Raw genomic sequence first — 57,671 nt, forward strand, 5'->3', positions numbered from 1 at the left:
GCAAATGCTGCTGCCGGAACTGGGCGAGAACGGACCGTTGCGCCTGGTCGGCATCAGCGGCACTTCCGGCGGCGCCATCTGCGCGCTGCTGGGCTGGTACGGCAACCTGGAGGGCGGTCCCGCCACCGCACAGCGCAAGCTCGAACGGTTCTGGCTGTCCAACTGCGCGCAGCTTCCCGGGGAAAAGCTGTGGAACGACTGCGCCATCCAGGGCGCCGAGTCGTTACCCTATGAAATCCTGTTCAGTCCCTACCAATGGCCGATGGAGGCCAGCCTGTACCTGCTCACCAGCCTGTGGCCGACGCTGGCCTCCTACCCGACGCCGCTCGACTGGTCGCCCTACCAGCTGTGGGGACGGGGCGAATACTTCCAGCTCGACGAGTTGATCAAGCCGCACGTGGATTTCGAGCTGATCGCCGCGCTCGGCGCCCTGTGCAGCATTCCCGACTACATCGCACGCTGGAAGGCGACCGACCTGCACGCCCTGATCTATGACGAGGCCGAGGCCGGCACAGCGCCCCACCGCGCGCGCAAGCACCGGTTGGAAGACCTGATCCGCGACGGCCTGGCCCAGCCCGACAATATCCGCCGCCTGATGGACCGCAACCGCTTTGCCGCCAATGCGCCGCTGCGGAAGGCGCTGGGCGACTGGCAGGCGCCGCCGGTGGACTTCGGCAATCCGGATTCGATCGACGACCTCAACGATGATGTCAGCCGCATGATGGTGAACATCCCGCAACTGCTGCTGGGCGCCGTCGATGTCGGCAATGGCGAATTCGTTGCCTTCAGCAGCCAGCGGGCGCTCAAGGAGAACGGTATTTCCCTGAACGCGGTGCTGGCCTCGGCGGCCCTGCCGTGGCTGTTCAAGGCGGTCGAGATCGAGAGTCAAAGCGAGGACGGTGAAGCCCGCGTCGACAAATACTGGGACGGGCTGTTCTCGCAAAACCCGCCGATCAAGAATTTCATTTCCGGCAGCAAGAACAAGCGCAAGCCGGACGAGTTCTGGGTGGTGCAGATCAATCCGGTCGGCACCGACGTCGAGAAACTCAAGTCGGACATCTGGGATCGCCGCAATGAACTGTCCGGCAACCTGTCGTTGAACCAGGAAATCTTCTTTATCAGCGCGATCAACAAGCGCATCGAGGTCGAGGCCAACATGGCGCCGAAACCCAAGCCGGGCGGTGACCCGGCCGAGGCCGAGGCCGACAAGCATGTGATCGTTCACCGCATCATCATGGACGGCGAGGCGGTCGAGCGCAAGTCGGGCAAGACCCTGGGCGCGCTGTCCAAGTTCGACCGCGACGCCGTGCTGGGCCAGGCCCTGCGCGAGGACGGGCGCGAACAGGCCCGCCGCTTCCTGCTGATGCGCGCCACCATGCTGCGCCTGTGCGATGACCTGGAGCGGCCCGAGTACGATACCATCTCGGCCAATTCAGCCGGCACGCTGGCCGCGCTCAGGCGCATGCGCAGCAGCGATGGCGGCGGCAAGCTGCGCCTGATCGTCGACGAGACCGTCATGCCGTCGACGGCGCGTGACGGACAGGATGGTACGCGCCACCATGCGCTGGCACGCTGGCATGCCAGCGGCGGCTACAACGGCAAGTCGCTCGACGTGGAAGGGGAAACGGAATTCGACTTCCTGCAGAATGGCCAGCTGTCGATCCAGGTGAAGGAAATCCGCATCGCGTCGATCGACGAGACGCCGCCGCCCAAGCAGCCGGCGCAGCAGCGCGCGGGCGCCGCGCAGCGGCCCGGATTGCTGCACTGAGGTCTACAGCGCCGGCCACAGCTTTCTGCCCAGGGCCGCCTCGAAGACGGCCAGTTGCCGGCGGTCGTTGATCAGATAGTCGGCCAGCATGATGTCGTGCGAGACGATGCGGTCTTCCAGCAGCGGCGGCACCTTGCTGCGCAAATGGTCCAGCGCCAGCCGCGTGCCTTGTCCCAGCTCCATGCCGGGATAGAAATACAGCCCCTGGCCGGCCGTGATGTATTCGATCGCCAGCACCTTCTGCACGTTGTTCAGTATCCGCAGCAGGTTCAGCGTGGCCGGCGTGCCCAGCGACAGGTGGTCCTCCTGTTGCGCCGAGGTGATGTAGTTGTCCAGCACCATGGGCTGGGCCAGCATCTTGTTTTCCGCGACCAGCGAGGCCGCCGCGTACTGGACGATCATCAGGCCGGAATTGACGCCGCTCTCGGCGATCAGGAACGGTGGCAGGCCGCTGACATGCGGGTTGACCAGGCGGTCGACGCGGCGCTCGGCCACGCCGCCCAGCTCCGCCACCGCCATCGACAGCGTGGTGGCGGTCATCGCCATCGCCTCGCCGTGCGGATTGGCTTGCGAGAGCACGCGGTAGTTGTGCTGGTCGCCGAACACCAGCGGGTTGTCGTTGGCCGATTGCAGCTCGATGTTGATCTGCCGTTCGGCGTGGGCGATCTGCTCGCGCGCGGCGCCGTGGATCTGCGGCATGGAGCGCAGGCTCAGCGCATCCTGGGTGCGGATGCCCTGGCCGCCGCGCAGCACCGCGCTGTCGGCCAGCAGCGCGCGCAGATTGGCGGCCACATGGATTTGTCCGGGATACGGTTTTTGCAGCATCGCCTCGGCGTCGAAGGCGCTCATCTGGCCGCGCAGGGCCTCGAAACTCATGGCGCCGATCACGTCGGCCCAGCACGCCAGCCGCTTGGCATGGTCCAGCGCCAGGCACAGCAGGCCGGTCATGCAGGGCAGGCCGTTGACCAGGCTGAGGCCGTCCTTGGCCGCCAGCGCCACCGGCGCCAGCCCGGCCATCGTCAGCGCCGCGCCGGCGGGTATGGTCTGCCCGCGGAAGCGCACGTCGCCCAGGCCGATCAGCGTCAGGCCGACGTGGGCCATGTGCGTCAGGTAGCCCACCGAGCCCTGCATGGGCACGACGGGCGTCAGCCCCAGGTTCAGGAAGTCCAGCAATTGCCGCACCACGTGCGCGCTGATGCCGGAATGGCCGCGGCTGTAGTTGATGATTTGCGCGCACATGATGGCGCGCGTCTCGACCACGCCCAGGGTGGCGCCCAGGCCGCAGGCATGGCTCTTGAGGGTGCGCCGCGACAGCTCGGCCAGTTGCTCGCCGCCGAGCACGACTTCGGACAGGGCGCCCAGGCCGGTGTTGATGCCGTAGGCCTTGACGCCGTCGGCGACGATGCGCTCGACGATCAGGCGCGCGTCTTCGATGCGCCGCCACAGGGAGGCGCTCAGTTCGAGCCGGGCGCCGTGGGCGACGCGGACCACGTCGTCGTAGCGGGCCGGGGCCGCTTCGTCGAGAATGATGGTTGTTGTCTGCATGGCGGTCATCCCACCCGGGCCGGCAGCGCCGCCGCATGTCCGCGTTTTTCGACGAATTTGCGGACATAGTCGTCCGCCGGCGTACTCAGGATCTCGTCCGGCGTGCCCACCTGCACCAGCCTGCCGTCGCGCAGGATGGCGATGTGGTCGCCCAGCCTGAGCGCCTCGTCCAGGTCGTGGGTGATGAAGATGATGGTCTTGTGCAGCGTGGTCTGCAGCGACAGCAGCTGGTCCTGCATGTCGTCGCGGATCAGCGGATCGAGGGCGCTGAAGGCCTCGTCCATCAGCAGCACGTCGGTGTCGGCCGCCAGCGCGCGCGCCAGGCCCACGCGCTGGCGCATGCCGCCGGACAGCTCGTCGGGGTATTTGTCCTCATAGCCCTTCAGGCCGACGCGCGCCAGCCAGGCGGCGGCCTTGGCGCGGGCCTGCGGCTTCGGCTCGCCGCGCGTCAGCAGCGCGAAGGCGGCGTTGTCGAGCACCGTCTGGTGCGGCATCAGGCCGAAGCCCTGGAACACCATGCTGATGCGGCTGCGCCGCAGTTCGCGCAACTCGCCCTCGGACATCGATACCACGTCGCGGCCGTCGATCAGGATCTCGCCGGCGCTGGGATCGATCAGGCGGTTGAAGTGGCGCACCAGCGTCGACTTGCCGGAGCCGGACAGGCCCATGATGACGAAGATCTCGCCGGCCTGGATGTCCAGCGACACGCCGCTGAGGCCGACGTTGCAGCCGGTCTGGGCCAGCACGTCGGCCTTGCTGGCGCCGTCGTTAAGCAGCTGCAACCCCTGCCGCCAGCGCGCGCCGAAGATCTTGCAGACGTTCTTGACTTGGATTTTGTAGGGCTTCATGGTTTGGCCTTGTCTGCTTGGGTCATGCGCTGTTGGCGGTCTCTGCCGTAGCCCTGGGTGATGCGGTCCATCACGATCGCCAGGATGACGATGGCGATGCCGGCCTGCAGGCCCTTGCCGATGTTGACGGTCTGTATGCCCTCGAGCACGTCCTCGCCCAGGCCGCGCGCGCCTATCATGGAGGCGATCACGACCATCCCCAGCGCCATCATGATGGTCTGGTTCAGGCCGGCCATGATGCTGGGCCGCGCCAGCGGCAGCTGCACCGTGATCAGCAGTTGCCAGCGGGTGGTGCCGAAGGAGCGGGCGGCCTCGGTCAGCTCGCCGCTGACCTGGCGGATGCCGAGGTCGGTCAGCCGTATCAGCGGCGGCGTGGCGTAGATGATGGTGGCCAGGATGGCCGGCACCTTGCCCAGCCCGAACAGCATCAGCACCGGCACCAGGTAGACGAAGCTGGGCATGGTCTGCATCACGTCCAGCAGCGGCATCAGCAGCCGGCGCAGGCCGTCGCTGCGGGCGCTGAGGATGCCCAGCGGCACCGCCAGCAGCACCGCGATCAGCGTCGCGACCAGCACCAGCGCCAGGGTCTGGATCAACTGGTCCCACAGGCCGAGGCAGCCCACCAGCAGCACGCAGGCGGTGTAGCCGGCGGCATGGCCCCAGCGCCGCGTGGCGTGCAGGCTGAGCAGGAATACGCCGGCCAGCACCAGCCACCAGGGCAGGGCGCGCAGGGCGCCTTCGAACGGCACCAGCACATGGCGCAGCAGCCAGATCGAACCGTCGTGGAAGGCGTCGCCGAAGCGGCTGTTGATGACGTCGACCGTCTCGTTGATCGGCTCGACCAGGGAAATATTAAGCGCCTCGGGGAACGATGGCATGTCTAACCTCACTTAAGCGTGGAACTGATTTTGGCCGCGATATCGGCCGGCATCCAGGCCTGCCAGATGGCGGGCTGGCGCTTGAGGAACAGCAGGGCCAGCGCCGTCGCCTCCAGTTTTTTGGCCTCGCGCTCGGCCAGCAAGACGTTGATCAGATCGACCGGCACGTTCATCCGCTCGAACAGCGCGGTCAGCACCGGGTCGGCGTCGTGGAAGGCGCGCGACACGCCCACCCGCAGCCGGTTGGGCGGATTGACGGTGCCGCAGGGGCGGCTGTTGTTCTGCGCGGTCAGCGTGTCCCAGCAGGCCTGCGAAAAGGCCGGTTCCTCGAGCCGGATGAATTTGTAGCGGCCCATCATCGCGGTCGGGCTCCAGTAGTAGAACAGCACCGGGCGGCCGCGCTGGACCGCCGAGGCGATCGCCGCGTCCAGCGCCGGCCCGGTGCCGGGACGGAAGTTGACGTAGCTGGCGTTCATGCCGTAGGCCTTGAGCTTTTGCGTGTTCACGCCCTGGCAGGTCCAGCCGGTCGGGCAGTTCAGGAAGCGGCCCTTGTCCGGCTCCTCGTCGTCCATGAACACGTCCTTGTAGCGCGCCAGGTCGGCCACCGAGCGCAGGCCGGGCGCCGCCGCCTTGATGCCGCGCCTGGCGTCGCCCTTGACCACGTACTCGGGCACATACCAGCCCTCGGACGAGTCCTTGATGATATCGCCCACCGCCACCACCTTGCCGGCCTTGGCGGCGTCGTTCCAGGCGGTGCTGCGGCCTATCCATTCCTCGGCGAAGACCTGGATGTCGTTGCGCGCCAGCGCCAGTTCCATCGCGATGCTGGTGCCGGGCAGGACGTCGGTCTTGCAACCGTAGCCCTGCTCGAGCACGTAGCGCATCACTTCGGTCAGGAAGCGCGCGCTCTCCCAGTTCAGTCCGGCGAAATTGACGGTCTTGCCGCCGGCGCACCAGCTCGAGGCCGACGCCGCTGTTGCGGCAGCGGCGGCCGGCGCCGCAGCGGCCAGCGCCGCGCCGGCCAGCACCGCGGCGGCGATATCGCGATATGTTTTCATCAATGCCTCATCCACCAATGCCCGCCATCAGAAACGCGCCTTGACGCGCACGCCCACGGTGCGCGGCCGGGCCATGTAGATGGTGTCGCCGGGCTGCAGGCCGTTCGGATCGCGGGTCACGTCGACCACCTTGGTGCGGTTGTTCAGGTTGGTGCCGAACAGGCCGAACTCGTATTTGCCCGACTTGTAGGACAGCGCCGCGTTCAGCATACTCGACGATGGGATTTCCGCATAGTTGCTGCCGGTCGGCGCGAAGTCCGTGTAGGAGTTGCCGCGATAGGAATAGGTCGCGGCGATGCCCACCTCGTCGTTGTTGGCCAGCGGCACCGTATAGTTGAACGACAGGCTGGCGGTCAGGCGCGGCGCGTACGGCGTGCGGGTGCCGGCCGGCGCCGATTGCGCCTCGAGCGGCGTGATGATGGCGGTCTTGGCCTTGGCGTCGGTGTAGGCCGCGTTGAAGCCCAGGCTCATGCGGCGCGCCAGCTTGACCATCGATTCGATTTCCAGACCCTGGCTGCGGATCTTGCCGGCGTTCTGCGTGTAGTAGTAGGAGCAGGGCAGGTAGTTGGCGACCTGTACTTTTTCCCAGTCGATCAGGAAGGCCGCCACGTTCAGGCTCACGCGCTGGTTGAGGAAGGTGTTTTTCGAGCCCAGCTCATAGCTCCACAACTGGTCCGGGCCGAAGCTGGCCGGCGCCTGGATGCCGCACAAGGTTTGCGGCACCGGCTGGTTGTTGCCGCCGTAGCGGAAGCCCTTGCCGGCCTGGGCGTAGAGCAGGTGCTCGGGGTCCAGGTGGTAGGCGGCGGCGAAGCGCGGATTGCCGCCGCGCGCGCTGGCCTTGCTGCTGACGACGTTGGGCGTGCCGACCGGCGCATCGACCGTGGCCGCAGGCGTGTTGCCGTAGTAGCCGGTGAAGCGCAGCTTGAAGTCCTCGGACTCGGTGAACAGGCGCACGCCGGCCGTCAGGTCCAGCTTGTCCCACAGCGTGTAGGTCGCTTCGGCGAACAGCGCGGCCTGGCGCGAGCGCGACTCCTGGGTGCCGGAGAACTGGTCGTCCTTGTTGAAGGCCAGGTCGTTGACCAGCGAGCTGTAGCCGGGGAAACCGTAGGCGGCCGCGTAGCGCGCGTCCATGCCCGGGGTCGGTTCATCCTCCCAGAAGTCGCGCTTGCCGCTTTCGAGGAACAGGCCACCGGTCCATTTCAGCGGGCCGGCGTCGGTCGAGTTGAGGCGGAATTCCTGGGCGAAGTCCTGCAGCTTGTTGGCGATCGTGTAGTCGGCCTGGATCAGGCTCTGGCCGGGGAAGATGAAGGCGGTGGTGTTGTATTCGTCCGATTTCTTGTACAGCGTCTTGCGGTGCACGAAGGTGGTCGACGACACCAGTTCCGCCCGGGCCAGCTTGTAGTTGACGGCCAGGTTGTACAACTGCATGTCGTCCTTGGTCTTCTGCTCCGTCATGGCGCTGGTGGTGAACGGCGCCAGGCCGCTGAAGGCGCCGTTCAGGCCGCCGTCCATCGAGGAGGCGGTGATGCTGGCGTCCACCGTCAGGTCGGGCGAGGCCTGCAGGCGCATGGCCACGCGGCCCTGGTCGGTGTGGCTGTCGTTGGTGCGCTTGCCGTTCAGGACGTTCTTGACGTAGCCGCTGTCCTCGCCGGTGTAGCCGGTCACGCGCAGGCCCAGCACGCCTTCCTTGACGGGAACGTTGACCATGCCGCGCAGGTTGCCGTTGTTGCCGCCGTTGCCGGAGGTGCTGGAGCCGACCGCCTCGAACGAGCCGAACATCGAATCGGTATCGGGTTTTTGCGTGATCTGGCGTATCGTGCCGGCCATGGCGCCGGCGCCGTACAAGGTGCCCTGCGGCCCGCGCAGCACTTCGATGCGCTCCAGGTCCAGCACCTTGAGGTCGGGATTGCCGGACTTGAGCGTGACGGGCATGTCGTCGACGTACACCGCCACCAGCGAGGCGTCGGCGATTTCCGACGGCGTGATGCCGCGCACGACCAGGCCGCGCATGGTGATGTTGTTGACGCCGGGACCTTGCTCCTGCATGTCCACCGACGGTGCGAGGCGGGCGATGTCCGCCAGTCCGGACAGGCCGAACTTGGCCAGGCTTTCCGGCTTGATGGCGGTCAGCGCCATCGGCACCTGCTGGATTTCCTCGGCGCGGGCCGAGCGCGAAGCGGTCACCTCGATGCGCTCGATCTGGTCGGCGCGGTCGGCGGCCGGCGCGGCGGCACTGGCTGGCGCCGGCGCCTGCGTTTGCCCGGAAACGATGGCGCTGGCCGAAACCATCGCCAACGCACTCAACCCCATCAGTTTGTTCCCCATTTTGTCTTTCCTTCGTCTGGTCTGGATAGCTACATGAAATTGCACCATCACATGGCGGCGTGGCACCAAAATGGAGCGCCACTATGCCTTGCGGAGGTGAACTGAATTGCACTTGGCGACACATTGTCTATACATGCTAACTGCTGTTGTCTATACAATTAGTTGCGACAAACGTACAGAGCAGGATGCGTGCCAGGTATTCAAGGTCAACGGGGTGCGATAGCACGAGCTGACTGACTTGCCGTTTTGCCCGGTAAGGCAGGCCGGCGTCAGGTTGTTGCAGGGTGAAGCAAGGCTAACATTGCTATCCAGAGTTGTATAGACAATTTAATGATTGCAAGCTGCTTGTTGTATTTACGTCAGCCTGACTTGAGGGCAACGGGCAGCATGCTGCCGGCCGGCCGATGCGTCTGGCCGGCTGCCCCAGTGCGACGATGAACGCATGGTCTTATGGATTGGTGCCGGGATCCGCGGCATCGATGATGCCGGTTAGCGCGTCCGCGATGGTCTTGTCGTCGGCCACCGAGGGATGCCAATGGCAGCCGGTGAACGTCAGGCCGTTCACCGGGATGAACGCGACCCGGCTTTCGCCCGCCGCCTTCAGCCTGGCCACGACCGTTTTGAGTTCGGCCTGGATTTCTCCGTTGGCGCCATCGGTGGCCCAGAGAATAAAACGGGCCTGCGGATTGCGGGCGCGCAGCCCAAGGACGAATTCGACATACGCGGCCTCGTAATCGGCATGCAAGGCTTCCCTGGAGGCCCACTTTTCGCCCGGGTGGAGCGCGGTGGAAAAGTCATTGGTGCCGAGCGAGATGACGATCCACTTCGGTTGCCATGCGGCGGCGGTGTCGCGCTGGGCGTGGTCGAACAGGACATAGGGGTAGGCGGCGGGCAGGGTGTCGCCGGCGGCGCCGTCGAAGTTGCGTACCACGCCGCGGCCGGAAATGGCGTGGATCCGGTAGTCCGCGTTGTAACGACGCGCCGTCAGCGCGCCGTAGCCCTGGCTGTTGTCGGTTTGCGCCCAGACCTGGTCCTGGTTGCAGTCGCGCGTCGGCGAGATATTGCCGTAGCCGACAGTGTGGGAATCGCCGATAAATTCGATCTGACGCGCGCGGCGCGCCATCGGCAAGGGCTGCGCGCCGTCGGGCAAGGCGAAGCCGCCGAACAGCCTGGGGCCGGACTGGTTCTCGCTGACCGATTCAAGACGCACCGTATGCGCACCCGGGGCCAGCCCCCCGATCCGGTACCAGCCCGGCACCGGCTTGACCATGTCCTCCAGTCGCGCCGAGTCGACCAGCACGTGCAGGATGACCTCACCCGGTTCGACCTTGAAATACAGTTCCCGGCCTTCGAATGCGGCCTCGAAGTAGATGCCGGGCCATTGATAGCGGTAGCCTGCGCCCTCGGGCGAGACGCGCCCGCTCACCGACGCCGGCAGCGCACGCAGGGACGGTGGCGAGGGCGCGGCGACGATGGCGGCAGGCGCCGGAGCGGCATGGGCGGCGCCGGCGATCAGGGCGCCAGCCAGCGCCGTTGCGATAGTAAATCTCATGCTGTATGCCTTATTCGAACTGGATGCGGGTGATGTAGTAGGCGCTGTAGGGGTTGGCCAGTCCCTGCACGCAGATGCCGTCGATGGTCTTGCCCTCGACGCCGAGATCCTTGAGCGGCACCTCGACCAAGGCCCAGGTCTTCGCCTTGGCGACGATCTGGAAGTTCGACTCGACGGGCTTGCCGTCCACCATGGCCTTGATCAGCAGCGCCTGGCCGCCGTTCGTCCCGCCGTTGATGCTGAAGGTCAGCTTGCTCAAGCCTTGCGTGGAGAAGGCGTCGTGGTGCAGGGCCAGCGCGCTCCACGGATCGCCTTCGACCCTGATCGGCTTGGCGCCGCCGGCCGGCACGGCCAATTGGACCTTGGCCCAGCTCCAGTTCTGCCAGCCGTTTTGCAGCCCATCGTCGTAGGCGACGAGCGTCTGGGCCAGCGCCGCGCCGCTGGCGAGGAACGCAATCTGGGCGATCGCCATGGCGATGGCGGCTTTTTTAAATTTTCTCATTCATGGTCTCCTTATGATGTGGCGACTATCTTGTCGCGTTGAACCCCAGCCTTCATTATTATATTGTCCAAGCCGCTTTCGCCGGTCAAACGATACGGCAAAATGGCCGCGAATTTAGCGCTTACGCATTAAACACCGCCCGCTTGGTGAATTTCGTAATTGAGATGTCTGCGCGCCGGGCTCAGAATGACGGCAGAAAAACTATTTCACGAGACATGAAGACGACACGACGCAGTTTTATGGTGTCCATGGGCCTTGCCATGGCGTTTCCCGGGTTGGCTGGAGCCAGGGTGCAAGCCGATAAGCGCGGCGCGCAGGAGCGCCTGTCGCTGTGGTACGACCAGGCGGCCGGGCCGTGGGTGGAAGCGCTGCCGGTCGGGAATGGCCGCCTTGGCGCCATGAGTTTCGGCCGCATCGCCCAGGAGCGCGTTCAGCTCAACGAGGACACGCTGTTTGCCGGCGGTCCCTATGATCCCAACAATCCCCGTTCGCTGGAGGCGCTGCCGCGGGCGCGCGCATTGATAGACGAAGGCAAATATGCGGAAGCGGCGGAGCTGATCGACGCGTCCATGATGGGCATGCCGAAGACGCAGATGCCATACGGCGCCGCCGGCGACCTGCTGCTCGACTTCGACGGGCTGTCCGGCGCCGGCGATTATCGCCGCTGGCTAGATCTCGACAGCGCCGTCTGCGGCACCCGCTTCACCAATGGCAAAGTGCAGTACCGCCGCGAGGTCTTCGCCAGCCAGCCGGACCAGGTGATCGCGATACGCCTGACCTCCACCGGGGGCGCGATGAATTTCGACGTCGGCTACCGCCATCCCGGCGAAGTCGGTTACGGCGCCACCGATTACACCGGCGGCAAGACCGACTCCGCTGCCGCGCCGGTGCCGTGGAACCACCGTGAACCGCTGCGCGCGGAGCAGCGGCCGGAGGGCCTGTCTGTGCGTTCGGACGGCGCCGATGCGTTGCTGATTGAAGGCCGCAATATCGGCGCCGCCGGCGTCGCGGCTGCGCTGCGCTACGCGGTGCGGGTGAAGGCGCTCGGCGACGGCAGGATCGCTGTGCGGGGCGACCGCATCGAGGTGCGCGGCGCCAGCACGGTCACGCTGCTGGTCGCGGCGGCCACCAGCCATGTCAGTTTCGCCGACGTGGGCGGCGACCCGGTATCGCTGGTGCGCAAACACAGCGAAGCCGCCGCCGCCAAGCCCTATGCGCGGCTGCGCGGCGCGCACGTCCAATCGCACCAGGCATTGTTTCGCAGGTTGTCGCTGCGCATAGGTTCCGGCGAGGCCGACGCAAGGCCGACCAACCAGCGCATCGCCGTGGCGGAAAAGCAGGCCGATCCCGCGCTGGCGGCGCTGTACGTGCAATACGGCCGCTATCTGCTGCTGTCCTCGTCGCGGCCCGGCAGCCAGCCGGCCAACCTGCAGGGCCTGTGGAACGAGGGCACCAATCCGCCGTGGGGAAGCAAGTACACCATCAACATCAACACGCAGATGAACTACTGGCCGGCGGAATCGGCCAATCTGGGGGAATGCGTGGAACCGCTGTTGCGCATGGTCGAGGATCTGGCGGTGACCGGCGCCGTCACCGCGCGCAAGGGGTATGGCGCGCGCGGCTGGGTGGCGCACCACAATACCGATCTGTGGCGCGCTACCGCGCCCATCGACGGTCCGCTGTGGGGCATGTGGCCGTGTGGCGGCGCGTGGCTGTGCCAGGCCTTGTGGGATCACTACGACTACCACCGGGACGAAGCCTGGCTGCGCCGCATCTATCCGCTGCTGAAGGGGGCGTCGCTGTTCTTTGTCGATGCGCTGGTCGAGGATCCGCAGGGCAGGGGATTGGTGACCTCGCCTTCGATCTCGCCGGAGAACCAGCACCATCACGGCGTGGCCACCTGCGCCGGTCCGGCCATGGACCGCCAGATCATCCGCGACCTGTTCGGCTGGACGCTGCAGGCGCACGCGCTGCTCAAGGACAGCGACGCCGCCTTCGCCGCCGAAGTCCAAGCCAGGCGCGCGCGCCTGCCGGCCGACCGCATCGGCGCGCAGGGGCAGCTACAGGAATGGCTGGAGGACTGGGACGCCGGCGCGCCGGAGCAGCAGCATCGCCACGTGTCGCACCTGTACGGCGTTTATCCGAGCGGGCAAATCAACGTGCGCGACACGCCGGACCTGATCGCCGCGGCCAAGGTCACGCTCAACACGCGCGGCGACAAATCCACCGGCTGGGCCACCGCGTGGCGGCTGGCGCTGTGGGCCCGGATGGGCGAGGGCGAACGCGCCTACGGCATCTTGCAAGGCCTGCTTGGACCGGAACGCACCTATCCCAACATGTTCGACGCCCATCCGCCATTCCAGATCGACGGCAATTTTGGCGGCGCGGCTGGCATTCTTGAGATGCTGGTGCAATCGTGGGGAGGCGAGATCCGCCTGCTGGCGGCGTTGCCCAAGGCGTGGCCGGACGGTGCGCTGCATGGCGTCCGGGTGCGCGGCGGCGTGGAGCTCGACCTGGACTGGTCGCAAGGCCGTCTGCGCCAGCTGCGGCTGCGCGGCCAGGCGCACCAGCGGCTTAAAATCCGCTACGGCGAACGTCTGAGCGAGATCACGCTGGATGCCCGAGGCCGGGCAATGTTGACGGGCTAAACCCACAGCATCAGCGTGTTGGCCACCGCCTGCATGGCCGGCACGCAGCGGGCGATCGCCTCCTTGCGGCTGCCGTGACTGGCCGCCATCGATGTTGACAGCGCGCCCACCACCTCGCCGACGCGGTTCTTGACCGGCACCGAGATGCCGCGCAGCCCCATCTCGTACTGGTTCTCGGTCGAGCCGAAACCGTCTTCGCGTATCGCGACGATCTCGCGGAACAGCTGGTCCTTGTCGGTCACCGTCAGGTGGGTGTAGGCGATCAGCGTGATCCGGTCCAGGTAGGCGTGCAGTGCATCGTCGCTGAGTGAGGACAGCAGCACCCGGCCGGCGGTCGAGGTGTAGGCCGGCAGCCGCATGCCGGGATCGAAGCCGGCCAGCAGGATGCGCGGCGCGTTGACGCGGCTGACATAGACCACCTCGTCGCCGTCGAGCAGCGAATAATTGGTCGATTCCTGCAGCTGGTTGGTCAGCCTTTGCAGATAGGGCACCACGGCGCGCGGCAGGCGCGCCGAATCCACATAGGCGTGGCCGATGCTGAGCACACTGGGGCGCAGCCAGAACGTGCGGCCGTCGGTGGCCGCCATGCCCAGGTGGACCAGCGTCAGCAGATAGCGCCGCGCCGCCGTACGGCTCAGCGCCACCTTTTCGCCCAGTTCGGTCGGCGTCAGCCGCACCGATTCGTGGTCGAAGGCGCGTATCACCTCCAGTCCCTTGATCAGGCCCTCGATCTGGTCGCGTTTGGCGACCACCACATCCTGCAAAGCACTCTTCTTCATCGCCAGCCCCTTTGTTTGCGCGATTATCGCGCAATTTGCGCGTTCAACGCAATATTCACCGTTTTGCGGGCTGTTTTTCAACGCCCGGCTTTTCTACACTGGCCTCATTCAACCAGGCGAGGATCACCATGACGGCACATGAACACAACCCGGAACCGCACAATCCGCTCGGCATAGACGGCATCGAGTTCGTCGAATATGCCAGCGCGCAGCCGCTGGCGTTCGGCGCGCTGCTGGAGCAGTTCGGCTTCGTGGCCACCGCCCGCCACCGCTCGCGCGAGGTGACGCTGTACCGCCAGGGCGGCATGAACGTGATCGTCAACGCCGACCCGCGCGCCTTGCCGCAATCGGGCACCGATCCGCAGTCGACCGTCGTCAGCGCCATCGCGCTGCGGGTGCGCGACGCCGACGCCGCCTACCGCCACGCGATCGAGCTGGGCGCCTGGGCGATCCAGACCCGTGCCGGTGTGATGGAACTGAACATACCGGGCGTGCACGGCGCCGGCGACTCCATCCTGTATTTCGTCGACCGCTTCCGCGACTTTTCGATCTACGACGTCGACTTCAAGCCGATACCCAACGCGCCGGCCAACCCGCCGGCGCTGGCGGGCCTGCATTTCTTCGGCGTGGTGCAGGCCATCGGCGCCGGCCGCGCGCCCGAGTGGATCGACTTCTACCAGCAGCTGATGGACTTCCGCGTGCTGCCGGAAGGGCGCTACTTCGGCGTGGTGCCGAAAGGGACGCTGCTGGAGAGCCCGTGCCACGGCTTCTACCTGCAACTGGTCGAGCCGCCCGAAGGCGCGGCCGGCCTGCAATGGGGCGAGCAGCTGATACGGGTGGGCTTCGGCGCGCCGGACGTGCTGGCGGCGGTGCGCGCTCTGCAGCAAAGGGGCATCGTGTTCATCGACCGCGCACCGGCGCAGTCCAACGAACGCGGCGCATTGACACAACTGTACAAGGGTGGCGTCAGCTTCGAGCTGGTCGTCAGCCACCTGGAGAAGAACCATGATTGAGATTTCCGGCACTACGCGCATTTTCCCCGTGATCGGCTGGCCGGTCGAGCAGGTCAAGGCGCCGGCGCTGTTCAACGCCTATTTCCAGCGCCACGGCATCGACGCGCGGGTGGTGCCGCTGAAGGTGCCGCCCGAGTCCTACACCGCCGCCGTGCGGCTGCTGATGTCCTTTCCCAACGTGGGCGGCATCTTCGTCTCCATCCCGCACAAGCCGATGAGCGTCGGCGCGGTGGACCTGCCCAGCCCGTGCGCGCTGCTGGCCGGCGCCTGCAACGCCATCTACAAGGACGGACAGGGCCGGATACTGGGCGACCTGATCGACGGCGTGGGCTTCATCCGCGCCCTCGACCGCACCTGCGGCGCCGCGCCGCTGGACTGGGCCGCGTCGCGCGCGCTGGTGGTCGGCAGCGGCGGCGTCGGTTGCGCGGTGGCCTATGCGCTGGCCGAGCGCGGCATCGGCGAGGTGGCCCTCTACGATACCCGGGACGACCAGGCTCAGGCCTTGCGGCAGCGCCTGCGCCTGGCCTTTCCCGGCACGCGGATCGGGATCGCGCCGCCGGCCGCCGCCGGCTTCGACCTGGTGGTCAACTCGACGCCGCTCGGCATGCAGGCCGACGATCCTCTGCCGATCGATCTGCGCGGCATATCGCCGCACTGCATCGTGGCCGATTGCGGCATGAAGATAGAGATGAGCCGCCTGCTGCGCCAGGCGCAGGAACTGGGCTGCCGCATCCAGAAGGGCAAGGAGATGCTGATCGAGCAGGCGCCCCTGTACCTGGAACTGTTCGGCTGGCCCGGCGTGTCGTCCGACGCCTTCCGCGCGCTGGAGGCCCTGTGAACCTCTCCAACTTCGGCATGGACAGCATCACCCTGGCCGGTCCGCTGGAAGCGAAGCTGCGCGCCTCGCGCGCGGCGGGCTTCAGCCAGATCATGTTGTGGGCGCGCGACCTGGCCGGCCATCCCGGCGGGCTGGACGAGGCGGTGCGCGTGGTGAAAGCCAGCGGCGTGCGCGTGACCGGCATCCAGGTGATGCGCGACTACGAGGGCCTGGACGGCGCGCTGCACGAATACAAGCTCGATATCGCGCGCCAGATGCTGCTGGTGTGCCGGGCTGTGGGCGCGCCGCTGCTGATGGTCTGCTCCAGTACCTCCAGCCACGCCAGCGGCGACATGCGCCTGATCGCGCGCCATCTGGCCAAGCTGGCCACGCTGGCGGTGCCGCTGGGCGTGCGGGTGGGCTACGAGGCGCTGTCCTGGGGCCGCCATGTCAACCAGTACGAGCAGTCGTGGGAGGCGGTGGAACTGGCCGACCACGCCAACCTGGGCGTGGTGATCGACTCCTTCCACATGCTGGCCAACCAGGCCTGCCTGGATGGGCTGGAGGACATCCCCAGCCACAAGATCGCCATGGTGCAGCTGTCCGACTTCATGTGGCGCGACATCCGTAGCGCCGAGGAGCGGCTGGAGACGGCGCGCCATCTGCGCGTGTTCCCCGGCGAGGGCGCGCACTCGGGTGAGCTGACCGACCTGCTGCGCCGGCTCGACCGCGGCGGCTATCGCGGCGACTACAGCTTCGAGGTGTTCAACGACGACTACCTGCAGCTGGCGCCGGAGATCGTCGGCCAGCGCGCCCACCGCGCCGCCAAATGGGTCACCGACCAGGTGTTGCGCCGCAGCCTGGAAGTGCGGCGCACGACCGCCGCCCATCCGACCATGGCCTAGGAGCGACGGCGATGCGACCTCCAGGCCAGACCGTGATGGTGTTGAACGGTCCCAATCTGAATCTGCTCGGCCAGCGCGAGCCGGCCGTGTACGGCGCGGCCACGCTGGCCGACGTCGAGCGCCTGTGCGCTGCCGCCTGCGAGCGATACGGCTACGCGCTGGACTTCCGCCAGTCCAACCACGAGGGCGTGCTGGTCGACGCCATCCATGCGGCCGGCGCGGCGCAGGCGCAGGGCACGCTGGCCGGCGTGGTGTTCAACGCCGGCGCCTATACCCACACCTCGGTGGCGCTGCACGACGCCATCAAGGGCGCGGATGTGCGGGTGATCGAACTGCACGTCTCCAACGTCCATGCGCGCGAGCCGTTCCGCCATCGCTCGTGGCTGTCGCCGGTGGCGCAGGGCGTGATGGCCGGCTTCGGCGTGCGCGGCTACGCGCTGGCGATCGCCGCGCTGGCCGAGGATTAAGAAAAAAACGAAGCCCCTCGCTTCGCGGCAGTACCGGGGGAACCACAACCATATGAAGTGAATAAAACGGAGACAGAATGAAGAAGCAAGCAATCGCGCTGGCCTGCATGGCGACATGGCAGGCTGCCGCCCAGGCGCAGTCCAACGTCACCATCTACGGCAACTTCGACGAGTACCTGGGCTATATCCGCAGCAGCAGCGGCGCCCATATCACGGGCCTGAACGACGGCGCCGTGCTGCGCAGCCGTCTCGGCTTCCGAGGCACGGAGGATGTGGGCGGCGGCTACAAGGTCAAGTTCGCGCTGGAGCAAGGCATCAACGCCGATACCGGCACCGGCGCCGACAGCACCCGCCTGTTCGACCGCCAGGCCTGGGTCGGCATCGAGGCGCCCAGCGGCGAATACCGCATCGGCCGCCAGAACACGGAGATCTTCCTGATCGGCGGCGCCATCGACTACACCGAGCGCACCACCTTCGGCTCGCTGTTCAACACCTTCGGCATTCCCTCGCGCTACGACAACGACCTGTCCTACCGCTCGCCGCGGCTGGCCGGGGCGCAGCTGGTGCTGCATTATGCGCTGCCGGAAAACGGCGGCGCCACGCGCGGCAACAGCCCGATCTACCAGCTGGCGCTGGACTACCGCAACGGCCCGTACCGCGCCGGCTATGCGGGTCTGCAGGCAAGCCCCAACAGCGTCACCGCCACGGTGCACGACAAGGTGGTGTATCACAACGTCTACGCCGACTACCAGTACGGCAGCGGCACCATCTATCTGGCCGCGGCGCGCAGCAACAATTCCACCTCCAGCGCCAACGGCCTGAATGCCGGCGTCATTCTCAACAACGTCAGCAACCCGAACAACTTCTTCGCCGGCACCGACCGCAACGCGGCCCGCTACTACAACTTCTACCAGGTGTCGGCCGACTACCGCGTCAGCAGCGCGCTGAGGATAGGCGCCCTGTACGGCATCATCAAGGACACCTCCGGCGGCAATGCCGGCGCGCGCGGCGCCAACGCGGGTGCCTACTACGAGCTGTCCAAACGCACCACGCTGTACGGTTTCGCCAGCGTGATGCAGAACCAGGCCAACGCCGGCTTCCGCTTCAGCGGTTCGGCCGGACCGTCGGCCAACCTGGCGGGCGCCGACATCAACGGCAAACATCTGACCGGCCTGCAGGCCGGCATCCTGCACAAGTTTTAATCCAACTACAATAATCAACTGGAGGACGACATGACAACAGCAACAGCAAAACGAGGCAAGGCGGCAGCCGGCGCCGCGGTGGAACCGCCACGATCGCCGCGCAAGGCCGCCTTTGCCAGCTGGATCGGCAGCGCGGTCGAGTACTACGATTTCTTCATCTACGGCACGGCGGCGGCACTGGTGTTCGGCAAAATCTTCTTCCCCGCCTTCGACCCGGCGGCGGCGACGGTGGCCGCATTCGCCACCTTCGGCGTCGGCTACGTCACGCGGCCGATAGGCGCGGTGCTGCTGGGCCATATCGGCGACCGCTACGGCCGCAAGCGGGTGCTGACCTTCACCCTGCTGCTGATGGGGATTTCCACCTTCCTGGTCGGCCTGCTGCCGACCTACGGCCAGGTCGGCATCGCCGCGCCCATCATGCTGGTGGCGCTGCGCATGCTGCAAGGCTTGTCGGCCGCCGGCGAGCAGGCCGGCGCCAACTCGATGACGCTGGAGCACGCGCCAGCCCACCGGCGCGCCTTCTTCACCAGCTTCACGCTGAGCGGCACGCAGGCCGGCCTGATCCTGGCGACGCTGGTGTTCCTGCCGCTGTCCGCGCTGCCGGAGGAGCAGCTGCTGTCCTGGGGGTGGCGCATTCCCTTCTTCCTGAGCGCGATCGTGGTGGCGGTCGGCATCTGGGTGCGCCGCACCTTGCCGGAAACGCCGGCCTTCGCCGAAGAGTCCAGCCACCAGCCCAGCCGCATGCCGGTGGCGCTGCTGTTCCGCGAGCACAAGGCCAATCTGCTGCGGGTGATCTTCGCCGCGCTGGTGTCGGTGGTGAGCACGATCTTCAGCGTGTTCACGCTGTCGTACGCGGTCAACACCATGCACATACCGCGCACCACCATGCTGACGGTGCTGGTGCTGGCCAACGTGCTGGCGCTGGGGGCGATCCCGATGTTCGCCGCGCTGTCGGACCGTATCGGCCGCAAGCCGGTGTTCATCTTCGGCGCGCTGGGATCGGCGGCGTTGATCTGGCCCTATATGTGGAGCATCAGCACCGTCAACCTGCCGCTGGTGTTCATCTTCGGCCTGCTGCTGTCGGGCGTGGTGTACAGCGCCGCCAACGGCGTCTGGCCGTCGCTGTACGGCGAGATGTTCAGTACCCGCGTGCGTTTGTCGGGCATGGCGATCGGCACCCAGATCGGCTTCGCGCTGGGCGGCTTCGCGCCGACCATCAGCGCCTCGATCCTGCAGCCGGGGCCGGGGGGCTGGATTCCGGTGGCCGCTTTCGTGACGGCCACCAGCGTGGTGGCGGCGATCTCGGTGGCGACGGCGCGCGAGACCTACAAGGTGCCGATGCATGAATTAGGCCAGGCCGCCTGACTTGACCTCGCCTTGCTTCCGATGTCAGACTTAAGCCTGCCCAAAGAACCGACAGGAAAATATGAAGTCACTGATATCCGGGCTGAAGCTCATTGGCGCGATTTCGGCACTGGTGGCGGCGCAGGCCGGCGCCGCTACCCTGATTGCGCCCGGCGACAGCCATCTGCTCTACACCGGCCGGGTGGACTGGCGCAATGCCGCCGCCCCCGTGTTGACCTGGCCGGGATCGAGCGTCGAAGCCCGGTTCACCGGCAGCTCCCTGGCGGTGCGGCTGGACGACCAGCTTGGCCACAATTTCTTCAGCGTTTACCTCGACGGGAATCTGGAGCGCCCGGTGGTGCTGCAGGCGGACAAGGGCGAACGCTCGTACGTGGTGGCCACCGGCCTGGCGCCCGGTCCGCATTCCTTCCTGCTGACCAAGCGTACCGAAGGCGAGGAGGGCGGCACCACTTTCGCAGGCCTGGAACTGGCCGACGGCGGCACGCTGCTGGCGCCACCGCCGCGCAAGCAGCGCAAGATCGAATTCTTCGGCGACTCGATCACCAGCGGCATGGGCGACGAATCGCCCGACGACGGCCCCGATCATCTGGCGAAGGACAAGAACAACTTCCTGTCCTTCGCGGGGATCACCGCACGCAACCTCGATGCGGAAGCGCACTTTATCTCGCAAAGCGGTATCGGCGTGATGATCAGCTGGTTCCCCTTCACCATGCCGGTCTATTTCGACCAGTTGAACGGCGCGGGCAAGAACGATTCCAAATGGGATTTCAGTTCATGGACACCGGACGTGGTGGTCATCAACCTGCTGCAGAACGACAAATGGCTGATCGACCGGGAGAAGAAACTGACCCCGGCGCCGGACGACGCCGAGCGTGTGCAGCGCTACCGCGCCTTCGTGCAGGAGATCCGCAAGCGCTATCCGCGTGCCTATATCGTTTGCGCGCTGGGCAGCATGGACGCCACGCAGCCGGGGTCGAAGTGGCCCGATGTCGTACGCTCGGCCGTCGCGCAGATCGAGCGCGATACCGGCGACGCCAGGATCGCGACGCTGATGTTTCCCTTCACCGGCTATCAGGGGCATCCGCGCGTGAAGCAGAACCGGGCCAATGCCGCCTTGCTGACGGCGTTCATCCGGCAAAAGCTCGGCTGGTAGCGTGATGCCGGCGGCAAGCATGTCTCAGCCGCCGACCAGCAACCCGCCGGCGCCGACTGCTCCGGCATACATCGCCTCGACCAGCGCCGCGCGCCGCTCCAGCACCACGCGCTGGTTGATCGAGCCCTTGTCGGTCTGCTCGCCGGCCGTCACGGACGGCGCTTCCTCCAGCAGCAACATGCGCTCGATGCGGGACGCCGATCCGGTCGCCGTGGCGTTCAGCTGCGTCAGCAACTGGCTGAAGTGGTTGCGCACCGGGGCGCTGGACAGGACTGCAACGGCATCGGCGTCGGCGCCCAGCCCGGACAGCAGCTGGCACTGGTCCATGCGCGGGAACACCAGCAAGCCTATGCTGTCGCGGTTGATGCCGGCCACCACCACGTCCTGGATGTAGGGCGCGCCGGCGCTGATCACCCGCGCCCGCAGCGGTCCGACGCTGACGAAGGTGCCGCTGCTGAGTTTGAAGTCCTCGGCGATGCGGCCGTCGAACATCAATCCCAGTTCCGGCCGCGCCGGATCGACGAAGCGCACAGCGTCGCCGCTGCAGTAGTAGCCTTCGTCGTCGAAGGCGGCGGCGCTGGCTTCCGGCGCGCGCCAGTAGCCCGGCATGACGTGCGGGCCGCGGAAGCGCGCTTCGTACTTGCCATCCACCCGCACCAGCTTGACCTCGCAGGCCGGCGCCGGCAGGCCGACATAGCCGGCCATCATCACCGGACCGGTGGTGAAGGTGCAGGAGGGCGCGGTTTCCGTCATGCCCAGGCCGGCCATGATGCGGATCCGCTGGCCGCAGTGCTGTTCGCTGACCCGCTCCAGCGCATCCCACGCCGCCTGCGACAGGCCCGCGCCGGCGAAGAAGAACAGCTCCATCTGCGAAAAGAAATGGCGGCATAGGTCGGGGTCGTCCTGCAGCGCGGCGGTGAGCAGCTCCCAGCCCTTGGGCACGTTGAAAAACACCGTCGGCGCGATCTCCTTCAGGTTGCGCACCGTGACGGCGAAGTCGCGCGCGGTGGGCTTGCCGTCGTCGATGTAGTAGCTGCCGCCGTTGTACAGCGCGATGCCGACGTTGTGGCTGCCGCCGAAGGTGTGGCTCCACGGCAGCCAGTCCAACAGCACCGGCGGCTTGTCGCCGAACGCGGGGAAGCTTTGCAGCAGCATCTGCTGGTTGGCGCACAACATGCGCTGGGTGGTGATCACCGCCTTGGGCAGCTTGGTCGATCCCGACGTGAACAGGAATTTGGCGATGGTGTGCGGGCCGCAGGCGGCGTTGGCCGCGTCCACTGCGTGCGGGACGGTCGCCAGCAGCTGCGCCAGCGGCGTGACGGCGCGGCCTGCGTCGCCCCGGTCGGTCACGACCTCCACCTCGTCCGGCACCGCCGCCGCCAGCGCCGCCGCACAGGCGCCGCCGTCGGTGGCGTAGATCATGCCGGGCGTCAGGTGACGCACGAAGTGGGTCAGCTTGGCGTGGTCGGTGGCGGCACCGGAGGCTGCTGGCGAGACCGGGCAATAGGGGACGCCCGCATACAGCGCCCCCAGCGCCAGTTGCAGGTGCTGCAGATCGTTACCGGACAAGATCATCAGCGGCCGCTCGGCCGACAGGCCCCGGTCCAGCAGCGCCTGGCCGATGGCGCGCGCCTGCTCCAGCATCTGCCGGTAGCTGATGTGTTGCCAGCCGCCGTCGGCGCCGCGCTGGGCGGCCAGCGTGCGTTCGGGATGACGCTCGGTGCCGCGTACCAGGCAATCGGTGATGCGGTCGGGATAGTCGCCCAGCGCTTCCTGCGAGGCCAGGCGCCAGACGCCGTGGGCGTCTGCCTCGACCCGCACCGGCGCGCTGCCCACGCGCACCGGGCGATAGCGCGACAGGTCCAGCGTCGCGGCGGTGGTGGGGAGCTGCGTCATTGCGTGCTCCTCCATCACACCGGGTAGTGGCGGTGGCCGCTCTGGATGGTGATCCAGCGCAGGTCGGTGAATTCGGCGATGCCGGCCTTGCCGCCGAAGCGCCCGTAGCCGCTGGCCTTGACGCCGCCGAACGGCATCTGCGCCTCGTCGGCCACGGTGGAGCTGTTGATGTGGCAGATGCCCGATTCGATGCGCCGCGCCAGCGCCATCGCGCGCGGGATGTCGCGGCTGAAGACGGCGGCTGACAAGCCGTATTCGCTGGCGTTGGCCTCGGCCAGCGCCGCCTCGTCGCCATCGACGCGGATGATGCCGACGATGGGGCCGAACGATTCTTCCTGATAGACCGTCATGGCCGGCGTGATGTGGTCGATGATGGCCGGCTGCAGCAGGTTGCCGTCGCTGTCGGCGCTGCCGCATACCAGCTTGGCGCCCTTGGCCTTGGCGTCGTCTATCATGGTGGCCACGCGACTGGCTGCCGAGGCGTCGACCATGCCGCCCAGTACCGCGCCTTCCTGGCCGGGTTTGCCGGCGCGCAGGCCGGCGGTCTTGATGCGCAGTTTTTCCACGAAGGCGTCGGCGATCTTGTTGTCGACGATGATGCGGTCGGTCGACATGCAGATCTGGCCCTGGTTGAAGAAGGCGCCGAAGGCGGCCGCCTGCACCGCTTCATCGAGGTCGGCGTCGTCCAGGATCAGCAGCGGATTCTTTCCGCCCAATTCCAGCACCACCGGTTTCAGATGCTGGGCCGCCTGCTGGGCGATGATGCGTCCCACCTTGGTCGAACCGGTGAAGTTGATGCGCTTGACGGCCGGATGGGCGATCAGGCGCGCCACCACGGCGGCCGCGTCCTGCGGCGCGTTGCTGACGACGTTGACCACGCCGGGCGGGAAGCCCGCGTCCTCGAACACCTTGCCGATCAGGCGATGCACGGCGGGACAGACCTCGGACGACTTGAGCACCACCGTATTGCCGCAGGCCAGAGGCGTGGCGATGGCGCGCGTGCCCAGGATTACCGGCGCGTTCCACGGCGCGATGCCCAGCACCACGCCGCAGGCCTGGCGCATACCCATCGCCAGCAGGCCTGGCACGTCGGACGGGATCACTTCGCCCGCGATCTGGGTGGTCAGCGCGGCCGCTTCGCGCAGCATGGAGGAGGCCAGCATCACATTGAAGCCGTACCAGCCGGCCACGCCGCCCGCTTCGGCCACGCCGGCCGCGATGAATTCGGGCGCGCGCGCCTGCAGGCAGTCGGCCGCCTTGAGCAACAGGCGGCGGCGCTCGCCCGGCGCGGTGGCGGACCAGCCGGGGAAGGCCGCCTGCGCCGCCGCGACGGCGGCGTCGGCATCGTCCAGGGTGGCGGCGGCGACCACCGAGGCGATGTCGCCGGTGGCAGGGTTGAGGCGCTGGTAAGTGGCGCCGGTGGATGCGGCCTGGTCCAGGCCTCCGATCAGCAAGCGGGCTTCAAGCATGGCGTATCTCCTTGGTTATTAGGCTGGGGCTGGGCGCGTCTTATGCGCGCTTGTAGGTTTGCAGGCCTGGTTTGATGGTCTTATCGTCCAGGAACTGCTTGAGGCCCTGGGCGCGGCCTTTTTCCGGGTCGCGGTAGTTGGACTGGTCGACTTTGGCGTACAGGTAGTCTTCATTCTGCTCCCAGGTCAGTTCGCGGCAGCGCTTGAAACCGTTCTTGGCGATGCGCAGCACGGTCGGCGACTTGGCCAGCAGCTTTTCCGCCAGTTCGATGGTGGCCTCGCGCAGCTGCGCCAGCGGCACGCTCTTGTTCACCAGGCCCATCGCGGCCGCTTCCTTGCCGGTGAAGGTGTCGCCGGTCATGATGTAGTGTAGCGCCTGGCGGTGGCCCATGGTGTCGGCGACCGCCTTGCTGACCAGGTTACCCGGCGGGATGCCCCAGTTGATCTCCGACAGGCCGTACACTGCCTCGTCGGCGGAGATGGCCAGGTCGCAGGCGACCAGCGGCGAGAAGGCGCCGCCGAAGCACCAGCCGTTGACCATGGCGATGGTCGGCTTGCTGTACATGCGCAGCAGCTTCCATTGCCACTGCGAGCAGTCGCGGCGCAGCTTCTCCTGGAAGATCTCCGGCTTGCCGTCGTTTTCGCGGAAGTACTCCTTCAAGTCCATGCCGGCGGTCCAGCTGTCGCCGGCGCCGGTCAGCACCAGCACCTCGGCCTCCGGATCCAGCTCCAGCGTTTCCAGCACGTCGATCATTTCGCGGTTCAGCGTCGGGCTCATGGCGTTGCGTTTTTCCGGGCGGTTCAGGGTCACCCAGGCGATGCCGCCGGTGACGTCGACTTTTACGGTGCTCCAGCGCTTGTCATATTGGCTCATTTCGGTCTCACTTAATGTTAGGTTAATATCAGGTTGCCTGATACATGTCTTATAATATATGCTGCTTGGCCTGTATTGCAAGCGCTTTTTCGAACGCTTCTTGAACTTCCGGACCATGATGAAAAAACACCAGCCCGCCGCCGCGCACGACAAACCCAGCGGCATCGCCTACCTGATCGGCCGCATCGACCATGTGCTGAGCCGCCGCCTGCGCGACAGCCTCGGTTTGCTGGGCATGACGGCCGCCCAGTACACGGCGCTGTCGGTGCTCGACACCCAGCAGCAGCTGTCCAACGCGCAGCTGGCCGAGCGCTCGATGATCTCGCCGCAGTCGGCCAACGAGATGGTCAAGGCGATGGAGGCGCGCGGCTGGGTGGTGCGCCAGGCCGACGCCAATCATGGCCGCATCATCCATCTGCGCCTCAGCGCCGAGGGCAGCGCCCTGCTGCGCCAGGGCGACGCCGCGGTGGCGGAGCTGGAGCACGCCATGCTGGCCGAACTGGGCGTCGACCAGCGCAGCGAGCTGCACGCGCAACTGCGCCTGCTGCTGCGGTCACTGAGCGCCATTGTGCTGTGACTGCCGCCAGCGCGGATTTTCCAGCAGCAGGGCGATGCCCTGTCCGCCGCCGATGCAGGCCGCCGCCACGCCGTAGCGCTGGCGCCGCAGGTCGAGCGCGCGCGCCAGGGTGATGGTCAGGCGCACGCCGGTCGCCGCCAGCGGATGGCCCAGCGCGATCGCGCCGCCGTGGACGTTGAGGCGCTCCCGGTCCAGCTTCAGTTCGCGCTCGACCGCCACGATCTGCGCGCCTTGCGCCTCATTGATTTCGAACAGGCCGATCTGCTCCATGCTTAATCCGCAGCGCTGCAGCAGCAGGCGGATGGCGGGCGCGGGGCCGATGCCCATGACCTCGGGCGGCACGCCGACCACCGCCGCCGCCACGATGCGCACCTGGGGACGGTGTCCGCCGGCGATGGCGTAGGCGCCGGAAGCGACGATGGCCGCCGCCGCGCCGTCGGCCAGCGCGCAGCTGTTGCCGCCGGTCTGCACGCCTTGCGGATAGAGGGCGCGCAGCGTGGCCAGCACCGACGGCGGCGAAATGCGCGGATGGGTATCCTGCGCCAGCTCCTCCACCGGACCGCACAGCCGGATGCGGCGGTCGGCATAGCCGTCCAGCGTGAAGGTCTCGTTGCCGACGGCGACGATCTCGCCGGCGTGGAAGCCGGCCGTCCGGGCGTCGAGCGCGCGGGCGTGCGACAGCGCGGCGAATTTATCCACCTCGGCGCGGGTGATGCCGTAGCGGCGCGCCAGGTTTTCGGCGGTCTGCGGCATCGTGACGCCGGGCGCGGGATCGGTCAGCGCCTCCCACAGGAAGTCCTGGAAGGCGACCGGCGCGCCCAGCTTGAAGCCGGCGCGGTGGTCGAAGGCGGCGATCGGATTGCGCGTCATCGATTCGGTGCCGACCACCAGCACGGCGTCGGCGTAGCCCAGCGCGATCTGGTCGCCAGCCTGGCGGAACAACTCGAAGCCGGTGCCGCAGATGCGCTGCACGTTCAGCGCCGGCACCGTCAGCGGCACCCCGGCGTACAGGCCGATATGGCGCGGCAGCATGTACTGGTAGCAGTCGCCGGGCGCCATGCTGCCGCTGATGACGGAGCCGATGTCGGCGGCCGGCACGCCGCTGCGCTTGAGCACCGCGCGCGCGGCCTTGATGCCCAGGTCGGTGGGCGAGACGTGGCTGAACGCGGTGCAGTAGTCGGCCATCGGCGTGCGCAGGCCGTCGATCATCCACAAGTCCTCGTAGCTCTGGAAGAAACCCCGGTTGGCGCTCATGCTCATGGCCAGTAGCTGGGGCGCAACTGCCCGGTCGGACCGGCGTAGCCGTGGGTGCGGGCGAAGGCTTCCAGCGCATGCTGGGCCTCGTAGCCGCCGAAGATCGACCACAGGAACATGCGGCCGAACAGTTCGCAGCGTTCGCGCGGATCGTCGTGCAGCGCCGGGTCGCGCGCCAGCGCGGCCTTCAGCGTGGCCAGGCTGTTCTCGTGGACCACCATGCGGGTGCCGCCGTCGGCGCTGGTGTCGAAGACCATCATGCGCGGGGCGGCGGCATCGGCGCTCCAGCGCCGCCACTCGGGTAGTGTTCCGGCCGGGCCGCTGGCCGGCTGGCCGTGACGAGCGAAGTGGGTCCAGTAGCCGGCCATGGCGTCGGACACTTCCTTGCGGCCGGGCAGGTTGGCGGCGGTGAAGGAGCGGAACGGATCGAATTCTCCGTCCAGGTCGCGGAACACGAAGGCCACGTCCAGCACGTGCGCGGCGCCCAGCAGCACGCGTGGGGCGATCAGCGGCACGGCGGGCTGTTCGTCCCAGTCGAAGCGGTAGGTCCATACATCCCGATGGCCGGAGGCCACCATCGCGCTGGCCGGCTCCAGCGCGCCGGCGGCCTGCCACAAGGCCGACATGTAGGCGGCGTGGCGCTGGTAGCGGACGCGGTCGCGCATCAGCGGGATGCTGCCGAACAGCATGCGTACGTAGTCGGGATTGTTGGACATGAACAGTTTGTACTCGTCGCGGTTGGTGCCGATGATGACCGGCACCGCGTTGTAGCGGCCACGGTCGGCGAACACCTCGGCCAGCGGCATGGCGGGCAGCACGTGGCCGTCCTGCAGCACGCAGGGCGCGTCGTAGAAGCTGAGCGCCCCCGGCGTGACAGGCGCCAGCAGCGCGTCCGCCGGCAGGCCGCGCACATAGGCGGCGATGTCGGCGGCCGGCATGGAGGCGATCAACGCCTTGGCTGCGGCGCGGTCGGCGGCGCGGCCGTCGCGCTGCAGCCACTGGCAAAGCAGCTCGCGCGAGCTGAGGGCGTGGCCGGGCTGGACGTCGTCCGTGTAGTTGCGCGCCTGCGCCGGCGTATAGCTGACGGCCAGCGGCGATTGCAGGATGGCGCGGTGGAAAAGTCCCTTGGCCAGCGGGCTGGCCAGCAGGGTGTAGGCATTCAGGCCGCCGGCCGATTCGCCGAACACCGTGACGTTGTCGGGATCGCCGCCGAAGGCCGAGATGTGCTGGCGCACCCATTGCAGCGCCGCGATCAGGTCCAGCGTGCCGAAATTGCCGGAGCGGTCGGCCGGACTGTCGTCGTCCCGCGCCAGTTCGTCGAGGCTGAACCAGCCCAGGATGCCGAGGCGGTAATTGGCCGACACCACGATCACCTGGTCCTGGCCGGCCAGGTTGCGCAGCGTGGTGTAGGTGGCGGCGGTACCGGCGGTATTGGCGCCGCCGTGGATCCAGAACATCACCGGCAGCGCGGACGTACGTGCCTGTCCGGCCGTCATCTGCGGGGCGAACACGTTCAGCGTCAGGCAGTCTTCCGCACCGGCCACCTGGCCCCACAGCTCGGGCGGCAGTTCCAGCGTGATGCCGCCCAGTTGCAGGGCGGGTTGGCCGCAAGCCAGCGCCTCGCGCAGGCCTTCCCACGGCTGCGGCGGACGCGGCGCCTTCCAGCGCAGCGGACCGACCGGCGGCTGCGCATACGGTAGTCCCAGCCAGGCGTGGGTCTGGTGGCGGTCGGCGCGGCCGACCACGTGGCCTAGCGCGGTGTGGCGCAGCGAATCGGCAACGGGCATCGCTGGCGTGGCGGCGCCGGCGGTTTTTGAAGCGGCCTGGCGGCGCCAGAGCAGGGCGGAAACCAGCAGTACCGCGGCAACCGCGGCAAAGAGCAGGATGTCAGGCATGATCGGATTCCTCTTGCAGTGTTAGTGTCGGGTGAGGTGGAGGCGGAGCCGGTGGGCCGGCGCCGTCGTCGAGTTTGAAGGCGCGCACCAGCCGCGCCAGTTCCGCCGCCTGCTGGCGCATGCCGGCCGTGGCCCCGGTGGCTTGTTCTACCAGCTCCGCGTTCTGCCGCGTGACCAGCTCCATCGCCTGCAACGCGGCGCCGGCCTGCTCGATGCCGGCCTGCTGCTGCATGCTGACGGCGGCGATGCGGCCGATGATGGCGCCGACCTGCTGCACGCTGTCGACCACCTCGTTCATGGTGGCGCCGGCACGCGCCACCAGCTGGTTGCCGGCTTCGACCTGCGCCACCGAATGGCCGATCAGGGTGCGGATCTCGCGCGCTGCGGTGGCCGAGCGGTGCGCCAGGTTGCGTACCTCGCCGGCGACGACCGCAAAGCCGCGTCCCTGTTCGCCCGCCCGTGCCGCTTCGACCGCCGCGTTCAACGCCAGGATATTGGTCTGGAACGCGATGCCGTCGATGACGCCGATGATTTCCCCGATACGGTGGGCGGAAGCGGTGATGGAATCCATGGTCAGTATCACTTCCGCCGCCACCTTGCCGCCGTCGCGCGCCACCGCGGTGGCGTTGGCGGCCAGCCCGGTCGCCTGCCGCGCATGGCCGGCGTTGTCGCGCACGGCGTCGGCCAGTTGTTCCATGCAGCCGGCGGTGGCGCGCAGGGAATCGCGCTGGCCATCGCTGCGGCGGGTCAGGTCCTGATGGCCGCCGGCGATGTCGCTGGCCGCTCCGGCGATGCGGTCGGTGCCGCTGCGTACCTTGCCGACCATGGCGGCCAGGTCGGTGCGCATGGTGTGCATCGCGAACAATAGGCTGGAAACGTCGCCGCCGCGCAGGTTGACGCCGCCCGCCAGGTCGCCGGCGGCGGTGCGGCCGGCTATCTTGACCGCGTAGGCCGGCTCGCCGCCCAGTTGTTCGAGTATGCCGCGCGTCAGGCGCCAGCACAGCAGGCAGCCCAGCAGCAGGGCCGCCGCGCCCAGCGCCAGCATCCAGGCGCGCGCGCCGGCGTCGGACGAACGTCCTTGCGCGGCGGCTTGTTCGCTCTGGCGGGTCTCCAGTTCGACCAGCTGTTCCAGCGCCGTCATCCAGCGGGTCTGGACCGGCAGCAGCCGCTCGACCAGCACGGTGTAGACCTGGTCGGACTCGCTGCGCATGGCCAGCTCCATGGCTTGCGCGATGGGCGGCCGGGCCGCCGCATTGTGCTGGGCTATCTGCGCCAGCAGCGCGGTTTCTCCCGGCGTGGCGTCGCCGGCCAGCAGCTGGCGCAGCTTCTGCTCGGCGGCGGTGTAACGCCTGGCCTGGTCCTGCATCCGTTCCGCCTCCGGCTGGAGGTAGGACAGGGAACCGATCAGCGCCATGTTGCGCAGCGCGATCATGCGTTCATACACGGTATCGCGCATCTGGGTGGCGACCCGCGTCTTGACGTTGCCGACCAGCGTGATCTGGTCGGTACGTTGCTGCATCTGGGCCATGTGGCCCAGGCCGAGCGCCATGACGGCGACCAGCAGCGCCAGGACCAGGCCGAAGCCCAGCCGCAGGCGGGCACCGATGCTCATGTCGGAAGTGCCCATGGCGTCAGTGGATGCCAGCCACGGCGCGTTCAGCCGCCTGCGCCGGCGTGTCGCGGCGCGCGGTCTTCTGCGGCATCAGGAAGTGCGCCAGCGCCGGTACCAGCACCAGCGCACCCACCATATTCCACAGGAACATGAAGGCCAGCAGGATGCCCATGTCGGCCTGGAATTTGATCGGCGAGAACAGCCATGTGGCGACCGCCACGGCCAGCGTCACGCCGGTCAGGATCACCACGCGGCCGGTGAAGCGCAGCGCATGCAGGTAGGCCTCGGACAGCGTGGCGCCGGCGCGCATGCGGGTCAGCATCACGCTGAGCACATACAGCGCATAGTCGACGCCGATGCCGACGCCGAGCGCGATCACCGGCAGCGTGGCCACCTTGACGCCCATGCCCAGCACCACCATCAGCACTTCGCACAGGATGGAGGTGAGCACCAGCGGCAGGATGGCCACCAGCACCGCGCGCCAGTTGCGGAAGGTGGCGTAGCACAGCAGGATCACCGCGCCATAGACCCAGAACAGCATGTCGTGCATGGCCTGCTTGACGACGATGTTGGTGGCGGCCTCGATGCCGGCGCTGCCGGCGGCCAGCTGGAATTCCACTTCCGGCGTGTTGTGGGCGGCGGCGAAGGCTTCGACCGCGTCGACCACACGGGTCAGCGTGGCGGCCTTGTGGTCCTTCAGGTAGACGTACAGCGACAGCAGCGAGCAGCTCTGGTTGAACAGTTCGCGCGGAGCCCGGGTCTGCACCGCGCCCAGCGCGCCGGCATTGGGGATCAGGTCATACCATTTGAAGTTGCCCTCGTTGTAGCCGGTGGTGGCCAGCTTGCTCAGGGCCGCCATCGAGTTGGTCGAATCGACTCCGGGCAGCTGCTCCAGCCGCCACGCCAGCGCGTCCACGCTTGCCAGCGTGGCGTAGCGGGTGCACTGGTCGGGCGCGGTCTTGATCATCACCACCAGGATGTCGGAGCTGGCCGCGTAGTTGGCGACCATGAAACCGTTGTCGCGGTTGTAGCGCGAATCGGCGCGCAGTTCCGGCGCGCCGGGATCGAGGTCGCCCACCTTCAGGTTAAGGCTGTACAGGTAGCCCAGGCCGCCCAGCAGCAGGCTGGCGGCCACCGTCATGGCGGCCCAGCGGCGCTGGGTGAAGCGGTCGAGGAAGGTCCAGAGCCATGGCTGGGCCGCGCCGTCGGCGCTGTCTGCCTGCAGGCTGCGCGCGGCCGCTTTGGCGCTGACGCCGGTGTACGATAGCAGCACCGGCAGCAGCACCAGGTTGGTGAAGATCAGCACCGCCACGCCGATGCTGGCGATGATGGCCAGGTCCTGGATCACCTTGATGCGGATGCTGACCAGCACCGCGAAGCCGACCGCGTCGCACAGCAGCGCGGTGAGGCCGGCGGCGAACAGGCGGCGGAAAGTGTAGCGCGCCGCCACCACCCGGTGCGTGCCGCGGCCCACGTCCTGCATGATGCCGTTCATCTTCTGGGCGCCGTGGCTCATGCCGATGGCGAACACCAGGAAGGGCACCAGCACGGAATACGGATCGAGTTCGTAATGCAGCGCGGCCAGCAGGCCGCACTGCCACAGCACCGCCACCAGCGAACACACCACCACCAGCGTGGTGCTGCGCCAGCAGCGCGTGTACCAGAACAGCACCGCGCCGGCGATGGCGATCGCCAGCAGGAAGAACATCAGCACCTGCTGCAAGCCTTCGATCAGGTCGCCGACGATCTTGGCGAAGCCGGTGATGTGGATACGCACGCCTTCCTTCTGGTATTTGGCGCGGATCTGTTCCAGCCGCTCCGACAGGGCGCCGTAGTCGAGCGCCTGGCCGGTCTGCGGATTCTGCTCCAGCAGCGGGACGAACACGATGCTGGACTTGAAGTCGGCCGCCACCAGCTGGCCGATCTCGCCGGAACGGGCGACGTTGGCGCGCAACTGCGCCAGGCTGGCGGCCGAGCCGTCGTAGCCGTCCGGGATGACGGTGCCGCCGTCCAGGCCTTCCTCGGTGACGGCGGCCCAGCGCGTGCTGGGCGTCCATAGCGATTTCATGAACGGCCGGTCCACGCCCGGCAGCAGGAACAGTTCATCGTTCAGGCGTTGCAGGGTGTCGAGGTAGGCGCGGTCGTAGATGGTGCCGCCGCCCGCTTCGACCGCGATGCGCACCGAGTTGCCCAGTCCATTCAGGTCGGCCTTGTTGGCCAGGTAGTTGGCCACGTAGGGATGGGCGCTGGGGATCATCTTCTCGAAGCTGGCGTTGAGCCGGATCCGCGTGGCCTGGTAGCCCAGCACGATGGTCGCCAGCAGGCATAGCAGGATGACCAGCGGCCGGTAGTTGAACAGCGCGCGTTCGCCCAGGTTGCCCGAGGCGGTGTCGAAATCCTGTAGCCGCCGTACTACCGGCTGTTGTTCCAAATCTTGATCTGTGTGCATGATGTTCCAACCATATTCGTATGAGGGAAGGGCGCTAGCGCGGCTGCGGCTGCGCCGGCGCTACCCGGCGCAGGCCGCGCAGTCCGGCCACGACCAGCGCGCCGTCGCTGGCTTGCGCCACGGCGGCCAGCGGCAGCGCGGGCGGCAGGGCGGCGCCGGACTGCGCGGCGAAGCTGCGGCCCTGGTCGCGGCTGAGCAGCACGTCGCCGCCCTGGCTGACCAGTACCAGCGTGCCGTCGGCCAGTTCGGCGCCGCCGGCCAGCGAGGCCTGGATGCCGGTGTCGATCCTGCTCCAGCTGGCGCCCTGGTCGCCGGACCAGTAGGCGTTGCCGCGCAGGCCGAAGGCGACCAGCGCGCCGCCGCGCGCGGCCAGCAGGCCGAAATAGCTGCCCTTGTATGGCGTGGGGAGGGCGCTGAAGCTGGCCCCCTGGTCGGTCGAGCGCAACAGCAGGCCCTGTTCTCCGGCCAGATAGAGCGCGCCGCCGGCGCCGCGCATGCCGTAAAGGTGCAGGCCCTTGGGATTGGCCACATGCCGCTGCCACGGCTGCCAGGTGGCGCCGCCGTCGCCGGTCTTGAACAGCAGGTTGTAGGCGCCCAGCACATAGCCGCTGCGCGCGCTGTCGAAGTACAGGTCGAGGAAGGGCTTGTCCGGGCCGTCGTCCACCAGGTGCTGGGCGTCGGCCTGGGCGCGCGCCTGTTCAGGCCCGGCGATGTCGGCCGCTCCCTTGAGCGCCAGCGCCGCGGCCTGGATGCCGTCCAGCTGCTTGCTCCAGGTGGCGCCGCCGTCGGCGCTGTGCAGCACCACGCCCTGGTGCCCGACCGCCCAGCCCTGGCGCGCATCGACGAACTGCAATGCCGTCAGGCTGACGCTGACCGGCACCCGGGCCTGGCGCCAGGAGACGCCGGCGTCGTCCGAGTACAGGATGGTGCCGCGCTCGCCGGCGGCGACCAGCCGCTGGCCGGCGGCGGCGATGGCCAGCATGGCCGCGTTCAAGGCCTTGGGCGTGACCAGCGCCGGCTGCGTCAACGCCGCCGGGATGGGGGCGCCCGCGCCGTCGGCCCGCGCCGCCGGCGTCAGGGCCAGGGCGCAGCAAGCCGCCAGCGCCGTCCGCGTGATGCAGCGGGCCGCGAGTGGATTCAATCCGTTCATCGAGCGCTCCTTCACTTAGCGCGAACCCTGGTTGGCCAGTTCCTCGGGACCGAAATAACTGGCCGGCAGGCGAGGAATGGTCTTGTACTGCGACGGCAGATCGTTGGATGCCTCGTTCAGCAGATAAGCGCCGGTCTGCACGTTGTAGGTGCCCCACATGACGTTGCCCACCACGGCCGGCAGGTCCGGCGCCAGCAGCGTCAGCGTGTAGTTGCCGCGCCAGATCTGGCCTTGCGCGTCGTAGCCGTCGACCAGGATGATCTGCCAGGTATCCTCGTCCAGGTAGTAGCGGCGCTTGGTCACCACGTGGCGCTTGCCGGGAATCAGGCTCGCCTCCACTTCCCAGACGCGGTGCAGCTCCCAGCGCACCAGGTCGGGATTGAGGAACTGCGGGCCAACCAGGTCGCTGATCTTGGCCGAGGCGGCGCGGTTGTTGTTATAGGGGATGTACATCTCCTTCTTGCCGACCAGCTTGAGCTCATGGTGGTCGATGGGGCCGAACAGCATGAACGCTTCATCGAACAGGCCGATGCCGGAGGTGACCGAGTCCGGCGTGTCGTAGGACACCGACGGCGCGCGCCGCACGCGGCGCTGGCCCACCAGGTACTGCCAGATCGCGCGCGGCTGCGCTTCGCTGATACCGTCGTGGACCAGGATCCCTTCGCCGGCCTTGGAGGCGGGCGCGCGCGTGATCAGGCGGCCGAATTGGTAGATGCCGTCGAATTTTTCCAGGCTGCCGTCCTTGAAGTAGTAAGGCCGCATGATGGTCTGTTCGGCCTCGGTGGCGGTGGCGCGCTTGCCGTCCGGCGTGACGATGGTGGTCCGCAGCGGGAACACGGTGGTCTCGCCGGTCCAGGCCAGGCGGTGGTTCATCATGGCCTCGTAGCCGGTCTTGGGAATCGGGAACGGGATGCCGCCGAACGCCCCCTCGACACCGAAGCCGCCGTCGATGGACTTGGCGCGGGTGGCGTTCTTGAAGGTGTTCTCGTACACCCAGGCCGGGGCGCCGCCGGTGCGGTGGGTCGGGTAGACGTCGATACGGTAGCCCGGATATTTTTTCAGCAGCGCCACGGTGGCGGCCGACAGCTTGGTCGCGTACTGGTCGACGTTCTTGCCGGTGATGGCCAAGGTCGGCTTTTCGCCGGCGAAGGGATCGGCGCGGAAGTCGCCCGGCTTGAAGCCGGCCGGAACCTTGGCGTAGGCGCCGTCCCAGGCCGGAATGGTGCCGTCCTTGTTGCCGGCTTTTTCGGCGCCCAGCGGCGTCAGGGTGGAGTGCAGCTTGGCCGCTTCGTCGGCGGTGACGGCGGCGCCGGCGTGCGGCAGCGCGAAAGCCAGTGCCAGCGCGGTGGTGGCGAAAGTCAGGGTCGTCTTCATTATAGTTTTGTCCTTAGAATGCGCGTTTGATGTTGAAGGAGATGTAATCGCGGTCCGCCAGCGACTGGGCATAGCTCAGGATGGGCGTGTTGGTGGCCGGATTATTTTTCAGGAAGGTGCCCGCCGCGCCGAGGAAGCGCACATAGCTGATGCCGAACTTCCAGTCCTGGTGGTAGGTGGCGTTGACGCCGATATTGAAGTCGCCGCCGTGCGAGCTGCCGCCGTTGAAGTTGAATACGGCGCGCGAGCGGCCGTCGATGTTGTAGCCGACGCCGATCGGGATCGACAGATCGAGGCCGTCGATCACCTGGTAGTAGGCCGGCTCGAAGATCATGCGGGCCGAGGTGGCGTCGCGCGTGGTGTTGGGATCGAGCGAGCCTTGCCAGGTGACGCTGGTGGCGCGGTTCCACGCCAGCTCGCCCAGCAGCGACGCGCCCTGGAAGAACGGGTTGGTCGGCATCACGTAGATCGCCGACAGGTTGACGTGCGCCGTATTGCCGACCGCGTAGGCGGGATTGCCGCTGTTGTCGGCGAACACGCCGGTGCCGGTGCGGGACAGGAAGTTGGGCGTCGGATCGCTGACCAGCGGCGTATTGCGGCGCACCGAGACTTCGGCCGCCACGTTCGCGCCCAGCAGCACGGTGCTGGCGCTGGCGCCGAAGGTGCGGATGCCTTCCGCGTACACAGCTTGCACGGTGGACGGCGCGCCTGGCGGGAAGCCGGGCGTGAAGCCCAGGTAGAAGTAGGGCGTCTTGTCGTGATAGCGGGCCGCGTAGAAACCGTATTCGACGTCCGAGCCGGCCGGTGAGAACTTCACTTGCAGACCGCCCTGGCCGGAATTCTTCGCCTTCATGTCCGGCACGGTGTAGAAGGCCGGTGCGCCGCTGTTGGTCGGCGCCACCAGGAAGGCGGTGCTGCCGGCGCCGGCGGCGTCGTAGGAACTGAGGTAGCTGCCGACGCCAGGTATCTGGGTTGGACGCCATTCGAACTGGTAGTAGCCGCCGATCGACACGTTGGGCAGCACCTGCAACTGGCCCGAGACCTGGTTGACCGGACGCAGGATCTCCTTGAACTGCGCGCCGGGCACGCTGAGCAGCTTGACCAGGTCCACCGGTCCCTGCGCGTTGGCGATGCCGTTGGCGCCGAAGAACAGGCTCTCGCCATATTGCAGCGTGTGGCGGCCCACGCGCACGGTGCCCGGCAGTTCGCCCAACGCTCCCTTGGCGAAGACGAAGGCGTCCAGCAGTTCCGCGTTGCGGCCGTGGAGCAGGCGGGTGCCCTCGGCGAAGGTATTGCTGGCCTGGCCGGCCAGCGTGACGGCGTTGCTGGCGGCCGAGCCGTTGTCGTTGTTGCGGTTGTACGCGGTGTCGTACCAGGCGGCTGCGCTGACGCGCATGCCCAGGTTGCGGGTGCCTGCGTCGAACTCGGACAGCCAGTCGACACGGCTGGAGACGATGCCCTTGCGGCGGAAGTTCTGGTTGCCGTCGTCGATGTTGTAACCGGTGAAGTCGCCGGGACCGGACGATGGGTAGCCTCCCGCCAGCAGACGCGCATCGGCATCCTTGAGGCGGTAGGCGCTGCTGTATTTGAAGGTGTTGTTCCAGCTGATCTTGAGATCGGGATTATCGGTCTCGAACTCGAAGGCGTGGGCGGCCGGCATGGCGGCAGCCACGGCCAATGCCAACAGGGTTGGACTCAGGCGTTTGTTCGCTTGCATTGTCAGTCTCCTAGTTATAGTTGTATGGCCGCTGACGCGCGGCCGGGCGGATGGCGTGCATCAGATGAAGGTCGAAACCAGTCCTCCGTCGACAGGCAGGTTGACGCCGCTGATCCAGCGCGCGTCGTCGCTGCACAGGAAGCTGATGGCGGCGGCCACTTCGTCGGCGTAGGCCGGACGTTTCATGCGGTGGGCGTCGCGCTGTACACGCTCCTCGCCCAGCATCGATACGAAGTCGCCCAGGATGGGGGTGAAGACAGGGCCGGGCGCCACGCAGTTCATGCGCACCGAATGCTCCAGGAACCATGGCTGCGACTGGGCGTAGGTCCAGACGATCAGTGCCTCCTTGAAGTACTGGTAGCAGGTGTCGGCGGGTACCGGGTGCGCGTCCAGCCAGGCCTGGCCTTCGACGTAGCCGCGGACGGCGGCCAGCTGCTTGTGCAGGTCGAGGCGCTCCGGCCATTCCGCGCCCAGGATGGAGGCGACGTTGACGATGGAGCCGCCGGCCGGCATGCGCGGCAGCACGCCTTCCGTCAGATGGCGCAGCCCGAGGTAGTTGACCCGCGCCAGCAGCGCCGGATCGGCGGTGCCTGGCACGCCGGCGACGTTGCACAGCGCGTCCACGCGTTGCGGCAGCTTGGCGATGGCGGCGTCGATGCTGGCCTGCTGGCCCAGGTCGACGGCCACGAAGCCGTCCAGCGTCAGGCCAGGTTCGTTGCGGTCCATGCCGATCACGGTGGCGCCTTCGAAGCGCGCCAGGCGCGCCACTTCGGCGCCGATGCCGGATGCGGCTCCGGTGACGACGATGGTCTTGTTACGTAACTTCATGTGGTCTCCTTGTTGGTGTTGTCGTTAGAAGGGATAGCGCGGTGCTTCGGTCTTCACCGTCAGCCATTGCCACTGGGTGAATTCGTCCCAGTCGGAACTGCCGCCATGACGGCCGCCGTTGCCCGAGGTGCCGCCGCCGCCGAACGGCGCGTGCGCTTCGGCCAGCACCGTCTGGTCGTTGATGTGGACATGGCCGGCCGGCACCCGGTCGACGATGTGCATGGCGCGCGCCAGCGTCGGCGTGATCACGCCCAGCGCCAGGCAGCCGGTGGTGGCGGAGGCCAGCGCGATGGCTTCCTGGTCGGTGTCGAACACGGTGATCGAGGCGACGGGGCCGAACAGCTCTTCCTCGAAGCAGCGCATGCCGGGACGCGCGCCGGTCAGCACGGTGGGCTGGTAGAACTGCTTGTCGTAGGTGCCGCCGGCCAGCAGGGTGGCGCCCGCGGCCACGCTGTCCTGCACGATGGCGTGCACGCGCTGCACCTGGCGCGCGTTGATCAGAGGCCCCAGCGCGACCTGGCCGCTCATCGGGTCACCCACCGGCAGGTTCTTGGCCTTGGCCACCACGCGCTCGATCACGGCGTCGGCGATGCCGCGCTGGAGCAGGATGCGGCCGGAGGCCATGCAGATCTGGCCCTGGTGTAGGTAGGCGCCCCAGGCCACGTTGGCGGCTGCGACGTCGGGATCCGCGTCGTCGAGGATGATCAGCGAGTTCTTGCCGCCCAATTCCAGCGACATCTTCTTCAGGTTGCGGCCGGCCAGTTCGCCGATGCTGCGGCCCACCGCGGTGGAACCGGTGAAGGCGATCATGGCGATGTCGGGATGGCTGCACATCGCCTGTCCCGCTTCGGCGCCGCCGGGCAGCACGTGCAGCACGCCCTTGGGCAGGCCTGCCGCCTCGAAGATGCGGGCGATCAGCACGCCGCCGCTGATCGGCGTCTGCAGGTCCGGCTTATGGACCACGGCGTTGCCGGTGGCCAGCGCCGGCGCGATCGAGCGGATCGACAGGATCAGCGGGAAGTTGAACGGCGAGATCACGCCCACCACGCCGTGCGGCACACGCCGCGCGATGCTCATCTGGCCGCTGGCGGAGGCGAGCAACTGGCCCTTGGGCTGGGTCAGCATCGCGGCCGCTTCCAGCAGGTGGGCGCCGGCCTCGCGCAATTCCAGATCCGCCTTGGGACGGATCGCGCCGGTCTCGCGCAGGATCCAGGTCGACAGCTCGTCATGGTGTTCGGCGATCAGGGCGGCGGCGCGGCGGAAGATGGCGGCGCGTTCCTTGTAGTCGCTGGCGGCCCACGCGGCCTGCGCGGCGCGCGCTTCGGTGGCGGCGCGGGCCACGTCGTCGGCGTCGGCCAGGCCGACGCGGCCCAGTTGCTCACCCGTCGCGGGTTCGGTGAAGGTGTGGCTGCCGCCGTGGGCCGGGATCCAGTCGCCGTTGAAAACCAGGTCCTGCCAGATCGATGGACGCAAAAGCGCATTCGCGTTGGTCATGCTGTCTCCTGTTGAAGGTTGAATGGTGGGGAAGTCAGCCTGCTAGCACGCTAGTTGCATGAAGGTCTGCTTGCCGCTCTTGCCTTAGCTATTACAAGTTGTGTGCCAGCTCGTTGTGGCGCGGTGTTATTGCGGCGCACCAAGCGATGTCCGCGCCGGGCGTCAAGCCGATTTTTGCGGGCCTTGCGTGGCGCAGCGCAGCAAAAAAGAACAGGTGCCGGCGATTGATGAAATGATCAAATGGGAGAAGTGCCGATGTATGATTTGGTAAAAGACGATGAAAGCGGAGACATGAGCAAACCCCCTCGCGTATCGCTGGCGGAGATGTCGCGCGTCAGCGGCAAGATGCTGCAGCATGGCGACAGCCAGCACCTGAAGGCCGGCGCCGCGCCCACGCTGGACGACCTGACGCAAAGCCTGCACTTCTCGCCGGGCGACGGCCGCATCTGGCTCAACGGCCAGCGCATGCAGCTGCTGCATATCACGTCGCTCGGCTCATTGCGGCGCGAGCTGATCGAGAGCATAGGCCCGGAGCGCACGCGCGGCCTGCTGACGCGGGTCGGCTATTCGGCCGGCGCGCGCGATGCGCAGCTGCTGCGCGAACGCTGGCCCGACGCGGAGCCGGGTTCGCTGTTCGCGGCGGGACCGCGCATGCATTCGCTGGAAGGCGCGGTGAAGGTCGAACCGCTGCATTTCGAATTCGACTTCGAGCGCGGCACCTATCACGGCGAATTCCTGTGGCACCATTCCAGCGAGGCCGAGGTGCACAGCGCCGATTTCGGCATCGGCACCGAGCCGGCCTGCTGGATGCAGACCGGCTACGCCATCGGCTACACCAGTGCGATGATCGGACGGCTGACCATCTATCGCGAGGTCGAGTGCACGTCGATGGGCCACAAGCACTGCCGCCTGATCGGCAAGCCGGCCGACGAATGGGATAACGTGGAAGAGGACCTGCGCTTCCTGAACGCGGAATCGTTCGTCAGCACCACGGCCTACGGCGGCCCGGGACAGCACCAGCAGGCCGCGGTGCTGCCGGGCGACGACGGACGTTCGTACGGCGAAAAGGAGATGGTGGGCGTGTCGTCGGCCTTCAACGCGGCTTGCCACATGCTCAAGCGCGTCGCGCCGACCGCCGCCACGGTGCTGTTCACCGGCGAGTCGGGCGTTGGCAAGGAGCTGTTCGCCTACATGCTGCACCAGATCGGCGCCCGCAAGGAGCAGCCCTTCGTGGCTGTCAATTGCGCGGCGATCCCGGAGACGCTGATCGAGTCCGAACTGTTCGGCGTGGAGCGCGGCGCCTTCACCGGCGCCAGCCAGTCGCGGCCCGGCCGCTTCGAGCGCGCCTCCGGCGGCACGCTGTTCCTCGACGAGATCGGGACCCTGAGCCTGGTCGCGCAGGGCAAGCTGCTGCGCGCGCTGCAGGAAGGCGAGATCGAACGGGTAGGGGGCGTGCGCAGCGTCAAGGTCGACGTGCGGCTGGTGGCGGCCACCAATGTCGACCTGCGCGAGGAGATCCGCCAGGGCCGCTTCCGCGAAGACCTGTTCTTCCGCCTGAACGTGTTCCCCATCCACCTGCCGCCGCTGCGCGACCGGCGCGACGACATCCCGTTGTTGATGGGCTACTTCATGCGGCACTACGGCCAGAAGCATCAGCGCCGTGTGACCGGCTTCACGGCGCGCGCGGTCGATGCGCTGCTCAACTACCACTTCCCCGGGAATATCCGCGAGCTGCAAAACCTGGTCGAGCGCGGCGTCATCTTCGCCGACGAGGATGGGCCGATCGACCTGCCGCACCTGTTCACCAGCGGCGAGGAATCGCAGACCTCGTATTTCTCGCTGGCGCAGACGGGACGCCTGACCAGCCACGGCGCAACCGCGCCGGCGCCGCAACCCAGCGGTGCGCTGCTCGATGTGCTACCCGACATGTTGCGGCGGCAGGCGTCGGCTCAGGAGCAGGACTGGTCGCTAGACCATCTGGAAAGCACGCTGATATTGGCGGCGGTGAAGCGGGCCGACGGCAACCTGTCGGCGGCGGCGCGCATGCTGGGCCTGACGCGGCCGCAGCTGTCCTACCGGATGAAGAAGCTCCAGCAGGGCGAACCCTGATCACTCCATGTAGATCTTCTGCAGCAGCTTGATGAGCTGCGCGCGCTCGGCGTCGGTCAGCGCGGCCGTCGCATCCGCTTCCAGATCGCTGGCGGTCTTTTCCGCCTTGGTGCACATGCTCAGGCCAGCGGGCGTCAGCACCAGCGTCTGCGAGCGGCGGTCCAGCGGACTGCGTTGGCGCAGCAGCAGGCCGCGCTCCTGCAGCCTGTCGAGCAGGATGGCCAGATTGGGCGGCGACACGTTGACCGCATCCGACAGCCGCTTCTGGTTGATGTTGGGATTGGCCTTGAGCAGGCTTAGCACGCTGAAATCCACCGGCCGCAGCTGATACTTCGCCATGCGCTTTTCGAACACCGGCATGATGTTGATGTAGGCGCGGCGGCAGTTATATCCCACCAGCCCCAGTAGCGTGCTCTGGTCCAGCGGCTGCTCAGCCGCCTCGTGGACGGCGTCGGTCAATTCCGGTTTCCTGTTCTTGGGCTTATTGGTCATGCTCCGATTCTAACAAAGAAGCGGCGTCGCGGCCATCCTGCCGCTTGCAATCTTTTGAAAATGCGTATAGTCTATAATCATTATAAAACATAACTAGTTGTTCTAAAACCATCCATCGAGGAGACACGATGAAACGCAGCGTACTTATCACTGTACTGGCGGCCGGCTTGCATCTGGCCGCCGGTTCGGTCCAGGCCCAGGAACCCATCCGCATCGGCGTCATAGCCGCGCTCACCGGGCCGTTCGCCAACACCGGCAAGCCGTTCGAGGACGGCATCAAGACCTATCTGCAGCAATACGGCGACCAGGTGGCCGGCAGGAAGATCGAGATCATCTACCGCGACGACGGCGGCACCAATGTCGACCAGTCCAAACGGGCGGCCCAGGAGCTGATCACGCGCGAGCATGTCAGTTTCCTGATCGGTTTCTCGCTGACGCCGAGCGCCATGGCGGTGGCGCCCATCGCCACCCAGGCGAAGATGCCGATGATCGTGATGAACGCGGTCACCAACGGCATCACCGCCAAGTCGCCGTACATGCTGCGCACCAGCATGACGATGCACCAGATGACCGGGCCGTTCGGTGCCTGGACCGCCAAGAACAAGATCGGCAAGGTCTATACGCTGGTCAGCGACTACAGCACCGGGCTGGATGCGGAGGCGCGCTTCACCAAGGAGTTCAGCGCCGGCGGCGGCAAGGTGGTGGGCTCGGCGCGGGCGCCGCTGGCCAATCCTGATTATTCGCCCTTCATCCAGCGCATCAAGGATGAAAAGCCGGACGCATTGTTCTTCTTCGCGCCCGGTGTGGAAGACGGCATCGGCCTGCTGAAAGCCTTCAGCGACAAGGGACTGGACAAGGCCGGCATCAAGTTCCTCGGGGTAGGCGACATGACCAGCGAAACGCCGACGCTGGAGGCGCTGGGCGACCGCGCGCTGGGCGCGGTGACGGTGCTGAACTACGCGCCCACGCTGGACAACGACGCCAACAAGGCCTTCCTGAAGGCCTACGCGACGGCCAATCCGGGCCGCCCGCCCGCCACCTTCGTCACGGTGGCGGCCTACGACACCATGGGCATGATCTACGAAACCGTCCGCAAGCTGGGCGGCGCCGTCACCGGCGACAAGGCGATGCAGGTGCTGGCGGGTATGAAGCGCGACAGTCCGCGCGGACCGATCAGCATCGATCCGGCCACGCGCGACATCGTACAGAACATGTACATCCGCGAAGTGAAGAAGGTCAACGGCAAGCTGGTGAACGAGCCTATCGCAGTGCTGCGCGACGTCAGCCCTAACTAAGGAGATCAGTGATGACAATCAAACGACGTGTCTTGAACGGCGCGCCGCTGGCGGCGCTTTGCCTGTCGACGGCGGTCCTGAATGCCTGCGGCGGCGACGGCGGTGCCATACCCGGCGGTACGGCGACGCTGCCGCAGCTGACCGCGGCCAGCGGCGCCAAGCTGGCCTCCTGTACCGACCTGGCCAGCCGGATCGTGTACCCCAACACGACGATCGCCAGCGCGGCCTCGGTGGCAGCCGGCGTGCTGACGGTCGCCGGCAAGCCGGTGCCTGCGCATTGCCTGGTGAAGGGATCGATGTACCAGCGTGTCGGCCCGGTCGACGGTCAAAACTACGCGATCGGCTTCGAAATGCGGTTGCCGGTGGATTGGAACGGTCGCTTCTTCTACCAGGCCAACGGCGGCCTTGACGGCTCGGTCGTCACGGCCACGGGCGACGTCGGCGGCGGCGGACAGCTGGACAACGCGCTGAACCAGGGCTTTGCCGTGATCAGTTCCGACGCCGGCCACGGCGCGGCGACGCCGCTGTTCGGCCTCGATCCGCAGGCGCGGCTGGACTACGGCTACCAGGCCTCGGGCAAGCTGGCGCCGATGGCCAAGAGCGCGATTCAGACCGCCTATGGCAAGGGACCGGATCGTTCCTACTTCGGCGGCTGCTCCAACGGCGGCCGCCACACCATGGTGGCCGCGGCGCGCTACGGCGAGCAGTTCGACGGCTACCTGGTCGGCGATCCGGGCTTCCGGCTGCCGCTGGCGGCCATCGCCAACATCGCCGGCGGTCAGGCCTATGCGGCGCTGGCGACCACTCCGGGCGACCTGTCGACCGGCTTCACGCCGGCGGAACGCGCGCTGGTGTCGAACGCGGTGCTGGACAAGTGCGACGCGCTGGATGGCGTCAAGGATGGTCTGGTGCAGGATACCGGCGCCTGCCAGGCCGCCTTCAGCCTCGATCGCGACGTGCCGTCCTGCGGCGCACAGGGCCGCGACGGCACCTGTCTCAGCGCGGCGCAGAAGACGTCGATCGGGCAGCTGTTCACGGGCGCGGTCACCAGCACCAAGACCAAGTTCTATTCGAGCTTCCCATACGATGCGGGCGTTGCCGCTCCCAACTGGGCGTTCTGGAAGTTCTTCAGTCCCCTGCAGCTGGATTCGGGCGCCGTGGCGATGATCTGGAAGGTGCCGCCGGTGAACCCGGCCACCTTCAATGGCGCCAACTTCGCGCTGACCTCCAACATCGATACGCTGCTGGCGCAGGTCGCCGCGACGGACGCCACCTACACCGAAAGCGCGATGTCCTTCATGCTGCCACCGCACCTGACCGACTACAGCACGGTAAAGAACCGCGGCGCCAAGATGATGCTGTACCACGGCACCAGCGATCCGATCTTCTCCAGCGACGACACCACGGCCTGGTACGACAATCTGCGCGCCGCGAACGGCGGCGATGCCTCCGGCTTCGCGCGCTTCTTCCGGGTGCCTGGCATGACCCATTGCTCGGGCGGGCCGGCCACCGACCAATTCGACATGCTGACGCCATTGGTCAACTGGGTCGAGAAGGGGCAGGCGCCTGAACGGGTGGTGGCCAGCGCACGGGGGGCGGGCAACGCCGGCGGTGCCAATGCCGACGTGCCGGCGTCATGGTCGGCCACCCGTACCCGGCCGCTGTGTCCCTATCCGCAGGTGGCCAAGTACAACGGCAGCGGCAGTGTCGAGGATGCGGCCAACTTCAGCTGCAAGTAGTGTATTTTTCGTCGCGCAGCGGGCGGTGAGCTGCCGCTCGCGCGCCGAACACGGATGCCAATTTGGTCGATGCCTGGGGCATCGCCTTCAATCCGGCCGGTTACGTGTGGGTAGCCAGCACCGGCACCCACACCTCCACGCTTTACGGCGCCAACTATATCTACGCCACCGATTTCGCCAATAACCGCATCTACGTGATCTTTGCCAAGCATGCCGGGAACTTCAAAGAGTTGAAGCCCGGCTCCGGCGTGCTCGACGTGTTCGACACGGCGGGCAATCTGATCAAGCAGCTGGTGGTCGGCGGCACCCTGAACGCCCCATGGGGCATCGCGATGGCGCCGGCCAGTTTCGGCACGTATAGCGGCAAGCTGTTGGTGGGGAACTTCGGCGATGGCCTGGTGCAGGCCTACGATCCGAATACCGGCGCGTCGGCCGGCCTGCTGAAGAAGGCGGACGGCAGTAACATCGCCATCGACGGACTGTGGGGCCTGGCCTTCGGTAACGGCGTTCAGGGACCGGCAGATATAGCAAAACCGTCATGTCTGCTTTCCTGAGTGCGGCCTTACCGGGCTTCGTCACGTCTCCTAAGATGCGTTGCATGGAACAACTCACAACCGGAGGCTAGATGGCTAAGTATCGCAAGCAAGACGCGCGCGCCTGGGCGCGCCAACACCTGGTGGGCTGCAGCGGCGTCACCATTCCCAGCTACAGCGCGGACCTGAAGCGGCTCAATGAACAAGGCATCCGCCACGACATCGGGCTGGCCATGGAATACGGCTACAGCTATACCCTGCTATGTTCGGAAGTGGCGATCACGCCGGAAGAAAATGCCCAATTCACGGCCTGGGCCAGGGATACGGCGGGCGACCGCATGGGCTTGTTCTTCCACGCCGCCTTCGGCACCCTGCAGGAAAACATCGAGGCGGTCAAGCTGGCCGAGAAGGCCGGCGCCGACATCGTGCTGCTGTCCTATCCGCCGCAGTTCTGGCCGACGACCTTGCAGGAGATCTACGACTACACCAAGGCCTTCTGCGACGCCACCGACCTGGCGGTGATGCTGTTCCCGATCCCGCTGTGGGGTTTCGAGCGGGTGCACCCGGCCGGGATGCCGGTCGAATTCGTGCGCAGGCTGCTGGACGATATCCCCAACATCGTGGCGATCAAGTCGGAGCAGGGCTTCCCGCTGGTATCCGGCCTGTGCGAGATGTGGCACCATTTCCGCGACGAAGTCGTGATCAGCTGCCCGATCGAGGGCGACGCGATTCCGATGATGAGCCTCATGGATCTGCAATTCTCCGGCACCAGCAATACGCAATGGATGGGCGGCTACTATCCCAAGGCTTTCGAGCTGGCGCGCAAGGGCAGCTGGGAGGAAGCGATGCAGCTGTTCTGGCAGATGGCGCCGGCGCGCAACGCGAACGGCGCGGCGGCCCAGACCTATGCCGGCGGCACCGGCGTGCTCAATCGCAGCATGTGGAAATACCAGGACTGGCTGGCCGGCTTCAACGGCGGCCCGCTGCGGGCGCCTGCCATGCGGGTGCCGGACCGCCTGATGAAGATGCTGCGCCAGGGCCTTGCCGCCTCCGGCGTCACGCCGACCAGCGATGCGGACAGCCAGTTCCTCATCGGCCGCCATCCATCCTGACGCCATCACCGAGGACGCCCCATGTCATATCCTGAAGTCAGCAAGGTCCCCAAGGGCTTGTACATCAACGGCGCCTGGCGCCAGGCCGCCGACGGCGCCACCTTTGACGTCGCCGATCCGGCCACCGAAGAGGTACTGGCCAGCGTGGCCAGCGCCACCGTCGACGACGCGCTGGACGCGGTGGCCGCCGCGCACGCGGCAGGCAAGGCGTGGGCCGCCACGCCGCCACGCCAGCGCGGCGAAGTGCTGCGCAAATCGTTCGAACTGCTGATCGAGCGCAGGGAGGAATTCGCGCGCCTGATCGTGCTGGAAAGCGGCAAGGCGCTGGCCGAGGCGCGCGGTGAAGTCAGCTACGCCGCCGAGTTCCTGCGCTGGTACGCGGAAGAGGCGGTGCGCATCAGCGGCGAAGTCTCCACCGCGCCGGGCGGCGCCAACCGCATCGTGGTGCTGCGCCAGCCGATCGGCGTGGCGGTCTTCGTCACCCCGTGGAATTTTCCGGCGGCGATGGCGACCCGCAAGATCGGCCCGGCGCTGGCCGCCGGCTGCACGGTGGTGCTGAAACCCGCGTCGGAAACGCCGCTGACCGCGCTGGCCATGGCCGCGCTGTTCGCGGAGGCCGGCGTGCCGCCCGGCGTGATCAACGTGGTCCCGTCGCGCCAGTCGGGCCGGATCGTCAACGCGATGCTGCACGACCCCAGGGTGCGGAAGCTGTCGTTCACCGGCTCGACCGAAATCGGCCGTACGCTGCTGGCACAGGCGGCGGACAATGTGGTCAAGTGCTCGATGGAGTTGGGCGGCAATGCGCCGTTCATCGTGCTGGCCGATGCGGATCTCGACGTGGCGGTGGCCTCCGCCATGGTCGCCAAGCTGCGCAACGGCGGCGAATCGTGCACCGCGGCCAACCGGTTCTATGTGGCCAGGCCGGTGGCGGAGGAATTCTGCCGGCGCTTTGCCGCGGCGATGGCTGCGGTCAGCCTCGGTTCCGGCCTGGACGAAAACGTGCAACTGGGTCCCCTGGTCAATCGCGCCACGCTGGACAAGGTGGCGCGGCTGGTCGGGGAGGCGGTCGAACAGGGCGCCACCGTGCTGACTGGCGGACGGGCCAGGGAAGGGCGGGGCTACTTCTACGAGCCGACGCTGCTGGCTGGCGTACGGCCCGATGCCAGCATCCTGCGGCAGGAAATCTTCGGGCCGGTGGCGCCGGTGTGCGCGTTCGATACGATGGAAGAGGCGATCGCGCTGGCCAACGATACCGAGTTCGGTCTGGTGGCCTTTGTGCACTCGCGCGACCTGGGCCAGGCGCTGGCGGTGTCGGAACGCATCGAGGCCGGCATGGTCGGCATCAACCGGGGCGTGGTGTCCGACCCGGCGGCGCCGTTCGGCGGCTGGAAGCAAAGCGGCGTCGGACGCGAAGGCGGACATGATGGCTTGCTGGAGTACCTGGAATCCAAGTATATTTGTGTATCCTGGTAAATCGCTTCCCCATGCTGCCGATACTCGATCCCCGCTGGCACCTGTTTGCAACCGTTGCCCAGCTGGGCAGCCTGACCCGTGCCGCCGACGCGCTGAACGCGCCGCAATCGGTCATCAGCCGCCAGATCGCGCAGCTGGAAACGCAATGCGGCGGCAAGCTGTTCCGGCGCACGGGGCGCGGCGTGGTGCTGACCGAATTCGGCCAGATTGTTCACGCCCGCATCCTGCCCCTGATCGCCGATTCCGACCGGCTGGCCGACGAGATCCTGACCACCAACGGCATTCCCATCGGCGAGGTGCATGTCGGCCTGCTGCCTTCATCGGTGCCGGCGTTTGCCGGCCGGCTGTTCCGCGCCGCCCGCGAGCAGTTCCCCCGCATCCGCCTGCACCTTGCGGAAGGCGCCAGCGCCCAGCTGGAAGAGTGGCTCGACGCCGGGCGGCTGGATCTGGCGCTGCTGCTGCGCGAAGGGCCGGTGGCCGCCGCCGGCGCCACCTGCCTGCGCAGCATGGCGCTCGACCTGATCGGCCCCGCCGGCGATCCCTTGCTCGCCGATGACCGCATCGCCTTCGCCGAGCTGGCCGGGATGCCGCTGATCCTGCCGGCCGAACCGCATGTGCTGCGCAAGCGCCTGGACGCGCTGGCCCGCGAGCGCGGCCTGCGGCTGACGGTCGCGATGGAGGCCGACACCATCGCGTTGCAGAGGGAACTTGCGATCGCCGGCGCGGGGTACGCCATCGTCGCCTCGATGGCGGAGACGGTATCCGGCGACGACAGGCTGTGCGCGGCGCGCATCGTCCAGCCGGAACTGGAGCGCAGCATCGTGCTGGGCACCACGCAGCATCGTCCCCACACCCTGGCCACGCGCGCCGTCTCGCAGTTGATCGCCTCCCTGTTTGCCGGCTGAACGCGGCGCGCGGCGGCCGGTATTCGGATTTGCCAATGCTGCTATGCCGCCACCGCGCTTCCCCGGCGTGGCGCCCGCCGCTAAGGTATGCCTGTCATTCAACCGATAGGAGTCCTACCCCATGTCCACCTTGTTTTTAACCGACCGCGATGTCAGCGCGCTGCATGACTGGAGAGCGGCCATCGAGGCGCTGCGTGCCGCCTATGCGGCGCCGATGAAGGCACAGATGGTGCCGCCCCGTTCGATGGCGCGCGGCGACGGCATATGGCTGCGCGGCCTGAGCGCGGTGTCGCCAACCGGCGGTCATATGGGCAGCAAGCAGATTGCCGCCTCGCCCCGCGCCGGCTGCGCCAGCTATCTGGTGTCGCTGTTCGACGCCCATACGATGGCGCTGGCGGCGCTCATCGACGGCAACCAGATCACCGCCATCCGCACCGCGGCCACGGCGGCGCTGGCGGTGGACGCGCTGGCGCCGCGACGTCCGCTGCGGGTGGCGATGATTGGTTCCGGCTTCGAGGCGCGCTCGCAGCTGCAGGCGCTGCATGCGGCGCGCGAGATCCGCTCGGTCGCGGTCTTCAGTCCGACACCGGCCAGCCGCCAGCGCTTCGCCGATGATTTCAAGGCGACGCTTGGATTGGACGTGCACGCGGCCGGCACGCCGCAGCAGGCGCTCGAAGGCGCCGACGTGGTGATTTGCGCCGCGCGCTCACGCGACGAATTGCCGGTGCTTTTGGGCGAATGGCTGGAGCCGGGCATGACGGTGGTGTCAATTGGATCGACGCTGCCGGAACAGCGCGAGGTCGATGTGGAGGTGATACGCCGCGCCGCGCTGATCGTGGCGGACATGGTCGAGGAGGTGGTCCATGATACGGGCGACCTGATCGCCGCGACACGCGACGGCGTCGAATTCGGCCACAAGCTGCACGCGCTGGCGGACCTGATCGGCCAGCGCGTTCCGGGCCGGCGTTCGGCGGACGATATCGTCGTCTATAAATCCGTGGGCTCGGCCTTGCAGGATGTCGCGACGGCGGAAATGCTGCTCACTCGCGCGCGCGCCCAGGGATTGGGCACCGAGCTGCCGGTGAGCATAGCGCCGGTGAAGAAGTGAAGCGCGGCGGCCCGGATGCGCAGTCGCGCCGGGCCGCCGTCAAGCTGGCGTCTTTTAAGGCGTGGGTGCGAGGGCCTGCTGGATCAACCGGGCCGCATCTCCATCATGGCGGAAGCCGGCGGCCAGCGCGGCCGGCGTGCGCAGCGCGGGGTAGCGGCCGAACAGCGCTTCGATCCGCGGGTCCGGCTGATGGCTGATCAGCTGTCGGCAGCGCGCACCATAGCGCTCCACCAGCGCCGCCAGGAGCTGCTCCATGCTGAGGTGTAGTACGGGCAGTTGCCAGCAGCGCGACGCGGGCGCTTCGGCGGTGCTCATCGCCGCCGCGTGCAGCAGGTTGTCGACACAGCAGGGCAGCGACATCCACCAGGCGGTCGCCTGCGCCGACACCGGACAGACATACGGCTCGCCGGCCGCCAGCCGGTGCATGACGAGGCTCATGAAGGCCGAGCCATGGCCCGTTTCGGCCGCCGGCCGGGCGACGATGCCCGGCAGCCGCAGGCTGACCGCGTCCAGCTCGCCGCGCCGGCTCAAGTCGGCCAGTTCGATTTCCGCCATCAGCTTGTGGGCGCCGTAGCTGATCGCCGGCCGGGCAGGCTGGTCTTCATGCACCGCGTCCGCGCCGAGCGGACCATAGACCGCGACCGAACTGGCAAACACGAAGCGTGACGCACGCCGTTGTTTGCGGCCTTGCGCGGCCAGCCGGTGGGCCAGCGTCAGCGTGGCCTGCAGGTTGACCTGGTAGCCCAGCGCGTGTTCGCGCTCGGCCAGAGAGCCGGGCACGCTGGCCAGGTGGAACACGATGTCGGCCGGCAGGCGCAGCGCGTCATCCAGCACGGCGGGATCGCCGAACGAGCCGAGGACCCGTCGTGTATTCGGGCCGGCCGGCGCGCTGTCGAACGATTGGTCGATCAGCGTCAACTGATGCTTTGGATCTTCCTGCAGGCGGCGCACCAGCGCGCGGCCGACAAAGCCGTTGGCGCCGGTGATCACGATATGACTCATGCCGCGCGCTCCGCGCGTACCACCTGTTGCTCGATGACGCCGAACGGACCGTGGCCGCCGCCGGGCCAGCGCGCCTCCATGCGGACCTTGTCGCCAAAGCGCATGAAGCCCGTGCGGGCGGCGCCCTGGTCGATGATTTCGATCACGCGCCGCTCCGCGATGCAGGCCGAACCCGCAGCGCGGCTGGCGTTCGATACGGTGCCGGTGCCGATGATGGTGCCGGGCGTGAGCCGCCGCGTGCGCGCCGCGTGGGCGATCAGGTCGCCGAAGCCGAAGCTCATTTCGCCACCGTGCGGCTGGCCGAAGCGCTCGCCGTTCCATTCCACTTCCAGTTGCAGGTGCACGCGGCCGTCCTGCCAGGCGTTGCCCAGTTCGTCGGGCGTGACGGCCACCGGGGCAAAGCTGGTCGACGGCTTGGCTTGCAGGAAGCCGAAGCCGGTGCGCATTTCGCGCGGGCCCATGGCGCGCAGGCTCCAGTCGTTCAGCTGTACCACCAGCCGCACCGACGCCAGCGCTTCGGCCGGCGTGCTGGCCATCGCCACCGCGTCGACGATGACGCCGAATTCGCCCTCGAAGTCGATGCCGTCGGCTTCGCTGGGCAGCGGCACCTTGTCGTGCGGGCCGAGGAAGTCGTCGCTGGCGCCCTGATACATCAGCGGAATGGTGTCCAGGTCGGGGATGGGCGGGGTGTCGAACGCTTGCGCCATCAGGTGGGCGTGATTGAGGAAGGCGGAGCCGTCGCACCATTGCGGGCTGCGCGGCAGAGGCGCCGCGCAGAGGCAGGGTTCGAAGGGCTGGCCGGCCAGTTGGCCGACGTTGAGCGCGTCGTAGCGCTCGCGCAGGCCGGCCTCGACGTCGTTCCAGTGCCGCAGCGCGTACAGCAGGGAAGGGGCGAGGTCGCCGGCTTCGACGCAGCGGGTCAGGTCGCGCGAAACGAGCAGCAGGCGGCCGTCCAACGTGCGGTCTTGCAGGGTAGCGAATTTCATGGTCAGTGTCTGTATGTTGGTTGAGCTCAGCGCGCCGCGAGCGCGGTGGCGATGGCTGGATCGTAGGCACCGTCGATCAGCATGAACAAGATGCGGCAGGGCCGCTGCGAACGGTTGGCCCAGGCATGGTTGGTGCCGCGCTGGATCACCACACTGCCGGGATGCAGCTGCACTTCGGAGTCGTCGAGCACCAGCGTCAGTTCGCCTTCGATGACGATGCCGTAGTCGACCGACTCGGTGCGGTGCATCAGCGGGTGCGGCGAGTGGGCGCGTACCGTCGATGCTGCGGCGTCGCCGACCTCGGTGAAAGCTTCTTGCATCCGTGCCGCACCATGTGCCAGGAATTCGGCGGTATCAGGCGGGATGTCGACGAAACGCAACCGCGTGCCCAGCTTCGGCGGCGGCAGCGTCAGCGGGCCGGTGGTGGGATCGGGGCCGTTGTCGGCCGGTGCCGGCGTGGCGGCCGTGCTCCAGACTTCGTGGAACACGGTGCCGGGTATGGCCGACAGTTCGACCACGGTGGGCAGCGCGCCCTCAGTGCTGACGATGGCTTTGCCGGCTGCGTCATGGCCGGTGACGACGCGGTGTATCGGGGGGAAGGTCATAGGGGAACTCCAGTTTCTATCATCAGGAAAGCACGACGGCGCGGCGGCGGCCGGCCTGCGCGAAGCAGTAGACCGCAGCGATGGCCAGCAGTACGGCGGCGCTGCCAAGCACCCCGTAGCCGGCGTGCTTGACCAGGGTGCCGCCGAGCACGGGGCCGATGGCGGCGCCCACCATCAGCATGGCGGGCGTGGCCGACAGCGCGCGGCCGCCCGGATCGAGCTGCGCCACCAGTCCGAAGGCGAAGGTGTGGGTGAAGATCATCACGGCGGCAAACATGGCGCCGGCGACGGCGTAAGGCAGGTAGCCTGTGCTGCCGGCGATGGTCACCGCCAGCGCAGCCTGCGCCACCGGTCCGCCCAACACCACCAGATGCGCGGGCCAGCGCCGTTGCAGCAGCGCCGCCAGCGGCGCCGGGATCAGGTTGACGAAGCCCAGCGCGATCAGCACGCCGGTGACGGCGGCGGGCGCGAAGCCGCGGTCCGCGCCTATCCGTTCGAGGAAGCTGAACATCATGGCCTGCACCAGTCCCATGCAACTGATGCCCAGCGCGGCAAACCAGACCGCCGCGCTGATGCCGCCGGCGCCGGCGGCGTGACCGGTCCGGGCGCCGGCGGCGGGGACGACAGGACCCGCAGGAAAGGCGACGGCCGTGACCACGGCTGCCACCAGCATCACCGCGGCGAACACGCGGAACAGCACCGGGCCGCCGCCGGCGGCCACCAGGACGGGCGTCAGGCCGAGGAAAACGATCGCGAATATGCCCAGCGCCATGCCGGCCAGCGCGAACATGCGGTGCGGATTGCGGCCGCGGCCCATGGTGCCGTGCGCCATGCTGAGGGCGCTGCCGGCCGCCGCGCCGGCCAGCGCGTGCAGCACCGCCATCAACGTGAAGTCGCTGGTCAGGGCCGTGGCGAAGAAAGCGATGCCGGCCAGCGCGAAGCCGCACGGCGCCACCACATTGGCACGCAGCCGGTGGAAGCGCGGCGCGCATACCAGGCTGCAGCCGACGGCGCCCAGCAGGAACAGCGTGGCCAGCGCGCCGGCCCGTTGCGGGTCGAAGCCGTAGCGGGTGATCAGCGTGCCGACCCATACCGGCAGCGCCACCAGGTCCACCATGCCGGCGCAGTGCGCCACCATCAGAGCGATGCGGCCGGGCCAGCGTTCGTCAAGCTTGTCGTGATTCTCCATGGCAGGCTCCCGCGCTCAGATCGGCGCGGCCAGCGCCATGTGGGTGTCGCGCATGATCTGCGCGTGCTCGGCTTTGTCGCCGCCGGTGATCTCGATCTCGCCCAGCCGGCCCGAGTTCTCCACCACCATGCGGCAGCGCTCCCAGCGCCGCGCCTCGAACTGCGTCAGCGCCTGCTCGACGCTGGCGGCGCTGCCCAGTTCCTCGGCCAGCACGATGGCGTCCTCGATGCCGATGCAGGCGCCGGAGGCCATGTGCGGCGTGGTGGCGTGCACGGTGTCGCCGATCAGCACCACGCGGCCGCTGTGCCATGGCTGCCGCACCAGCAACTGCTCCAGCGGGCGGTAGACGATCTGCGAGTCTTCGTTGAGCGCGGCGCGGCACTGCTGCATCAGCGGCGCGGAGAAGGGCGCCAGCAGCTCGGACAGCATGGACGCGAACTGCTTCGGATCGATCTGCACGTTGTCGGCGCGGTCTTCGGTGACGAACAGGTACATCTGGTCGCGCGAGACCGGATTGACGCCGGTCTTGATCTTGGGGCCGACCCACATCATGGCCCGTTCCACTTCGGCTGGCCGCGGCAGCACCGCGCGCCACACGCACTGGCCGGTGTACTGCGGCTGCGACGCTTCCGGCAGCACTGCCTCGCGCACCTTGGAATACAGGCCGTCGGCGCCGATCACCAGGTCGTAGTTGCGCGTTTCTCCGTCGGTGAAGGTGACCTCGACGCCGTCGGCGTGCTGGCGCAGCGCGGTGAAGGTGCAACCCAGGCGCACTTTGGCGCCGCTGGCGATGGTGGCGTCGGCCAGTATCTTGGCCAGCACCGGACGCATGATGGCGCCGCCGCCGGGGATTTCGGGTCCGGCCAGGCGTGGCGTCGGCAGCACGGCGATCTGCTGGCCATGCGGCAGGAACAGGTCGACGTCGTCGGCGGCCGAGCCTTGCGCCATGAATTGTTCGAGGATGCCCAGTGTCTTGAAGGCGCGCAGCGTAGCGCCGCCCAGGCTGATGCCGGCACCGTAGGAACGCCAGCCGGGATCGATCTCCGCCACCTCCACGGCCAGGCCCTGCTTGCGCAGCTGGATGGCCGCGGCCATGCCGGAAAAGCCGCCGCCGATGATCAGGATGTTTTGTGCAGGGGATGTCATGTGGGTCTCCATTGGTTCAATGATTGTTGTTTTGCGATGCTGTGGGCCTAGTGTGCGGATTCAGGCCTTATTTGTAAAATTGATTAAATGCATGGCTTATATCGATACGATCGATGGCTGTGGTGCCTGGAACAGCTGTACCAGGCCGACCAGCCGTCCCGCTTCGGTGCCGAGCACGGTGGCGGTATCGACCGACGCCGCGCCCATGGCGGCGTTCTGCTGCGTCATCGCGTCCAGCTGGCTCAATACGGTGCCGATCTCGCGCAGGCTGGCGTTCTGCTCGATGGCGGCGCTGGAGATGTCGCTGACCAGCGCCGCCACGCCGTCGCTCATCGTCATCAGCGTGTCGGCGTTGGCGGCCGCATGAGCCACCTGCGCGCTGCTGGCGGCGATGCGGCTGTCCGCCTCACGGCTCAGGCTTCCGATCTGGGTCGCGGCGCCGGCGGCGCGCTGGGCCAGTGTGCGGACCTCGGCCGCGACCACCGCGAAGCCGCGCCCATGTTCGCCGGCGCGTGCCGCCTCCACGGCGGCGTTCAGCGCCAGGATATTGGTCTGGAAGGCGATGCTGCTGATGATGCCGACAATGTCGTCGATCTTGCGGGTGGCCTGGCGGATGCCCTCCATGCCCGCCGTGACCTGCGCCATGGCGTTGCCGCCGTCCTGCGCCTGGCGCCGCACGCTGTCGGTCTGCGTCTTCGCCAGCTGGGCCGCCTCGGCGCTGCGGGTCACCATGGCCGACAGGTCGAGCATGGCGGCGGTGGTCTGGCGCAGTCCCGATGCGGTTTGCTCGGTGCGTTCGGACAGTTCGCGGCTGCTGACGGCGATCGCGCTGCTGGCGCCGGCGATCGCATCGGCCGAGGCGTCCAGCCCGCCGACAATACGGCGCAACTTGTCCTGCATGCCGCCGATCGCGCCCAGCAGCCGTCCCAGTTCGTCCGCGCGCCGGACCTGGATCGCCGACGCCAGGTCGCCGCCGGCGATCGATTCGGCCACCCTGGTCGCCTCGGCCACCGGCACCGTGATGTTGCGCGCCAGGCCCAGCGCCAATGGCAGGCTGGCGGCAGTCGCCAACGCCAGCGCCGACAGCAGCAGGGTGCGGGCCTGTTGCGCGCGCTGCCTGGCCTGCAGGTATACCGCCTCGTTGCTGCGGCTGATCCGGGTGACGATGGCGGCGATGCGCTCGCGCCATTGCTGCTCCGCGCGCTCGGTCTGCAGCAGCAGGGCGAACGCCGCCTCGGCGCCGGCGCCCTGCACCACCAGATCCATCGCGCGCTCATGCACCGGGGCGATTTCGGCGCGCACCGCGCGGATGGCGGCCAGCTGGCCGGCCAGCGTGGGTTCCTCTTCGCCGGCTTCGGCCGGCAGCGCCGCCAGTTGGGCCTCGGTGCGGTCGTAGCCCGTCTTGGCTTGACGCAGCAGCGCGGATTGCGCTTTCAGGTCCTCGGCATCGGTCATCGGCAGCAGCGTGCGTTCCTGCATGCCGATGTCCAGCAGCGCGGTCTGCAGCCGGTGCGCCAGGTCGGCGCGGCGGGCGTCGCGTTCGACGATGCGCTGCAGCTGGTCCGACGCCGATTGCAGGTGCCACAGCGCCAGCACCGTGGTGGCGCCGAACAGCAGCATCAGCGCTCCCATGCCCAGCAGGAGCCGGGGGCGCAGGCCGAGTTGGCGCCGCTGCCCTTGGGCGGGTCGCGGCCGAAGCAGCGCCAGGGGCAAGGGCCGGCGCCAGCGTATTGGTTTCATGTGGTCTCCTGCTTTTTTTATTGTGGATCGCCGGCCAGCCAGACTTCGCCGGCGGCGTTGACGGCGATGGTCACCGGCGTCAGCGCCTGGCCCAGGCACGGGCCGCGCACGCAGGCGCCGCCGTCGATCTCGAACAGCGCGCCGTGCGCGGCGCAGACGATGTGGCTGCGCTCAGCGTTCAGATAGGCGTGCCGGCGCCACGCCATCGGCGTGTCGCCGTAGTGCGGGCACAGGTCGCGGTAGGCATGCAGGCGCCCGCCCTGGCGCACCACCAGCACGCTGTCCTGGCCGCTGCCCAGCGGGTCGAAGCCGCGCGCTTCGCCGTCGGGCAGTTCTTCCAGGCGGCACAGCAGAAGGTCGGAGGCCTGCATGGCGCCCCTCCTAGTGCGCGGCTGGTGGACCGCCTGCGGCGCCGGGAGGCGGGCCGGATGGCGCCCACTTGTCGCGCGCCTGGAACAGGAACAGCTGCGAGGCGTCGGCGCTCATCGGCACGGTGCGCGGTTGCCAGTCGGCGTCGTGCAGGTCCATGTCGGCGTCGTACTCGACGTGACAACCCAACGGGCTGTTGAAGTACCAGAACCAGTTGGAGCCGAACTTGTGGCGGCCCGGCCCCCAGAACGACTGATAGCCCTTGTCGACGAAGCGGGTGCCGGCCTGCATCAATTCGCTCGGTCCGCCCAGGTGGAAGGTGAAGTGTTCCACGCCCTGCATGAACGGCGGGGTCTTGATCAGGAACAGGGTGTGGTGGTCCAGCGTGCCGGCCGGCTGCAGGAAGGGACCTGCGCCGCCCAGGCGGTCGGTGCAGCGGAAGCCGAGGCGCTCG

At 67.7% G+C, this 57,671-nt stretch carries 47 protein-coding genes (2 of these 47 running past the window's edge); 18 read left to right on the plus strand and 29 right to left on the minus strand.

The genetic code is table 11. The features are described from left to right. A protein-coding gene (locus ABWW33_RS00460) for a patatin-like phospholipase family protein (RefSeq protein WP_176650232.1) crosses the window boundary here: on the plus strand, window positions 1-1,768 show its 3' portion. Its footprint begins 86 nt before the window's first position; the window shows 1,768 of its 1,854 coding nt (coding positions 87-1,854); its start codon lies off the left edge, out of view; the stop codon is at window positions 1,766-1,768. A 3-nt stretch (window positions 1,769-1,771) separates the two neighbouring features. Here ABWW33_RS00460 and ABWW33_RS00465 read toward each other — a convergent pair whose 3' ends face one another. From ABWW33_RS00465 to ABWW33_RS00495, 7 genes are all read right to left on the minus strand, one after another. After that, a complete protein-coding gene (locus ABWW33_RS00465) occupies window positions 1,772-3,313 on the minus strand; it encodes an HAL/PAL/TAL family ammonia-lyase (protein ID WP_353397643.1) in 1,542 nt (513 codons plus the stop codon). A gap of 5 nt (window positions 3,314-3,318) precedes the next feature. Beyond that, entirely contained in the window at window positions 3,319-4,161 is an 843-nt protein-coding gene (locus ABWW33_RS00470; RefSeq protein WP_353397646.1) for a quaternary amine ABC transporter ATP-binding protein, read from the minus strand. Beyond that, window positions 4,158-5,039: an ABC transporter permease gene (locus tag ABWW33_RS00475; RefSeq protein ID WP_353397649.1), complete on the minus strand. Its 882-nt coding sequence runs from the start codon at window positions 5,037-5,039 to the stop codon at window positions 4,158-4,160. The genes ABWW33_RS00470 and ABWW33_RS00475 overlap by 4 nt, the downstream gene beginning before the upstream one ends. Before the next feature lie 8 nt (window positions 5,040-5,047). Further along, window positions 5,048-6,097: an ABC transporter substrate-binding protein gene (locus tag ABWW33_RS00480; protein WP_353397652.1), complete on the minus strand. Its 1,050-nt coding sequence runs from the start codon at window positions 6,095-6,097 to the stop codon at window positions 5,048-5,050. Window positions 6,098-6,124: 27 nt separating this feature from the next. After that, a complete protein-coding gene (locus tag ABWW33_RS00485) occupies window positions 6,125-8,422 on the minus strand; it encodes a TonB-dependent receptor (protein WP_353397655.1) in 2,298 nt (765 codons plus the stop codon). A gap of 448 nt (window positions 8,423-8,870) precedes the next feature. After that, on the minus strand, window positions 8,871-9,974 hold the full coding sequence (locus ABWW33_RS00490; RefSeq protein WP_353397658.1) for an SGNH/GDSL hydrolase family protein: 1,104 nt from the start codon (window positions 9,972-9,974) through the stop codon (window positions 8,871-8,873). 10 nt (window positions 9,975-9,984) lie between these two features. Continuing rightward, on the minus strand, window positions 9,985-10,476 hold the full coding sequence (locus ABWW33_RS00495) for a hypothetical protein (protein ID WP_353397661.1): 492 nt from the start codon (window positions 10,474-10,476) through the stop codon (window positions 9,985-9,987). Between the two features lie 290 nt (window positions 10,477-10,766). Between ABWW33_RS00495 and ABWW33_RS00500 the strand changes: the two genes are divergently transcribed. After that, window positions 10,767-13,124, plus strand: coding sequence for a glycoside hydrolase family 95 protein (locus tag ABWW33_RS00500; RefSeq protein ID WP_353397664.1), 2,358 nt, complete (start codon window positions 10,767-10,769; stop codon window positions 13,122-13,124). On the opposite strand, the gene ABWW33_RS00505 is transcribed toward ABWW33_RS00500, so the two are convergent. Next, a complete protein-coding gene (locus tag ABWW33_RS00505) occupies window positions 13,121-13,903 on the minus strand; it encodes an IclR family transcriptional regulator domain-containing protein (RefSeq protein WP_353397667.1) in 783 nt (260 codons plus the stop codon). The genes ABWW33_RS00500 and ABWW33_RS00505 overlap by 4 nt on opposite strands. A 128-nt stretch (window positions 13,904-14,031) precedes the next feature. Between ABWW33_RS00505 and ABWW33_RS00510 the strand changes: the two genes are divergently transcribed. The 7 genes from ABWW33_RS00510 (at window position 14,032) to ABWW33_RS00540 (ending at window position 20,825) form a co-directional block, all read left to right on the plus strand. Continuing rightward, window positions 14,032-14,916, plus strand: a complete 885-nt coding sequence (locus tag ABWW33_RS00510) for a 4-hydroxyphenylpyruvate dioxygenase (protein ID WP_176650242.1) — start codon at window positions 14,032-14,034, stop codon at window positions 14,914-14,916. Then, entirely contained in the window at window positions 14,909-15,754 is an 846-nt protein-coding gene (locus ABWW33_RS00515) for a shikimate dehydrogenase family protein (RefSeq protein ID WP_353397671.1), read from the plus strand. The genes ABWW33_RS00510 and ABWW33_RS00515 overlap by 8 nt, the downstream gene beginning before the upstream one ends. Beyond that, window positions 15,751-16,638 (plus strand): sugar phosphate isomerase/epimerase family protein, encoded by an 888-nt coding sequence (locus ABWW33_RS00520; RefSeq protein ID WP_353397674.1) that lies wholly within the window; start codon window positions 15,751-15,753, stop codon window positions 16,636-16,638. The genes ABWW33_RS00515 and ABWW33_RS00520 overlap by 4 nt, the downstream gene beginning before the upstream one ends. A gap of 11 nt (window positions 16,639-16,649) precedes the next feature. Beyond that, window positions 16,650-17,105 carry a type II 3-dehydroquinate dehydratase gene (gene aroQ / locus ABWW33_RS00525; protein ID WP_353397676.1) on the plus strand — a complete coding sequence of 152 codons (456 nt, stop codon included), beginning with the start codon at window positions 16,650-16,652 and terminating at the stop codon, window positions 17,103-17,105. A gap of 77 nt (window positions 17,106-17,182) precedes the next feature. Further along, window positions 17,183-18,307, plus strand: a complete 1,125-nt coding sequence (locus ABWW33_RS00530) for a porin (protein ID WP_353397678.1) — start codon at window positions 17,183-17,185, stop codon at window positions 18,305-18,307. A 30-nt stretch (window positions 18,308-18,337) separates the two neighbouring features. After that, entirely contained in the window at window positions 18,338-19,672 is a 1,335-nt protein-coding gene (locus ABWW33_RS00535) for an MFS transporter (protein ID WP_176650247.1), read from the plus strand. A gap of 61 nt (window positions 19,673-19,733) precedes the next feature. After that, the gene (locus ABWW33_RS00540; RefSeq protein ID WP_353397680.1) at window positions 19,734-20,825 is read left to right on the plus strand and encodes an SGNH/GDSL hydrolase family protein; all 1,092 of its coding nucleotides are present in this window, start codon (window positions 19,734-19,736) and stop codon (window positions 20,823-20,825) included. A 24-nt stretch (window positions 20,826-20,849) separates the two neighbouring features. On the opposite strand, the gene ABWW33_RS00545 is transcribed toward ABWW33_RS00540, so the two are convergent. The 3 genes from ABWW33_RS00545 to ABWW33_RS00555 are packed head-to-tail and all read right to left on the minus strand — an operon-like array spanning window position 20,850 to window position 25,064. Then, window positions 20,850-22,721: a feruloyl-CoA synthase gene (locus tag ABWW33_RS00545; RefSeq protein WP_353397683.1), complete on the minus strand. Its 1,872-nt coding sequence runs from the start codon at window positions 22,719-22,721 to the stop codon at window positions 20,850-20,852. Window positions 22,722-22,735: 14 nt separating this feature from the next. Beyond that, window positions 22,736-24,190 (minus strand): aldehyde dehydrogenase, encoded by a 1,455-nt coding sequence (locus tag ABWW33_RS00550; protein WP_353397686.1) that lies wholly within the window; start codon window positions 24,188-24,190, stop codon window positions 22,736-22,738. 40 nt (window positions 24,191-24,230) lie between these two features. Beyond that, a complete protein-coding gene (locus ABWW33_RS00555) occupies window positions 24,231-25,064 on the minus strand; it encodes a p-hydroxycinnamoyl CoA hydratase/lyase (RefSeq protein ID WP_176650251.1) in 834 nt (277 codons plus the stop codon). Window positions 25,065-25,179: 115 nt separating this feature from the next. On the opposite strand from ABWW33_RS00555, the gene ABWW33_RS00560 reads away from it, so the two are divergent. Next, a complete protein-coding gene (locus ABWW33_RS00560) occupies window positions 25,180-25,641 on the plus strand; it encodes a MarR family winged helix-turn-helix transcriptional regulator (protein WP_353397690.1) in 462 nt (153 codons plus the stop codon). Here the strand turns inward: ABWW33_RS00560 and ABWW33_RS00565 are convergent. From ABWW33_RS00565 to ABWW33_RS00605, 9 genes are read right to left on the minus strand one after another with little or no spacing between them, the layout of a single operon-like run. Then, a complete protein-coding gene (locus tag ABWW33_RS00565; RefSeq protein ID WP_353397693.1) occupies window positions 25,618-26,901 on the minus strand; it encodes a thiolase family protein in 1,284 nt (427 codons plus the stop codon). The genes ABWW33_RS00560 and ABWW33_RS00565 overlap by 24 nt on opposite strands. Beyond that, window positions 26,898-28,790, minus strand: coding sequence for a carboxylesterase/lipase family protein (locus ABWW33_RS00570; protein WP_353397696.1), 1,893 nt, complete (start codon window positions 28,788-28,790; stop codon window positions 26,898-26,900). The genes ABWW33_RS00565 and ABWW33_RS00570 overlap by 4 nt, the downstream gene beginning before the upstream one ends. Continuing rightward, window positions 28,783-30,402: a methyl-accepting chemotaxis protein gene (locus ABWW33_RS00575; protein ID WP_353397699.1), complete on the minus strand. Its 1,620-nt coding sequence runs from the start codon at window positions 30,400-30,402 to the stop codon at window positions 28,783-28,785. Before ABWW33_RS00575 ends, ABWW33_RS00570 begins: the two co-directional genes overlap by 8 nt. A 19-nt stretch (window positions 30,403-30,421) precedes the next feature. Beyond that, window positions 30,422-32,851: an efflux RND transporter permease subunit gene (locus tag ABWW33_RS00580; RefSeq protein ID WP_353397702.1), complete on the minus strand. Its 2,430-nt coding sequence runs from the start codon at window positions 32,849-32,851 to the stop codon at window positions 30,422-30,424. Between the two features lie 34 nt (window positions 32,852-32,885). Next, on the minus strand, window positions 32,886-34,001 hold the full coding sequence (locus ABWW33_RS00585; protein ID WP_353397705.1) for a WD40/YVTN/BNR-like repeat-containing protein: 1,116 nt from the start codon (window positions 33,999-34,001) through the stop codon (window positions 32,886-32,888). A gap of 15 nt (window positions 34,002-34,016) precedes the next feature. After that, entirely contained in the window at window positions 34,017-35,375 is a 1,359-nt protein-coding gene (locus ABWW33_RS00590; protein WP_353397708.1) for a DUF1329 domain-containing protein, read from the minus strand. 13 nt (window positions 35,376-35,388) lie between these two features. Further along, window positions 35,389-37,092, minus strand: a complete 1,704-nt coding sequence (locus ABWW33_RS00595) for a DUF1302 domain-containing protein (protein ID WP_353397711.1) — start codon at window positions 37,090-37,092, stop codon at window positions 35,389-35,391. 60 nt (window positions 37,093-37,152) lie between these two features. After that, window positions 37,153-37,920, minus strand: a complete 768-nt coding sequence (locus tag ABWW33_RS00600; RefSeq protein ID WP_353397714.1) for a coniferyl-alcohol dehydrogenase — start codon at window positions 37,918-37,920, stop codon at window positions 37,153-37,155. A gap of 24 nt (window positions 37,921-37,944) precedes the next feature. Further along, window positions 37,945-39,414: a benzaldehyde dehydrogenase gene (locus ABWW33_RS00605; protein ID WP_353397717.1), complete on the minus strand. Its 1,470-nt coding sequence runs from the start codon at window positions 39,412-39,414 to the stop codon at window positions 37,945-37,947. Between the two features lie 291 nt (window positions 39,415-39,705). Here ABWW33_RS00605 and ABWW33_RS00610 point away from each other — a divergent pair, with 291 nt between their 5' ends. Beyond that, window positions 39,706-41,523, plus strand: a complete 1,818-nt coding sequence (locus ABWW33_RS00610; protein WP_353397720.1) for a sigma 54-interacting transcriptional regulator — start codon at window positions 39,706-39,708, stop codon at window positions 41,521-41,523. On the opposite strand, the gene ABWW33_RS00615 is transcribed toward ABWW33_RS00610, so the two are convergent. Then, a complete protein-coding gene (locus ABWW33_RS00615; protein WP_353397723.1) occupies window positions 41,524-42,015 on the minus strand; it encodes a MarR family winged helix-turn-helix transcriptional regulator in 492 nt (163 codons plus the stop codon). It abuts the gene before it with no gap. A 128-nt stretch (window positions 42,016-42,143) separates the two neighbouring features. On the opposite strand from ABWW33_RS00615, the gene ABWW33_RS00620 reads away from it, so the two are divergent. From ABWW33_RS00620 to ABWW33_RS00650, 7 genes are all read left to right on the plus strand, one after another. Next, complete coding sequence (locus ABWW33_RS00620; protein ID WP_353397726.1) at window positions 42,144-43,310, plus strand: ABC transporter substrate-binding protein; 1,167 nt, start codon at window positions 42,144-42,146, stop codon at window positions 43,308-43,310. 11 nt (window positions 43,311-43,321) lie between these two features. Then, a complete protein-coding gene (locus ABWW33_RS00625; protein ID WP_353397729.1) occupies window positions 43,322-45,049 on the plus strand; it encodes a tannase/feruloyl esterase family alpha/beta hydrolase in 1,728 nt (575 codons plus the stop codon). A gap of 62 nt (window positions 45,050-45,111) precedes the next feature. Beyond that, window positions 45,112-45,603: a TIGR03118 family protein gene (locus ABWW33_RS00630; RefSeq protein ID WP_353397731.1), complete on the plus strand. Its 492-nt coding sequence runs from the start codon at window positions 45,112-45,114 to the stop codon at window positions 45,601-45,603. A gap of 71 nt (window positions 45,604-45,674) precedes the next feature. Further along, window positions 45,675-46,694: a dihydrodipicolinate synthase family protein gene (locus ABWW33_RS00635; protein ID WP_353397734.1), complete on the plus strand. Its 1,020-nt coding sequence runs from the start codon at window positions 45,675-45,677 to the stop codon at window positions 46,692-46,694. Between the two features lie 21 nt (window positions 46,695-46,715). Then, window positions 46,716-48,167, plus strand: a complete 1,452-nt coding sequence (locus tag ABWW33_RS00640; protein WP_353397736.1) for an NAD-dependent succinate-semialdehyde dehydrogenase — start codon at window positions 46,716-46,718, stop codon at window positions 48,165-48,167. A gap of 11 nt (window positions 48,168-48,178) precedes the next feature. Beyond that, a complete protein-coding gene (locus ABWW33_RS00645; RefSeq protein WP_353397739.1) occupies window positions 48,179-49,072 on the plus strand; it encodes a LysR family transcriptional regulator in 894 nt (297 codons plus the stop codon). 121 nt (window positions 49,073-49,193) lie between these two features. After that, window positions 49,194-50,180: an ornithine cyclodeaminase family protein gene (locus ABWW33_RS00650; protein ID WP_176650268.1), complete on the plus strand. Its 987-nt coding sequence runs from the start codon at window positions 49,194-49,196 to the stop codon at window positions 50,178-50,180. Window positions 50,181-50,234: 54 nt separating this feature from the next. Here the strand turns inward: ABWW33_RS00650 and ABWW33_RS00655 are convergent, their stop codons facing one another. The 8 genes from ABWW33_RS00655 to ABWW33_RS00690 all read right to left on the minus strand — a co-directional run. Continuing rightward, window positions 50,235-51,182: an NAD-dependent epimerase/dehydratase family protein gene (locus ABWW33_RS00655; protein ID WP_353397742.1), complete on the minus strand. Its 948-nt coding sequence runs from the start codon at window positions 51,180-51,182 to the stop codon at window positions 50,235-50,237. After that, window positions 51,179-52,168: a fumarylacetoacetate hydrolase family protein gene (locus tag ABWW33_RS00660; RefSeq protein WP_353397745.1), complete on the minus strand. Its 990-nt coding sequence runs from the start codon at window positions 52,166-52,168 to the stop codon at window positions 51,179-51,181. The genes ABWW33_RS00655 and ABWW33_RS00660 overlap by 4 nt, the downstream gene beginning before the upstream one ends. Before the next feature lie 26 nt (window positions 52,169-52,194). Beyond that, complete coding sequence (locus tag ABWW33_RS00665; protein ID WP_176650271.1) at window positions 52,195-52,773, minus strand: cupin domain-containing protein; 579 nt, start codon at window positions 52,771-52,773, stop codon at window positions 52,195-52,197. A gap of 22 nt (window positions 52,774-52,795) precedes the next feature. After that, window positions 52,796-53,962, minus strand: coding sequence for an MFS transporter (locus ABWW33_RS00670; protein ID WP_353397747.1), 1,167 nt, complete (start codon window positions 53,960-53,962; stop codon window positions 52,796-52,798). Between the two features lie 15 nt (window positions 53,963-53,977). Then, complete coding sequence (locus tag ABWW33_RS00675; RefSeq protein WP_176650273.1) at window positions 53,978-55,108, minus strand: FAD-dependent oxidoreductase; 1,131 nt, start codon at window positions 55,106-55,108, stop codon at window positions 53,978-53,980. 96 nt (window positions 55,109-55,204) lie between these two features. Continuing rightward, window positions 55,205-56,848: a methyl-accepting chemotaxis protein gene (locus ABWW33_RS00680; protein WP_353397750.1), complete on the minus strand. Its 1,644-nt coding sequence runs from the start codon at window positions 56,846-56,848 to the stop codon at window positions 55,205-55,207. A gap of 17 nt (window positions 56,849-56,865) precedes the next feature. Continuing rightward, window positions 56,866-57,219 (minus strand): Rieske (2Fe-2S) protein, encoded by a 354-nt coding sequence (locus ABWW33_RS00685; protein ID WP_176650275.1) that lies wholly within the window; start codon window positions 57,217-57,219, stop codon window positions 56,866-56,868. Between the two features lie 10 nt (window positions 57,220-57,229). Next, window positions 57,230-57,671, minus strand: partial view of a VOC family protein gene (locus ABWW33_RS00690; RefSeq protein ID WP_353397753.1) — the final stretch only. It continues 521 nt past the right edge of the window; 442 of the gene's 963 nt are visible here — the last part of the coding sequence; the start codon falls outside the window, past its right edge; it ends in the stop codon at window positions 57,230-57,232.

It is taken from the genome of Duganella hordei, from assembly GCF_040369125.1.
Classification (GTDB): domain Bacteria; phylum Pseudomonadota; class Gammaproteobacteria; order Burkholderiales; family Burkholderiaceae_D; genus Rugamonas; species Rugamonas hordei.

Excerpts from the sequence above, each read along its gene's own strand:
- ABWW33_RS00620 (WP_353397726.1), top strand. The coding sequence starts at position 42,144 with ATGAAACGCAGCGTACTTATCACTGTACTGGCGGCCGGCTTGCATCTG.
- ABWW33_RS00490 (WP_353397658.1), bottom strand. The coding sequence starts at position 9,974 with ATGAGATTTACTATCGCAACGGCGCTGGCTGGCGCCCTGATCGCCGGC.
- ABWW33_RS00515 (WP_353397671.1), top strand. The coding sequence starts at position 14,909 with ATGATTGAGATTTCCGGCACTACGCGCATTTTCCCCGTGATCGGCTGG.
- ABWW33_RS00540 (WP_353397680.1), top strand. The coding sequence starts at position 19,734 with ATGAAGTCACTGATATCCGGGCTGAAGCTCATTGGCGCGATTTCGGCA.
- ABWW33_RS00570 (WP_353397696.1), bottom strand. The coding sequence starts at position 28,790 with ATGCCTGACATCCTGCTCTTTGCCGCGGTTGCCGCGGTACTGCTGGTT.
- ABWW33_RS00565 (WP_353397693.1), bottom strand. The coding sequence starts at position 26,901 with ATGAGCATGAGCGCCAACCGGGGTTTCTTCCAGAGCTACGAGGACTTG.
- ABWW33_RS00640 (WP_353397736.1), top strand. The coding sequence starts at position 46,716 with ATGTCATATCCTGAAGTCAGCAAGGTCCCCAAGGGCTTGTACATCAAC.
- ABWW33_RS00655 (WP_353397742.1), bottom strand. The coding sequence starts at position 51,182 with ATGAGTCATATCGTGATCACCGGCGCCAACGGCTTTGTCGGCCGCGCG.
- ABWW33_RS00665 (WP_176650271.1), bottom strand. The coding sequence starts at position 52,773 with ATGACCTTCCCCCCGATACACCGCGTCGTCACCGGCCATGACGCAGCC.
- ABWW33_RS00645 (WP_353397739.1), top strand. The coding sequence starts at position 48,179 with ATGCTGCCGATACTCGATCCCCGCTGGCACCTGTTTGCAACCGTTGCC.
- aroQ (WP_353397676.1), top strand. The coding sequence starts at position 16,650 with ATGCGACCTCCAGGCCAGACCGTGATGGTGTTGAACGGTCCCAATCTG.
- ABWW33_RS00680 (WP_353397750.1), bottom strand. The coding sequence starts at position 56,848 with ATGAAACCAATACGCTGGCGCCGGCCCTTGCCCCTGGCGCTGCTTCGG.
- ABWW33_RS00480 (WP_353397652.1), bottom strand. The coding sequence starts at position 6,097 with ATGAAAACATATCGCGATATCGCCGCCGCGGTGCTGGCCGGCGCGGCG.
- ABWW33_RS00555 (WP_176650251.1), bottom strand. The coding sequence starts at position 25,064 with ATGAGCCAATATGACAAGCGCTGGAGCACCGTAAAAGTCGACGTCACC.
- ABWW33_RS00625 (WP_353397729.1), top strand. The coding sequence starts at position 43,322 with ATGACAATCAAACGACGTGTCTTGAACGGCGCGCCGCTGGCGGCGCTT.
- ABWW33_RS00615 (WP_353397723.1), bottom strand. The coding sequence starts at position 42,015 with ATGACCAATAAGCCCAAGAACAGGAAACCGGAATTGACCGACGCCGTC.
- ABWW33_RS00605 (WP_353397717.1), bottom strand. The coding sequence starts at position 39,414 with ATGACCAACGCGAATGCGCTTTTGCGTCCATCGATCTGGCAGGACCTG.
- ABWW33_RS00550 (WP_353397686.1), bottom strand. The coding sequence starts at position 24,190 with ATGCTTGAAGCCCGCTTGCTGATCGGAGGCCTGGACCAGGCCGCATCC.
- ABWW33_RS00590 (WP_353397708.1), bottom strand. The coding sequence starts at position 35,375 with ATGAAGACGACCCTGACTTTCGCCACCACCGCGCTGGCACTGGCTTTC.
- ABWW33_RS00495 (WP_353397661.1), bottom strand. The coding sequence starts at position 10,476 with ATGAGAAAATTTAAAAAAGCCGCCATCGCCATGGCGATCGCCCAGATT.
- ABWW33_RS00475 (WP_353397649.1), bottom strand. The coding sequence starts at position 5,039 with ATGCCATCGTTCCCCGAGGCGCTTAATATTTCCCTGGTCGAGCCGATC.
- ABWW33_RS00505 (WP_353397667.1), bottom strand. The coding sequence starts at position 13,903 with ATGAAGAAGAGTGCTTTGCAGGATGTGGTGGTCGCCAAACGCGACCAG.
- ABWW33_RS00535 (WP_176650247.1), top strand. The coding sequence starts at position 18,338 with ATGACAACAGCAACAGCAAAACGAGGCAAGGCGGCAGCCGGCGCCGCG.
- ABWW33_RS00585 (WP_353397705.1), bottom strand. The coding sequence starts at position 34,001 with ATGAACGGATTGAATCCACTCGCGGCCCGCTGCATCACGCGGACGGCG.
- ABWW33_RS00675 (WP_176650273.1), bottom strand. The coding sequence starts at position 55,108 with ATGACATCCCCTGCACAAAACATCCTGATCATCGGCGGCGGCTTTTCC.
- ABWW33_RS00560 (WP_353397690.1), top strand. The coding sequence starts at position 25,180 with ATGATGAAAAAACACCAGCCCGCCGCCGCGCACGACAAACCCAGCGGC.
- ABWW33_RS00670 (WP_353397747.1), bottom strand. The coding sequence starts at position 53,962 with ATGGAGAATCACGACAAGCTTGACGAACGCTGGCCCGGCCGCATCGCT.
- ABWW33_RS00685 (WP_176650275.1), bottom strand. The coding sequence starts at position 57,219 with ATGCAGGCCTCCGACCTTCTGCTGTGCCGCCTGGAAGAACTGCCCGAC.
- ABWW33_RS00595 (WP_353397711.1), bottom strand. The coding sequence starts at position 37,092 with ATGCAAGCGAACAAACGCCTGAGTCCAACCCTGTTGGCATTGGCCGTG.
- ABWW33_RS00545 (WP_353397683.1), bottom strand. The coding sequence starts at position 22,721 with ATGACGCAGCTCCCCACCACCGCCGCGACGCTGGACCTGTCGCGCTAT.
- ABWW33_RS00575 (WP_353397699.1), bottom strand. The coding sequence starts at position 30,402 with ATGAGCATCGGTGCCCGCCTGCGGCTGGGCTTCGGCCTGGTCCTGGCG.
- ABWW33_RS00610 (WP_353397720.1), top strand. The coding sequence starts at position 39,706 with ATGAGCAAACCCCCTCGCGTATCGCTGGCGGAGATGTCGCGCGTCAGC.
- ABWW33_RS00650 (WP_176650268.1), top strand. The coding sequence starts at position 49,194 with ATGTCCACCTTGTTTTTAACCGACCGCGATGTCAGCGCGCTGCATGAC.
- ABWW33_RS00485 (WP_353397655.1), bottom strand. The coding sequence starts at position 8,422 with ATGGGGAACAAACTGATGGGGTTGAGTGCGTTGGCGATGGTTTCGGCC.
- ABWW33_RS00465 (WP_353397643.1), bottom strand. The coding sequence starts at position 3,313 with ATGCAGACAACAACCATCATTCTCGACGAAGCGGCCCCGGCCCGCTAC.
- ABWW33_RS00635 (WP_353397734.1), top strand. The coding sequence starts at position 45,675 with ATGGCTAAGTATCGCAAGCAAGACGCGCGCGCCTGGGCGCGCCAACAC.
- ABWW33_RS00470 (WP_353397646.1), bottom strand. The coding sequence starts at position 4,161 with ATGAAGCCCTACAAAATCCAAGTCAAGAACGTCTGCAAGATCTTCGGC.
- ABWW33_RS00660 (WP_353397745.1), bottom strand. The coding sequence starts at position 52,168 with ATGAAATTCGCTACCCTGCAAGACCGCACGTTGGACGGCCGCCTGCTG.
- ABWW33_RS00580 (WP_353397702.1), bottom strand. The coding sequence starts at position 32,851 with ATGCACACAGATCAAGATTTGGAACAACAGCCGGTAGTACGGCGGCTA.
- ABWW33_RS00530 (WP_353397678.1), top strand. The coding sequence starts at position 17,183 with ATGAAGAAGCAAGCAATCGCGCTGGCCTGCATGGCGACATGGCAGGCT.
- ABWW33_RS00600 (WP_353397714.1), bottom strand. The coding sequence starts at position 37,920 with ATGAAGTTACGTAACAAGACCATCGTCGTCACCGGAGCCGCATCCGGC.
- ABWW33_RS00510 (WP_176650242.1), top strand. The coding sequence starts at position 14,032 with ATGACGGCACATGAACACAACCCGGAACCGCACAATCCGCTCGGCATA.